The organism is Paenisporosarcina sp. P4_D4 (assembly GCF_056401835.1).
This window is the reverse complement of the sequence record NZ_JBFUIO010000009.1, coordinates 1-57,671: the sequence shown is the minus strand read 5'-3', so window position 1 is coordinate 57,671 and position 57,671 is coordinate 1. Positions and strand designations below refer to the sequence as shown.

General features: G+C 39.7%; 63 protein-coding genes (1 of these 63 running past the window's edge). 12 read left to right on the top strand and 51 right to left on the bottom strand.

What is annotated here, in order from left to right; all coding sequences use genetic code 11:
• The 33 genes from AC1DSL_RS04580 to AC1DSL_RS04420 form a co-directional block, all read right to left on the bottom strand.
• Positions 1–344, bottom strand: the 5' portion of a protein-coding gene (locus AC1DSL_RS04580) for a DivIVA domain-containing protein (protein ID WP_016427756.1). Its footprint begins 166 nt before the window's first position; the window shows 344 of its 510 coding nt (coding positions 1–344); the start codon lies at positions 342–344; the stop codon falls past the left edge of the window.
• Positions 345–441: 97 nt separating this feature from the next.
• Positions 442–1,230: a YlmH family RNA-binding protein gene (locus tag AC1DSL_RS04575; RefSeq protein ID WP_016427757.1), complete on the bottom strand. Its 789-nt coding sequence runs from the start codon at positions 1,228–1,230 to the stop codon at positions 442–444.
• 54 nt (positions 1,231–1,284) lie between these two features.
• Positions 1,285–1,545, bottom strand: coding sequence for a YggT family protein (locus tag AC1DSL_RS04570; RefSeq protein ID WP_016427758.1), 261 nt, complete (start codon positions 1,543–1,545; stop codon positions 1,285–1,287).
• Between the two features lie 20 nt (positions 1,546–1,565).
• The gene (locus AC1DSL_RS04565) at positions 1,566–2,027 is read right to left on the bottom strand and encodes a cell division protein SepF (RefSeq protein ID WP_016427759.1); all 462 of its coding nucleotides are present in this window, start codon (positions 2,025–2,027) and stop codon (positions 1,566–1,568) included.
• Positions 2,024–2,713, bottom strand: coding sequence for a YggS family pyridoxal phosphate-dependent enzyme (locus AC1DSL_RS04560; protein WP_016427760.1), 690 nt, complete (start codon positions 2,711–2,713; stop codon positions 2,024–2,026). The genes AC1DSL_RS04565 and AC1DSL_RS04560 overlap by 4 nt, the downstream gene beginning before the upstream one ends.
• Before the next feature lie 74 nt (positions 2,714–2,787).
• The gene (locus AC1DSL_RS04555) at positions 2,788–3,036 is read right to left on the bottom strand and encodes a YlmC/YmxH family sporulation protein (protein WP_016427761.1); all 249 of its coding nucleotides are present in this window, start codon (positions 3,034–3,036) and stop codon (positions 2,788–2,790) included.
• Between the two features lie 84 nt (positions 3,037–3,120).
• Entirely contained in the window at positions 3,121–3,909 is a 789-nt protein-coding gene (gene sigG / locus AC1DSL_RS04550) for an RNA polymerase sporulation sigma factor SigG (RefSeq protein ID WP_036659758.1), read from the bottom strand.
• A 95-nt stretch (positions 3,910–4,004) separates the two neighbouring features.
• Positions 4,005–4,712 carry an RNA polymerase sporulation sigma factor SigE gene (gene sigE, locus AC1DSL_RS04545; protein ID WP_016427763.1) on the bottom strand — a complete coding sequence of 236 codons (708 nt, stop codon included), beginning with the start codon at positions 4,710–4,712 and terminating at the stop codon, positions 4,005–4,007.
• Between the two features lie 19 nt (positions 4,713–4,731).
• The gene (locus tag AC1DSL_RS04540) at positions 4,732–5,562 is read right to left on the bottom strand and encodes a sigma-E processing peptidase SpoIIGA (protein ID WP_477531326.1); all 831 of its coding nucleotides are present in this window, start codon (positions 5,560–5,562) and stop codon (positions 4,732–4,734) included.
• A 161-nt stretch (positions 5,563–5,723) separates the two neighbouring features.
• Positions 5,724–6,899 (bottom strand): cell division protein FtsZ, encoded by a 1,176-nt coding sequence (gene ftsZ, locus AC1DSL_RS04535; RefSeq protein ID WP_016427765.1) that lies wholly within the window; start codon positions 6,897–6,899, stop codon positions 5,724–5,726.
• Positions 6,900–6,938: 39 nt separating this feature from the next.
• Positions 6,939–8,231 (bottom strand): cell division protein FtsA, encoded by a 1,293-nt coding sequence (ftsA, locus tag AC1DSL_RS04530; RefSeq protein ID WP_016427766.1) that lies wholly within the window; start codon positions 8,229–8,231, stop codon positions 6,939–6,941.
• Positions 8,232–8,342: 111 nt separating this feature from the next.
• Positions 8,343–8,699 (bottom strand): small basic family protein, encoded by a 357-nt coding sequence (locus tag AC1DSL_RS04525; RefSeq protein WP_016427767.1) that lies wholly within the window; start codon positions 8,697–8,699, stop codon positions 8,343–8,345.
• 3 nt (positions 8,700–8,702) lie between these two features.
• Positions 8,703–9,422, bottom strand: a complete 720-nt coding sequence (locus AC1DSL_RS04520; RefSeq protein ID WP_342541839.1) for a DUF881 domain-containing protein — start codon at positions 9,420–9,422, stop codon at positions 8,703–8,705.
• A 343-nt stretch (positions 9,423–9,765) separates the two neighbouring features.
• Positions 9,766–10,482: a DUF881 domain-containing protein gene (locus tag AC1DSL_RS04515; protein ID WP_477531325.1), complete on the bottom strand. Its 717-nt coding sequence runs from the start codon at positions 10,480–10,482 to the stop codon at positions 9,766–9,768.
• Positions 10,463–11,254, bottom strand: a complete 792-nt coding sequence (locus tag AC1DSL_RS04510) for a cell division protein FtsQ/DivIB (RefSeq protein ID WP_477531324.1) — start codon at positions 11,252–11,254, stop codon at positions 10,463–10,465. The genes AC1DSL_RS04515 and AC1DSL_RS04510 overlap by 20 nt, the downstream gene beginning before the upstream one ends.
• A 22-nt stretch (positions 11,255–11,276) precedes the next feature.
• On the bottom strand, positions 11,277–12,359 hold the full coding sequence (gene ftsW / locus AC1DSL_RS04505; RefSeq protein ID WP_016427771.1) for a putative lipid II flippase FtsW: 1,083 nt from the start codon (positions 12,357–12,359) through the stop codon (positions 11,277–11,279).
• 20 nt (positions 12,360–12,379) lie between these two features.
• The gene (gene murD, locus AC1DSL_RS04500; RefSeq protein ID WP_477531323.1) at positions 12,380–13,732 is read right to left on the bottom strand and encodes a UDP-N-acetylmuramoyl-L-alanine--D-glutamate ligase; all 1,353 of its coding nucleotides are present in this window, start codon (positions 13,730–13,732) and stop codon (positions 12,380–12,382) included.
• On the bottom strand, positions 13,733–14,704 hold the full coding sequence (gene mraY, locus AC1DSL_RS04495) for a phospho-N-acetylmuramoyl-pentapeptide-transferase (protein WP_477531322.1): 972 nt from the start codon (positions 14,702–14,704) through the stop codon (positions 13,733–13,735).
• Positions 14,705–14,746: 42 nt separating this feature from the next.
• On the bottom strand, positions 14,747–16,669 hold the full coding sequence (locus tag AC1DSL_RS04490; protein WP_477531321.1) for a penicillin-binding transpeptidase domain-containing protein: 1,923 nt from the start codon (positions 16,667–16,669) through the stop codon (positions 14,747–14,749).
• Between the two features lie 58 nt (positions 16,670–16,727).
• Positions 16,728–18,929: a penicillin-binding protein gene (locus tag AC1DSL_RS04485; RefSeq protein WP_477531320.1), complete on the bottom strand. Its 2,202-nt coding sequence runs from the start codon at positions 18,927–18,929 to the stop codon at positions 16,728–16,730.
• Positions 18,926–19,294 (bottom strand): cell division protein FtsL, encoded by a 369-nt coding sequence (ftsL, locus tag AC1DSL_RS04480; RefSeq protein WP_477531319.1) that lies wholly within the window; start codon positions 19,292–19,294, stop codon positions 18,926–18,928. Before ftsL ends, AC1DSL_RS04485 begins: the two co-directional genes overlap by 4 nt.
• Positions 19,295–20,245, bottom strand: coding sequence for a 16S rRNA (cytosine(1402)-N(4))-methyltransferase RsmH (rsmH, locus tag AC1DSL_RS04475; protein WP_477531318.1), 951 nt, complete (start codon positions 20,243–20,245; stop codon positions 19,295–19,297).
• A gap of 139 nt (positions 20,246–20,384) precedes the next feature.
• The gene (mraZ, locus tag AC1DSL_RS04470; RefSeq protein WP_036659407.1) at positions 20,385–20,816 is read right to left on the bottom strand and encodes a division/cell wall cluster transcriptional repressor MraZ; all 432 of its coding nucleotides are present in this window, start codon (positions 20,814–20,816) and stop codon (positions 20,385–20,387) included.
• A 493-nt stretch (positions 20,817–21,309) separates the two neighbouring features.
• Positions 21,310–22,932: a bacillithiol biosynthesis cysteine-adding enzyme BshC gene (bshC, locus tag AC1DSL_RS04465; protein WP_477531317.1), complete on the bottom strand. Its 1,623-nt coding sequence runs from the start codon at positions 22,930–22,932 to the stop codon at positions 21,310–21,312.
• An 82-nt stretch (positions 22,933–23,014) separates the two neighbouring features.
• Positions 23,015–23,404: a DUF3397 domain-containing protein gene (locus tag AC1DSL_RS04460; RefSeq protein ID WP_477531316.1), complete on the bottom strand. Its 390-nt coding sequence runs from the start codon at positions 23,402–23,404 to the stop codon at positions 23,015–23,017.
• Positions 23,397–24,293, bottom strand: a complete 897-nt coding sequence (locus AC1DSL_RS04455; protein WP_477531338.1) for a 2-dehydropantoate 2-reductase — start codon at positions 24,291–24,293, stop codon at positions 23,397–23,399. Before AC1DSL_RS04455 ends, AC1DSL_RS04460 begins: the two co-directional genes overlap by 8 nt.
• A gap of 119 nt (positions 24,294–24,412) precedes the next feature.
• Entirely contained in the window at positions 24,413–25,954 is a 1,542-nt protein-coding gene (locus tag AC1DSL_RS04450; RefSeq protein WP_477531315.1) for an acyl-CoA carboxylase subunit beta, read from the bottom strand.
• 45 nt (positions 25,955–25,999) lie between these two features.
• On the bottom strand, positions 26,000–26,212 hold the full coding sequence (locus tag AC1DSL_RS04445) for an acetyl-CoA carboxylase biotin carboxyl carrier protein subunit (protein ID WP_477531314.1): 213 nt from the start codon (positions 26,210–26,212) through the stop codon (positions 26,000–26,002).
• A 1-nt stretch (position 26,213) separates the two neighbouring features.
• Entirely contained in the window at positions 26,214–27,569 is a 1,356-nt protein-coding gene (locus AC1DSL_RS04440; RefSeq protein WP_477531313.1) for an acetyl-CoA carboxylase biotin carboxylase subunit, read from the bottom strand.
• A 171-nt stretch (positions 27,570–27,740) separates the two neighbouring features.
• The gene (locus AC1DSL_RS04435; RefSeq protein ID WP_016427785.1) at positions 27,741–28,121 is read right to left on the bottom strand and encodes an RsfA family transcription factor; all 381 of its coding nucleotides are present in this window, start codon (positions 28,119–28,121) and stop codon (positions 27,741–27,743) included.
• Between the two features lie 261 nt (positions 28,122–28,382).
• A complete protein-coding gene (locus AC1DSL_RS04430; RefSeq protein ID WP_016427786.1) occupies positions 28,383–29,144 on the bottom strand; it encodes an enoyl-CoA hydratase/isomerase family protein in 762 nt (253 codons plus the stop codon).
• 81 nt (positions 29,145–29,225) lie between these two features.
• Positions 29,226–29,399, bottom strand: coding sequence for a 50S ribosomal protein L32 (gene rpmF, locus AC1DSL_RS04425; protein WP_016427787.1), 174 nt, complete (start codon positions 29,397–29,399; stop codon positions 29,226–29,228).
• 24 nt (positions 29,400–29,423) lie between these two features.
• Positions 29,424–29,954, bottom strand: a complete 531-nt coding sequence (locus tag AC1DSL_RS04420; protein WP_016427788.1) for a YceD family protein — start codon at positions 29,952–29,954, stop codon at positions 29,424–29,426.
• Positions 29,955–30,081: 127 nt separating this feature from the next.
• Between AC1DSL_RS04420 and AC1DSL_RS04415 the strand changes: the two genes are divergently transcribed.
• On the top strand, positions 30,082–31,293 hold the full coding sequence (locus AC1DSL_RS04415) for a nucleotidyltransferase (protein ID WP_016427789.1): 1,212 nt from the start codon (positions 30,082–30,084) through the stop codon (positions 31,291–31,293).
• A 199-nt stretch (positions 31,294–31,492) separates the two neighbouring features.
• On the opposite strand, the gene AC1DSL_RS04410 is transcribed toward AC1DSL_RS04415, so the two are convergent.
• The gene (locus AC1DSL_RS04410; protein WP_477531312.1) at positions 31,493–32,542 is read right to left on the bottom strand and encodes a SepM family pheromone-processing serine protease; all 1,050 of its coding nucleotides are present in this window, start codon (positions 32,540–32,542) and stop codon (positions 31,493–31,495) included.
• Positions 32,543–32,642: 100 nt separating this feature from the next.
• Here AC1DSL_RS04410 and AC1DSL_RS04405 point away from each other — a divergent pair, with 100 nt between their 5' ends.
• Complete coding sequence (locus tag AC1DSL_RS04405; protein ID WP_016427791.1) at positions 32,643–33,533, top strand: hypothetical protein; 891 nt, start codon at positions 32,643–32,645, stop codon at positions 33,531–33,533.
• A gap of 115 nt (positions 33,534–33,648) precedes the next feature.
• Here AC1DSL_RS04405 and coaD read toward each other — a convergent pair whose 3' ends face one another.
• On the bottom strand, positions 33,649–34,134 hold the full coding sequence (coaD, locus tag AC1DSL_RS04400) for a pantetheine-phosphate adenylyltransferase (RefSeq protein ID WP_016427792.1): 486 nt from the start codon (positions 34,132–34,134) through the stop codon (positions 33,649–33,651).
• A complete protein-coding gene (gene rsmD / locus AC1DSL_RS04395) occupies positions 34,127–34,696 on the bottom strand; it encodes a 16S rRNA (guanine(966)-N(2))-methyltransferase RsmD (protein ID WP_016427793.1) in 570 nt (189 codons plus the stop codon). The genes coaD and rsmD overlap by 8 nt, the downstream gene beginning before the upstream one ends.
• 117 nt (positions 34,697–34,813) lie before the next feature.
• Between rsmD and AC1DSL_RS04390 the strand changes: the two genes are divergently transcribed.
• Positions 34,814–35,203: a DUF7147 family protein gene (locus AC1DSL_RS04390; RefSeq protein WP_016427794.1), complete on the top strand. Its 390-nt coding sequence runs from the start codon at positions 34,814–34,816 to the stop codon at positions 35,201–35,203.
• A gap of 1 nt (position 35,204) precedes the next feature.
• Here AC1DSL_RS04390 and AC1DSL_RS04385 read toward each other — a convergent pair whose 3' ends face one another.
• Positions 35,205–35,477 carry a YlbG family protein gene (locus AC1DSL_RS04385; protein WP_016427795.1) on the bottom strand — a complete coding sequence of 91 codons (273 nt, stop codon included), beginning with the start codon at positions 35,475–35,477 and terminating at the stop codon, positions 35,205–35,207.
• Between the two features lie 130 nt (positions 35,478–35,607).
• On the opposite strand from AC1DSL_RS04385, the gene AC1DSL_RS04380 reads away from it, so the two are divergent.
• Entirely contained in the window at positions 35,608–36,516 is a 909-nt protein-coding gene (locus AC1DSL_RS04380; RefSeq protein WP_016427796.1) for a glycerophosphodiester phosphodiesterase family protein, read from the top strand.
• 121 nt (positions 36,517–36,637) lie between these two features.
• Here AC1DSL_RS04380 and AC1DSL_RS04375 read toward each other — a convergent pair whose 3' ends face one another.
• Positions 36,638–37,090 (bottom strand): YlbF/YmcA family competence regulator, encoded by a 453-nt coding sequence (locus tag AC1DSL_RS04375; protein WP_016427797.1) that lies wholly within the window; start codon positions 37,088–37,090, stop codon positions 36,638–36,640.
• Between the two features lie 87 nt (positions 37,091–37,177).
• Between AC1DSL_RS04375 and AC1DSL_RS04370 the strand changes: the two genes are divergently transcribed.
• Entirely contained in the window at positions 37,178–37,666 is a 489-nt protein-coding gene (locus AC1DSL_RS04370; RefSeq protein ID WP_477531311.1) for a PaaI family thioesterase, read from the top strand.
• Here the strand turns inward: AC1DSL_RS04370 and AC1DSL_RS04365 are convergent.
• Entirely contained in the window at positions 37,637–39,112 is a 1,476-nt protein-coding gene (locus AC1DSL_RS04365; protein WP_477531310.1) for a UDP-N-acetylmuramoyl-L-alanyl-D-glutamate--2,6-diaminopimelate ligase, read from the bottom strand. The two genes, AC1DSL_RS04370 and AC1DSL_RS04365, sit on opposite strands and share 30 nt — an antisense overlap.
• A gap of 112 nt (positions 39,113–39,224) precedes the next feature.
• On the opposite strand from AC1DSL_RS04365, the gene AC1DSL_RS04360 reads away from it, so the two are divergent.
• A complete protein-coding gene (locus AC1DSL_RS04360) occupies positions 39,225–39,968 on the top strand; it encodes an amino acid kinase family protein (RefSeq protein WP_016427800.1) in 744 nt (247 codons plus the stop codon).
• Here AC1DSL_RS04360 and AC1DSL_RS04355 read toward each other — a convergent pair.
• Complete coding sequence (locus AC1DSL_RS04355) at positions 39,962–41,038, bottom strand: CAP domain-containing protein (protein ID WP_016427801.1); 1,077 nt, start codon at positions 41,036–41,038, stop codon at positions 39,962–39,964. The genes AC1DSL_RS04360 and AC1DSL_RS04355 overlap by 7 nt on opposite strands.
• 151 nt (positions 41,039–41,189) lie before the next feature.
• Between AC1DSL_RS04355 and AC1DSL_RS04350 the strand changes: the two genes are divergently transcribed.
• Both AC1DSL_RS04350 and ytvI read left to right on the top strand, forming a co-directional pair.
• Positions 41,190–41,555 carry a YugN family protein gene (locus tag AC1DSL_RS04350; RefSeq protein ID WP_016427802.1) on the top strand — a complete coding sequence of 122 codons (366 nt, stop codon included), beginning with the start codon at positions 41,190–41,192 and terminating at the stop codon, positions 41,553–41,555.
• Between the two features lie 104 nt (positions 41,556–41,659).
• Complete coding sequence (gene ytvI / locus AC1DSL_RS04345) at positions 41,660–42,718, top strand: sporulation integral membrane protein YtvI (RefSeq protein ID WP_477531309.1); 1,059 nt, start codon at positions 41,660–41,662, stop codon at positions 42,716–42,718.
• A 118-nt stretch (positions 42,719–42,836) separates the two neighbouring features.
• Here the strand turns inward: ytvI and AC1DSL_RS04340 are convergent, their stop codons facing one another.
• The 7 genes from AC1DSL_RS04340 to cyoE form a co-directional block, all read right to left on the bottom strand.
• The gene (locus tag AC1DSL_RS04340; RefSeq protein WP_016427804.1) at positions 42,837–43,298 is read right to left on the bottom strand and encodes a DUF420 domain-containing protein; all 462 of its coding nucleotides are present in this window, start codon (positions 43,296–43,298) and stop codon (positions 42,837–42,839) included.
• A gap of 39 nt (positions 43,299–43,337) precedes the next feature.
• Positions 43,338–44,252: a cytochrome c oxidase assembly factor CtaG gene (gene ctaG / locus AC1DSL_RS04335; RefSeq protein ID WP_477531308.1), complete on the bottom strand. Its 915-nt coding sequence runs from the start codon at positions 44,250–44,252 to the stop codon at positions 43,338–43,340.
• A gap of 340 nt (positions 44,253–44,592) precedes the next feature.
• On the bottom strand, positions 44,593–44,928 hold the full coding sequence (ctaF, locus tag AC1DSL_RS04330) for a cytochrome c oxidase subunit IVB (protein ID WP_016427806.1): 336 nt from the start codon (positions 44,926–44,928) through the stop codon (positions 44,593–44,595).
• A 1-nt stretch (position 44,929) separates the two neighbouring features.
• Positions 44,930–45,556 carry a cytochrome (ubi)quinol oxidase subunit III gene (locus AC1DSL_RS04325; protein ID WP_342541852.1) on the bottom strand — a complete coding sequence of 209 codons (627 nt, stop codon included), beginning with the start codon at positions 45,554–45,556 and terminating at the stop codon, positions 44,930–44,932.
• Positions 45,556–47,421 (bottom strand): cytochrome c oxidase subunit I, encoded by a 1,866-nt coding sequence (gene ctaD, locus AC1DSL_RS04320; protein ID WP_016427808.1) that lies wholly within the window; start codon positions 47,419–47,421, stop codon positions 45,556–45,558. The genes AC1DSL_RS04325 and ctaD overlap by 1 nt, the downstream gene beginning before the upstream one ends.
• Before the next feature lie 34 nt (positions 47,422–47,455).
• Positions 47,456–48,550 (bottom strand): cytochrome c oxidase subunit II, encoded by a 1,095-nt coding sequence (coxB, locus tag AC1DSL_RS04315; protein WP_477531307.1) that lies wholly within the window; start codon positions 48,548–48,550, stop codon positions 47,456–47,458.
• Between the two features lie 99 nt (positions 48,551–48,649).
• Positions 48,650–49,567, bottom strand: a complete 918-nt coding sequence (cyoE, locus tag AC1DSL_RS04310) for a heme o synthase (protein WP_342541854.1) — start codon at positions 49,565–49,567, stop codon at positions 48,650–48,652.
• Between the two features lie 322 nt (positions 49,568–49,889).
• Here cyoE and AC1DSL_RS04305 point away from each other — a divergent pair, with 322 nt between their 5' ends.
• A complete protein-coding gene (locus AC1DSL_RS04305; protein WP_342541855.1) occupies positions 49,890–50,810 on the top strand; it encodes a COX15/CtaA family protein in 921 nt (306 codons plus the stop codon).
• Positions 50,811–50,985: 175 nt separating this feature from the next.
• Here AC1DSL_RS04305 and pyc read toward each other — a convergent pair whose 3' ends face one another.
• From pyc to AC1DSL_RS04290, 3 genes are all read right to left on the bottom strand, one after another.
• A complete protein-coding gene (gene pyc / locus AC1DSL_RS04300; RefSeq protein ID WP_477531306.1) occupies positions 50,986–54,426 on the bottom strand; it encodes a pyruvate carboxylase in 3,441 nt (1,146 codons plus the stop codon).
• 16 nt (positions 54,427–54,442) lie between these two features.
• Positions 54,443–55,606: an FtsW/RodA/SpoVE family cell cycle protein gene (locus tag AC1DSL_RS04295; protein WP_477531305.1), complete on the bottom strand. Its 1,164-nt coding sequence runs from the start codon at positions 55,604–55,606 to the stop codon at positions 54,443–54,445.
• Positions 55,607–55,673: 67 nt separating this feature from the next.
• Positions 55,674–55,955, bottom strand: a complete 282-nt coding sequence (locus AC1DSL_RS04290; protein WP_016427814.1) for an Fpa/YlaN family protein — start codon at positions 55,953–55,955, stop codon at positions 55,674–55,676.
• Positions 55,956–56,123: 168 nt separating this feature from the next.
• Here AC1DSL_RS04290 and AC1DSL_RS04285 point away from each other — a divergent pair, with 168 nt between their 5' ends.
• From AC1DSL_RS04285 to AC1DSL_RS04275, 3 genes are all read left to right on the top strand, one after another.
• Entirely contained in the window at positions 56,124–56,624 is a 501-nt protein-coding gene (locus AC1DSL_RS04285) for a hypothetical protein (RefSeq protein WP_016427815.1), read from the top strand.
• Positions 56,625–56,636: 12 nt separating this feature from the next.
• Positions 56,637–56,840 carry a YlaI family protein gene (locus tag AC1DSL_RS04280; protein WP_016427816.1) on the top strand — a complete coding sequence of 68 codons (204 nt, stop codon included), beginning with the start codon at positions 56,637–56,639 and terminating at the stop codon, positions 56,838–56,840.
• Between the two features lie 71 nt (positions 56,841–56,911).
• On the top strand, positions 56,912–57,295 hold the full coding sequence (locus AC1DSL_RS04275; RefSeq protein ID WP_477531304.1) for a hypothetical protein: 384 nt from the start codon (positions 56,912–56,914) through the stop codon (positions 57,293–57,295).
• Here AC1DSL_RS04275 and AC1DSL_RS04270 read toward each other — a convergent pair.
• The gene (locus AC1DSL_RS04270; protein WP_016427818.1) at positions 57,292–57,621 is read right to left on the bottom strand and encodes a YlaH-like family protein; all 330 of its coding nucleotides are present in this window, start codon (positions 57,619–57,621) and stop codon (positions 57,292–57,294) included. The two genes, AC1DSL_RS04275 and AC1DSL_RS04270, sit on opposite strands and share 4 nt — an antisense overlap.
• Positions 57,622–57,671 lie beyond the last annotated feature (50 nt).

Here is a 57,671-nt window from a genome sequence, read left to right as displayed (position 1 = left end):
GCAATGCGGCGAGCTTTCGTCAACGCTTCATTTACGATACGGTCCGCATTTTTCTCAGCTTCTTTAACAATTAACTTTGCTTCTTTTTGAGAGTTTCGACGTACTTCTTCTGCAGCTTCTTGTGCAACCACGATTGACTTCTGAAGTGTCATTTCAATAGTTGTGAAATGGCCAACTCGCTCACTTGACGACTTCAATTTCTCTTCCAATTCTTTTTTATCTTTGATTAGAAGTTCGAAATCTTTAATCACTTGGTCCAAAAATTCGTTGACTTCATCTTCATTATAGCCTCGGAACCCCCGACCAAACTCTTTGTTATGAATATCTAGTGGTGATAGCGGCATTTCAAAAATCTCCCCTTTACTTACTGCATCATTTCCCACTATTATACCGTTCATTGTGGTTGATGACATCAATAATTCGAATTTTCTTGAATATATTTCACGAATTTTGTTCGATTCGCCCTATTTGTAGTCGTATTTTGTCTTTCTTTGTACGTCCTTCAATCATGCCAATCCGAATTCTCCCATAGCCCCTAATAGATAGCAAATCGGATTCATGCAGTTCGAATGATGGTTGTTCGCGAACAGTCCAGTTCACTTTCACTTTTCCGCCATGAACCAACAGCGATGCTTTCTGTCTGGAAACATTAAATAGAGAAGCGATGATGGTATCAATTCGCATTGAGCTTACCGTATGCGTTTCCTCCACCCAAACATCCTGGTTTTCTAGATAGGAATGATCAGGTTGCAGTTCTTCAACATGAACTTTGGCTTTGCCAATGGAGGTAAGATGCATCCGCACAAAATCTGCAACTTCCGAAGCTACCGCAAATTCAATTCGATTGTCGTCAACGCGAATATCTCCGAATTTTGATCGATCCAATCCTAATGACATAAGGGAGCCTAAAACATCGGGGTGCTCAATGTTGATGAATTTCGAAGGGTATTTAATCGAAAACATTGTGATGTCATAGTCATCATCAGTCGCAGCGAAATATGAAGGGGAAATAAGCATACGTTTTCTTTCAGCTTCCGGAAATTCACCAAAAGCCGTCGTTAACACATCTCCATTCTGACCGATAAGGGCATGTACGATAAATTGCTGTCTTGGATCTAAAAAATCAGTCAACTTTGGCGCATAGCGATCCTGTGTCTCCCTAAGCCATCCGCTGACTTGTTCGATAAATGATTGTTCGTCTTTACGGAAATGTTGCAAAACTTGTTCCATCTTTGCTCTTCCTTTCAATGGTCAAAAAAAGCCCCACGAAAGTGAGGCAATCTGTTAGACAAGTCCACTTAAAGTTGCCAATCCTCCACGTGCGAGGTTTAAAACAAGTATAGCCACAATTGGCGATACATCAATCATTCCAAAAGGTGGGATAAAGCGTCTGAACACTTCTAAGTACGGTTCGCATATTTTTTCAAACATCCGACCGATACTCGATTCTTTCACACTTGGTACCCAAGACATGAAAATATAGATGATCAGTAAAATTGAATACACATAAATTGCTTCATTAAGTATATAAATTACAAAATCCATAAGTACTAATTACACCTCAATTATTGTATGTCATCATAAAAGTAGTCGGAAATGGCTCCAGCCACTTCAACGGTATCGGGTGCACACAAGAAAATATCGGTGCCAATTCGCTGAATATCTCCGCCTAAAGCATACACGGTTCCACTTAAAAAATCCACAATCCGAATTCCCTGATCTTTATCGATACGTTGTAAATTGACCACAACTGCACGTTTGTTTTTCAAATGCTCCGAAATATCTTGTGCTTCAGCATACACCCGTGGTTCCACCAAGATTACTTTTGAAGATTTTTGTAAGTTTTGGAGGCTCACAATGTTTGGCGTTGTATTTGACTCTGCTTGCACAACTCTTCTTTCCTTTGTCGTTTTGCGAACAGTCGGTTGAGGCATTGGCTGAGACTCTTTTCTGCGTTCATTCGTTGTTGGAATTTCTTCTTCTTCATCTAAGTAAAAAAAGTTTTTGAATTTATTTTTCATACTCATGTAAGATCCTCACTTTCATCTCCGACTAGTGCTGTACCGATTCGGACGTATGTGGCGCCTTCTTCTATTGCGATTTCAAAATCATTCGACATACCCATAGATAATTCTGTACAAGGTGCATGTACATAGCCTTTGCTGGCTATATTCATTTGCATGTCCTTGAGAGATTTAAAGACATTGCGAATCACTTGTTCATCAGACGTATTTGGTGCCATAGTCATTAATCCAATGATGCGTATTTGATGATGGTCACTTAAAGATTCAATGAATGAATGAACATCCCTCAATTCAATTCCATGCTTAGCTTGTTCACCGGAAACATTGACCTGAACAAAGCAATCAATCTTTTGGGTTACCCTTTTTTGAATTTCGTCAGCTAGGCTCATTCGATCCAATGAGTGCAAAACCTGAACATTGTTTATGACTTGCTTAACTTTGCGTGTTTGTAATGAACCGATATAATGCCAGATTGCGGGCGTGTCAATTTCAGCTTGTTTTGCCAGCAAACCCTCCGGACGATTTTCTCCAAGATGATTAAGTCCTGCATATAGGGCTTCCTGCGTTCTCTCTACAGTAACAGATTTAGTGACTGCTATAATATGAACATCGTTGATAGAACGATTGGCACGGGCACATGCCTGACTGATTTGCTGTTGTATTTGTTGAAGTTTACGCTGTATTGGCATTTTTAGAAGTTCCTAACTTTTTGATATGGGTATTGTCTATATATTGTACCAATCAAGCGTTGAATATTCAATGCTTATCCCTGTTCAGAACCTCTGGACTGAACGATGACAACATCTTTACCAATGACTTTAATATCTGATAATCTGATAACAATTGTTGGACGATTGCCTGAAAACAATTCTAGCATCTTTTTCGGTTCTGCCAGGAAAAAAGATTCAATCGTTCCATTTTCTTTTGAAATTCTGGCGTCATTAACGAAGCCGAGCATGCGGCCATCACTTGCCTCAATAAATTCCTTCTGTTGGATATCAGTAAATTTCAACGGTCATTCCCCCTTTCTACAGTTTATGTTCATAAACAAAAAATAAAGCTTTTATTCCAGAAAAGGAATAAAAGCTTTATTGATTCATCTGTAATCAATGTTGTATTCTTCTTTTATGACACGGATGGCGTGTTTCTCCAACCTTGAAATCTGAGCCTGGGAAATTCCCAATTCTTTAGCGATTTCAGTTTGGGTTTCACCATAATAATAACGTTTAGCTAATATTTTTTGCTCCCGAATGTCTAGCTTGCTTATGCTTTCTTTCATAAAAACATAAGTGGACCAGGATTCTTCTGACACTTGCTCATCTTTTAACTGATCGAGCATGAATACCGGGTCTCCCCCGTCGTGATAAATAGGCTCCTGCAACGAAATGGGTTCTTGAATGGCATCCAAAGCAAATAGAATATCTTCATGGGGAATATCAATCATCTCTGACAACTGCTGTAAAGTGGGTTCATGTAAATGTTCTGCGATATACTGCTCTTTGGCTTTCATTGACTTATATGCAATATCTCGCAAAGACCTTGATACACGTACCGGATGATGATCACGCAAATGTCTTCTGATTTCTCCAATTATCATAGGCACTGCATACGTTGAAAAACGCACATTGTGTTTTAAATCAAAGTTTTCAATTGATTTGATCAGGCCTATACAGCCCACTTGAAACAAGTCATCAGCTTGTTCTCCTCTGTAGGCAAAACGCTGGACTAAACTGAGGACCAATCGTAAGTTACCCATCACAAGCTCTTCTCTTGCTAATTCATCTCCACTTTGAAACCTTATAAAAGTTTGTGTCATCACTTCGTTTGATAAAACAGGTAGCTTTGACGTATCTACACCACATAATTCGACTTTTGTACGTACCATCGCTTTTTCCTCCGAACTGTTTAACACTGTGATACATATCAGTGTGTCCGCCTCGTAAGAAACTATGCGTTTTGCAATACGTCCAATTTCATCCATTAAGCTGTTGGTTGATTTAATTCTTCTCTCAAATCATGAATAATTTTCTTTTCTAATCGGGAAATATAAGACTGTGATATCCCAAGCATATCTGCAACTTCTTTTTGAGTCATTTCTTCTTGACCATTTAATCCGAAACGACATTCCATAATATATTTTTCCCTCTTTTCTAATAAATCAATTGCAGAAAACATAAATTGACGTTCAATCTTTTTCTCAACGTCTTCTGCAATAATATGTTCGTCAGTGCCTAAAATATCCGAAAGTAACAATTCGTTGCCATCAGCATCCGAGTTTAATGGTTCGTCAAAAGAAACTTCAGATTTTAATCTGCTCGTTTTTCGAAGATGCATCAGAATTTCATTTTCAATACAACGTGAAGCATATGTGGCAAGTTTAATTTTCTTTTCTGTATTGAATGTTTCAATCGCTTTAATAAGTCCAATCGAACCAATGCTGATTAAATCTTCAATATGTGTACCAGTATTTTCGAAACGTCTTGCAATATAGACAACAAGCCTCAAATTACGCTCAATCAACGTGTCACGAGCAGAAAGACTGCCATTCATAAACGCATCAATCGTTTTTGCTTCTTCTTCACGATTCATTGGATGTGGCAATGACTCACTACCGCCAATATAGTATGTTCCTTTACTACGCCATCGACTCCATAGCTCGATCAGTCTGTTCCAAATTTTCATTAACATAGCATTCGCCCTCCCATGATTAGCTGAATAATGTTGAAGCATGCAAAATAACATCTGTTTGACGTGGAAAATGTTTGCTGTTTTTAGTCAGAACGATATAACACGGCGCCAATGATTGCTCAGTTTTTGTTTTCAAACGGATATGATCAACTTTAATGCCAATTGCCCATGTCGATTCATTTTGAACGGTCTGGAGACGAATCAATCGCAATTGAGAGCGAAATGGTAAAGGAACATCTTTAAAATTTTCAGATGAACTTCCTTCAAAATCGTAAAGATACTGCCACAAATCCATTGGGAGGTATGATTTCATTTTTTCTGCAGAAATAAAATGAACAGGATTGCCTGACAACGGTTCTATGCATTGGTTGCCAGTGTCTGAATATGAGGTGAGTTGAAATTCTTGTTGAAACAAGCGAATGGTCACTTGACCGACATACGAATCTTTCAAGGCCGTCAGATTGACACGGAACCAATTTTTTCTGACACCCATTAAACTAAACACCAACACACTACCTGCAACCATCAAAACTACATACCAGCTGGCATTGGCTAAAAGTGGCTGTATGACTGTCAGTAGACCACCGGCAAACAAAGCCCCAATTAAAGTATTTGTTGCTGCCAGTATCCAATTGGTGCGATTCATTCCAAAAGCAATTGTCGTCATAACTACAAAGGTTGCAACGATTGAAAGGAAACTACCACCAAACAGAACAACACTTACACCACCCATAAATGCACTGAGCCATAATCGCCAAGACTTTTGATGAAACGAACCCATTTTGTTTGAAAAGGAAAGTAATGAAAAATTAATGAGTGTATTAATCGAGATCAAGACTTCAGCATACATTTTCTCACCTCCTACAAATAAGGTATCACTTGTCCGTCGCAAAACATGTCAGTTCTTGTATCTCTATTAAAAAAATCTACGACAAAAAAAGCCCAACTTAAGTAGCAATTTAAGCTACTTAAGTTGGGCTTCTAATTTATATTCTTCTTCACTTTTCGTTATTAGTTTCTCTTTTGACGGTTGCGCAAGAACGTAGGAATATCTAACGTATCTTCTTGATGTGAAGTTTGTTGCTCTCTTCTTGGTGCTTCTTGTTGGTAAGAAGGTGCTTCCTCACGTCTAGATTCACGAGTTGGAACATGTTGTGGTTGTTGAGGAGCTTGAGCTTGTTGAGCACGCCCTGCACCAAATCCACCGCTTCTTGTTGTACGATGAGTAATTTGTTCTTCGTTAAATCCAGTAGCAATTACTGTTACGATAATTTCATCTTTCAAATTATCATTGATTACAGAACCGAAAATCATATTAACATCTTCATCAGACGCAGATGCAACGATATCAGCCGCTTCTTGAACTTCAAATAAGCTTAAGTTTGAACCGCCAGTGATGTTCATTAAAACACCCTTAGCTCCGTCAATTGATGTTTCAAGAAGAGGACTTGAAATGGCCTTCTTCGCAGCTTCAGCAGCACGGTTTTCACCAGAAGAAATACCGATACCCATAAGAGCAGAACCTTTGTTTGACATAATAGTTTTAACGTCAGCAAAGTCCAAGTTAATTAAACCAGGTACGGCAATCAAATCCGAAATACCTTGTACACCTTGACGAAGAACGTTATCCGCTTCACGGAATGCTTCCAACATCGGTGTGTTTTTATCAACAATTTCAAGTAATCGGTCATTAGGAATAACGATTAATGTATCAACCGCTTCCTTCATCGATCCGATACCGCCAATTGCCTGAGTAGAACGCTTACGACCTTCAAATGTGAATGGACGAGTTACAACACCTACTGTCAAAGCACCAATTTCACGTGCAATTTGTGCAATTACAGGTGCAGCACCTGTTCCAGTTCCGCCACCCATACCAGCAGTAACGAAAACCATATCAGCACCACGTAAAGCTTCTTCGATTTGTTCTTTGCTTTCTTCAGCAGCTTTTTTACCTACTTCAGGGTTCGCTCCTGCACCAAGTCCACGCGTCAATTTCGCGCCGATTTGTAACTTCACTTCTGCTTTTGATAAATTCAATGCTTGTGCATCTGTATTGACTGCAATAAATTCTACACCTTTAACTCCGTGTTCAATCATACGGTTTACAGCGTTATTTCCGCCACCACCGACACCAATGACTTTGATGACGGCAAGTTGGTCTACACTTGTATCAAACTCCAACATCGCATTTCCTCCTTCAATTACAAATAGTCTCTAAGTTTATTATTCGAAAAATTTATCGAGGAATTTGCGAGCTTTCCCCATCACGCCTTCTTTGTCTTCTTCTTTTGTCTGTGTTTGCTGTTTTTGTTTTTTGGGAGCTGGTGAATGTTGTTCAGGTTTTTTTGGTTGCCCTAACGCACTGTTTCCACCGAATCGGTTAAAGAATTGATCTTCCATATAAGCGTAGCGTATTAACCCGACTGCTGTAGCGTAACCCGGTTCACGTACTCCGATATACTCAGGTGTATAAAGTCTGACGCGAGTTTGCAAAATATGGCGAGCCAATTGGGAAAGCCCTTCTAATTTTGCAACCCCACCCGTAATGACCACTCCACCAGGTAAATCTTGAAGACCCATACGATAGAATTCTTCTAAGACTAATTCAAATAACTCTTCTAAACGAACGCCAATAATCTCAGATATGTATCTTTGACTATATTGTTCTTTCATTTCTGCACCAATCACAGGAACTTCAAACAATTCATCGTCAGATGCATCATCATAAAAGGCATGTCCATATTGATGTTTAATTTTTTCCGCTTGTTCAGTTGGTGTTTTCAAAACAATAGATAAATCTTTAGTTAAATGATCCCCACCGACCGGCAATACGGATGTGTGTGTTAAATGACCATCTTGGAAGACAGCAATCGTAGTTGAACCGCCACCAATATCAATGAATGCGGTTCCATGATTTTTTTCATCTTCTGATAATGCAAAATAGCCAGAAGCGAGTGGTTGCAAATATATTTCACGGATTTGAAGACCCGCACGCTCCACACAACGTAAAACATTATGTAAAATCGTTTTTGATGTCGTCATCATTGTTCCATCCATTTCTAGACGGATACCAATCATGCCGCGAGGATCTTTAATTTCATCCAGATGATCCACAATAAATTGTTTGGGTACTAAATTGACTAATTCTCTTTCAGGCGGAATCGACATCACTTGGGCCGAGTCTATCACGCGATCTAAATCATCATCGGTAATTTCACGATTCTCACTATTAACTGCCACCACGCCTTTAACTTGATGCAACATGGCTTGATTTGCAGGAATTCCTAACACGACTTCGTTTATAGACATTCCGATCATTCGTTCAGCTTGGTCGATTGCTTTTTTAATGGACTGCACGGTCGCATCAATATCGACAATTGCACCTTTTCTAATTCCGTTTGATTTTACATTCCCAACGCCAATAACGTTTAGGGAACCGTTCGTCATCTCTCCGATAAGGACCTTAATTGATGAAGAACCAATATCGAGAGAAACATATAATTCTGTCTGATTCAATCCGTGGCACCTCCTTCAACAACTCTTTACTCATCATTCTATTGCATTCTATCAAGCTTGTCTAAGTAAAATCGTCAAAAGTTGTAAATTTTCCTTCTATTCGACTGTTTTTTAGTCAATAGTCCCTTTTCTTTCCGTCCATCTTGTCAATAATATCCGTCGAATCACTGCTATATTTTGGAATAGTCTTACTCCGAAAGCGAAAATAGCTGCCAAATACAAGTCAACGCCTAAATGTACGCCAAGAAAAGCTAGTCCCGCAGCTAGCGCAATATTGAAGAAAAATCCAGATACGAACACTTTGTCATCATATACATGTTGAAGTTGTGCTCGAATACCTCCAAATAATGTATCAAGCGCTGCTAAAACTGCTATTGATAAATAGTTTTCATACACCGAAGGGATTTGAATATCAGTTAGTAATCCGAGAGATATACCCAAGATTAATCCTAGTAATGGTAGCCACATATGTTAGTCCCCTTTCGATGTATTTTTCAAGTAGTCATTTTCAATGGGCTGATCATAAGCTGGAATACTTATTTGCTCTTTTGGTTCGCCTATCTTTAAAGTCAGATTATCGATAAAGAAGTCGTCCGCAATCATAGAAGATTGTAGATGGTTGTATAGCTTTTCAGCATCTTCCATGGTCTCCGTTCCAATTCTAATTTTAAATGGCGGAGTTCTGACATTTAAACTATTAACTGTCGTCTGCCCATTAATATCCCTGATTGGTGAGGAATGAATAATGCGTTTCCCATCGATTGAAACAGCATGCCCGTTAAAACGGTTAATTTCATTAAGCAAGCGAGCGAGTAAATCTGGTGAGATACCCGTTACATTGTCACCAAGTGCAATTCCTTCCAAAGAAGGTTCAATTACCAGTTCCAATCCAGGTCCTGTCACTACGGTCAAACCCGCTTTTGCTCTTAACGTTTCAAGCGTTTCGTTCAATGCTTGCGCAGGGCTCTCGGACTGCAAATTTTCATACTTTGTGATGGTTTCATTAACATCTCTAATTTCTGACAAAAGCTCTGAATGCAGTTGTTTTTCTGCCGACAGCTCTTGCCTGATTTCCCAAATATCACGCGTATCCCGTGATTCTGGTTTTTGTACCGTATTGTATTGTACCGCAACCATAAAACCTACAATTAATAAGATAAACGTGAAGCGGACATAAACACCTTGTTTCATTGAACCGCTCCTTCCTTTCATGTAAAGAGGTTGTCCATGCTTGCTTGTCCATGCCATTCTAAAAGTAGCGGTGGTGTGCTAGAGTGGCGCTTTCCGCTTTCCGCTTTTCTAGGTCTAGCTCCAAACGCCAGCCCACTCCTAAGCTTCAGACCCTCATGCGAAAGCAAGCTTTCGAATCGGGTCTTCCAGCGCCGGAGTCAGGCTAGAATGGCGCTTTCCGCTTTTCTAGGTCTAACTCCAAACGCCAGCCCGCTCCTAAGCTTCAGACCCTCATGCGAAAGTAAGCCTTCGAATCGGGTCTTCCAGCGCCGGAGTCAGGCTAGAGTGGCGCTTTCCGCTTTTCTTATAACGCTGGCATTTGTATTTTTGATTTTTCTTCGATTGTTACCACAATATTATCATTAAGCAATTGATCTAGCACACCACCAGTGAGTTTCAATGATGGCATTAATACAGTTGGATCACCTATTGCCTCAATAACGAATGGAGCAGGGAACTGTTTTCCATCAATCGTTATGACCGGACCGTTGCATTTTATGTACGAATTGGCTTGCAATCTTTGTCCATTGATAGCTATTGCTTGTGCTCCAGATATTTTCAGTTCATTCAGCACCTGGAATACATGACTTTCGTGAACAATATAGTCATTTGGATTGACTGAAGCTGGATCGTACTCGGCATCTTCAAGTTGAACTATTACTCCTTCACCTGTGGAAGGAAGAATTCCTAGAAGTAATCGTAAATCTTCCGCTTCATCTATCAGACTCTCGTACTGCTCTTCACTTCCTGACAGTGATTTTTCAATCTCGCGAACTTGTTGTTGTCTCGCCACTAATTCTGTTTCCAACTCTTTATTTCGTTCTTTTTGCTGAATAAGGTCTTCCCTGTAGCGTTCCTCATGTTCAAAATACTTGCTGCTGGTAGGATCTCCGCTCATCTTTTTACTGCTCGATAGACTATAGGAATAGGCTAAAATAAAGCCTAGCACTAGGCACACTAAAGAAAAAATAATACGTTTGTTCACAACCGAACGATTAGGCTTATTCTGGAGTTTTTTCAACTTCCTCCTCCTCCTTTGGCTGTGGATTATACATATCTACATATGTCTGGAAGAAGGATCCCACTTCTATGTCAATGACACCTTTTTCAGATTCACCGATTTGTGCAATGATTGATGGATAATAATTCATTTTTTCAGCAAATGACGGAATTACGGCCCTAACTTCAAATCCGTCATTCATAAATAATCGAATGCGGTAAGGGTCTGCCTTAGATGGAACAGATTCTATCTGTGAAATCATGGACAAAACTTCACCGTTTAATTTGGCAAGTTCCTTCACCATACGAGTCAATGCTTTTGGATTATCAAACGCACTTAATACAGGTGCATCGACCGGCGCCATGTTTTCAGAGGTATGATACACAGTTCCATTTTCAAGTACCAAATCAAAGCCATCTTCTGTTTGTACATAGGCTGCTTTTTTCCACTCTTTTAATTCAATTGTTACCGCCGTTAAACCGCTTCGCTTAACTGTGACATCTTGAATCCATTCATTTTTTTGTAAAATTTCTTCGGCATTACTTGTCCGGATTTCCCACATGGATTGTCCTTTTTGAATACCACTTCGATCAATATATTCGTCACTTGTCGCTAAATTAGACCCTTTTACGACAATGGTTTGAACGTGACTATACGGAGATTGAAAATAGAGGAGACCAAGTAAAGTTAATAGGAAAAAGACGAGCAATAACGTGAACTTGCGATTTGTTCTCTTTTTTCTGCGCTCTCTCAGCGTTGGTATACGGTCTTCAATGTCGATAATTTTATCCACGTTATTCACTCCTTCCTATCTATCAGTCTTTTGAAAATCGTAGAATTAGCCCGACAATGAGCCAGGTTGAAAGTAAAGATGAGCCACCGTAACTAATAAATGGTAATGTTACACCTGTTACTGGGAATAAGCCAATGACCACCCCAATATTTAAAAATATTTGGAAACCAATCATCGATTGAATTCCTGCAATCGCATAAAAACCTACTTTGGTTGGCGCCAATACGGCTAGTCTATATCCTGTGTACAAGAACAGGCAGAACAACCCAATTAACAAGAAAGCACCGATAAAGCCCATTTCCTCCACAATGATCGAGAAAATGAAATCATTTTGTGGTTCGGGCAAATAAAGGAACTTCTGTCGACTTTGGCCGAAGCCGTGACCAAACAATCCCGATGGTCCGATCGCCATTAAAGATTGGGTACCTTGAAAACCGCTATTCAATGCATCTTCCCATGGATCGAGGAAGGCATATATACGCTTTAATCTGTAAGGTGCAGAAATGATCAAGCCAACGAGAGCCAATACGCCAATGGACCCAATACCAACGAAGAAGCGCACCGGAAACCCCGCGATGAACAACAGGGAAAATCCACCCACAATTAACAGAAAAGCTGAACCAAAATCCGGCTGGACCAATATGATTCCAGCGGGAACCAAACAAATCAGTATGGGCTGAACATAGCGTCTTTTGAGTCCAGTAGACTTTTGTGCCAGCATGCAAGCTAGAAATCCAATGACTGAAATCTTGACGAATTCAGCAGGTTGCAAGCTGAAACCGGCGATTTGAATCCAGCTTTGGGATCCATTCCTTACAATCCCTAGACCGGGGATGTACACCGAAAAAAGCAGAAGAATGGATAAAATATAAGCAATCTTCCAGAATTTTCGATTGCTCAGGAACGTCATTTTCGACATAACAAGTGCACATAACATCCCCAAGGTGCCGAACATTGCCTGTTTCCAGAAGAATGGCAAACTGTCTTGGTAATGCACTTTCCCCCAGTAAGAGCCGGCAGAGTAAACAAAAAAATAGCCAATGACAGTTAATAGTAAACTAGTAAACAGAAAAACATTTGTCGGTCTTTTCTGCAGTTTTGGCATCCCTTCGTCTGTTATTCTTATTAGTTGATTTGAAAGACTGCTTGGATGAAATCGTCTCCACGCAACTCAAAGTTTGCATATTGATCCCAACTCGCACATGCTGGTGAAAGCAGAATGACATCATGTGGTTTTGATAACTCAGTTGCGACATGAACGGCTTGTTGAATATTCTCGACTTTTTCCAAACCTTTAACTCCACATGATTCGGCAAATTCAATAAGACGCTCAGCCGTTTCTCCAAATGTCACGATAACTTTCACGTTCCCCATATACTCACGCATTTCCTCAAATGAATGGCCGCGATCTAATCCACCAGCAATTAATATGATAGGTTCCTTGAAGGCTGCGAGCGCACTCTTGGTTGCTAAAGTATTCGTTGCTTTCGAATCATTGAAGAACTTGCGTTGCTTCCATTCGCGTACGAATTGTGTGCGATGTTTTACTCCAGTAAAGGACGTCAAGACATGCTCAATTGTTTCTTTTGGACAAGACATTAAAATGGATGTAGCAACTGCAGCTAAAATGTTTTCTAGATTGTGTTCTCCAGGCAAAGCAATTGATTTTCTTTCAAGGAATGGTTCGCCGAGCCAATAGATACGTTCAGCATCCGCACTGATTCCATCTTGACGACGTCCTTTAGTAGAAAACGGCAAAAGTTTTGCTTTAGTTTTGCTTGCATAATTAACCACTGCTGGTTGATCTGCATTGTAAATGAAAATATCTTCAGACGTTTGATTTTTGGTGACTGCAAATTTTGCATCGCCATATTCTTCGAAAGATCCGTGATAATCCAAATGGGCTTCATATAAATTAGTCAAAATCGAGATTTTCGGTTTGAATTGATCAACACCCATCAATTGGAATGATGATAATTCAGTTACGATGATTTGGTCCGCCTGTGCCTCTTGCGCAACTGAACAAGCTACCGTACCGATATTGCCGGCGATTAATGGCTTTTGACCACCTTGATTCAATATATGGAAAAGTAAGGTAGTAGTGGTTGTTTTACCATTCGAGCCTGTAATGCCGATAAACGGAGCCTCGCTTATTAAATAGGCAAGTTCAATTTCTGTCCAAACCGGTATTCCCCGGGAAATAGCGTCACTGACAATCGGGTTGTGATAAGGAATACCAGGATTTTTAATTACATATTCGAATCCTTCGTCCAGCAAATCCTCAGGATGTCTTCCGCAAATGACGGTAATTCCTTTACTCAATAAATTCTGTGCATCTTGACTTTCCTCAAATGGTTTCGCGTCATTGACGGTAACAAAAGCACCTAATTTGTGGAGCAGCTCCGCAGCTGCGACGCCGCTTTTTGCAAGTCCCAGTACCAATACTTTTTTTGATGTAAATTGTGTAATGCTTTTCATTTATAATACCTCCATCATAACGACAATAAAGGCTGCAAGGAATGCCGTTGACCAAAAGACGACGACAACTTTCCATTCAGACCAGCCGGATAATTCAAAATGGTGATGAAGAGGACTCATTTTAAATATTCGTTTTCCAGTCGTTTTAAAACTGATGACTTGTAAAATTACGGACAGCGTTTCTGCAACGAATATGATCCCAACAAGCAGCAACAAAAGCTCTTGCTTAACTAAAATCGAAACCATCGCCAGAGCTCCACCCAGTGCGAGCGAACCAGTATCCCCCATAAATAATTTAGCAGGATTTGCATTGAAAATTAAGAAACCAAGAAGTGCGCCTGTTACGGCAAACGCGAAAATCGCAATATCTTGTTGATTGTAATACATGGCCAATACGCCAAATGTTGTAAAAGCAATGGAGGCTGTTCCTGAAACTAAGCCGTCCAGACCATCTGTCAAATTGACTGCATTCGAGAATCCTACCAGCCAAAACACCATGAATAATACATAGGCAAAGCCAAGATCAACTGACCAGTCCGTGAACGGTATACCTACTGTAGTTTCAAATGGACCTTGCTTTAACAAGAAGAAAGAGGCTACGGCAATAACGATTTGCCCAATCAATTTTTGTAAGGATGTTAATCCTAAATTTCTTTTTAATACAACTTTAATAAAGTCATCCAAAAAGCCAATGACGCCAAAACCGACAAACACGATGACTAAAACAATCGTTTGTGTGGTTAACATTTCCAAATAAAAAGCAACGCCTAGAGTCGTGAGGACAATGGAAACAATAAAAACAAGCCCTCCCATCGTAGGGGTGCCGGCTTTTTTCATATGGGATTGAGGACCTTCCTCACGGATACTTTGACCAAACTTCATTCGCTTTAATGCCGGAATGAAAAGTGGAGTTAACAGTATCGTAAGGACAAAGCCAATCCCTACAATCATAAGTGTTGTTGCGAGTGTCATATGTATTCTCCTTCAAATAAACGATGGTTGTCGTTATTACTATTATTCACCTAAGTATAAATGAACCGTACCGTCTACAGACAGTAAACTGTCTGCTTTTGGAAGCTGGGAGATGATTTTATTTCCCGTCCCGTGCCATTCAATTCTGAAAGGCTCTTCCATTTTAATCACTTTATTTTTCTCGAGACCTACTAGTTCAGGTACTCGCAATTGCATTGCATCTCCCCAACGATACTCTTTTTCAAGTTGATCTTTGGCAGAATTCTTGAATCCAATAAAAGGGGCACTATCTTCAATGATTTGTCCTACAATCGGTGCAGCAATAACTCCAYCGAACTGCAACACGTGTTTTGGATTATCTATGGCGATATATACCACGATTTCAGGGTCGTTAGCCGGTGCAAAGCCAATAAACGAAACAATGTATTGCCCTTCTACATAGCGACCGTTAACAGCCTTTTGAGCAGTCCCTGTTTTCCCTCCAATGCGCATCGTATCGCGGAATGCATTTCGGCCTGAGCCGTTCGCCACAACTGATTCCAATGCTTCACGAACTTGTTTGGATGTTTCTTCAGAAATAACCTGTCTTACTTTCGTTGGTTTGTTTTCCTTTATCACTTCGTTCGTTTGTTCATTGTAAATTCGATTTACAACATAGGGTTGAAACAAAGTACCGCCATTGACAGCAGCTGATACTGCCTGAACTTGTTGAATGGGTGTTGTTGAAATTCCTTGGCCGAACGATGTAGTCGCATGTTCGACAGGTCCATAACTTCCTTTAGAAAACAGAATTCCTGAGGATTCACCAGCAATGGATGATCCTGTTTTTTGCCCAAAACCAAAATCACGTATGTATTGCGACAGCTTGTCACGTCCAACACGTTGACCTAGTTCAATAAAGCCTGGGTTACAAGAGTTTTCAACCACTTCCAAAAAAGTCTGATGCTTATGACCTTCCCTTTTCCAGCATCGCAACCTTGCGCCTTCGACAATCGCATACCCCGGATCATAAAAAGCTTCTTTTTTTAAATCCACTTTCCCTTCTTCAAGAGCAGCTGCAAGCGTGATTATTTTGAAAGTTGAACCAGGTTCAAATGTCATCGACACCGGCAAGTTCTGATTATAAACGCTAGGACTCACTTTGTCATATTGTAAAGGATGGAAAGTCGGGAACGAAGCTAATCCCAGAATCGCTCCTGTTTTTGGATTCATGGCAATTCCCATCGCCTGATCAGCATCATATTTCTTCATTGCCTGGGATAATTCTCTTTCTATCACTTCTTGGACATCTAAATCAATCGTCAAATCGATCGTCGAACCATCCTTTCCTTTCCCCCATTCGTCATTTACATGGGGCAAGGAAGTGCCTTTTGCATCTGTAAATAATCTGAGCGTTGATTCTGTCGATGTCAAAAATTCATTGTATTGATATTCAATACCGGCTAGACCTTCATGATCGTATCCAGTGAACCCCAATAACCGAGACAATATTTCATCATGGGGATAATCTCGAACATAGTCAACCCCTGTATATAAACCAGGAATTTTTAAGGATTGGATTTCAATCGCTTTACCGAGCTCTATATTCTTTCCTGCAGGCGCCAATTTTATTAGGAATGTTTTTTTACTCATCTGCTCAACCAGTTTATTTTCGTCAATATTAAGAGCTTTGCTTAGTTTTGCAGCAGCACTCTCAACATCTTCATTTTGAGCAGGCATAAAATACAGCGTCGGTGAGAGCTTGCTTCCTACAATTAATTCACCATCACGATCGCGAATGTTGCCTCTTGTCTGTGAAAATGGAATTTCACGATCCCAATTCTCTTCTGCTTTCTCAGTAAGCCATTCATATTGAAAAAATTGCATGTAAATCAATTTCCCCAATGATGCAATACTTAAGCAAAAAAAGAGAAGAACCATTGTCCGAACTCTGATTTTCAATTGCTGAGGCACTCCTGCCTTCATTTTAACCACACCTTGTTTTTTAACAACGTATGATAGGAATGGAGTGCCTATTCAATATTTAATCTTGCGGAAGTGTTTCTTCTCCATCTTTAACCGGCGGTGGTTCTATTTTTTTATTGGTTTCTTCCGGTGTTTCCAATTTAATAACGATCGGGGTCTGTTCGTTCGCGACCGACCCTTTGGAAACACTTTGACTTACGACATACCCTTCTCCGACGACTTCAATGTTTAATCCGGAAAGCTCTTGGTATACCCAAATATGACGTTTAGACCAATTCGTAAAGTCCGGTATCGTGATAGGACCTTGTGTTTTCAACAGGACCAGACTCCCTGGAAGAATTTCAGTACCAGCAGCTGGAAACTGCTCTTGAACTTTGCCATTTTCTCCGATAGTCACTGCATTCATTTTATGTTCAAGCATGGTACTTTGAGCCATCGCCAAATCTTTATCTTTCACGTCCGGCAGTGTCACTGATGGAATGGATTTTACTTGCTGTGGTTTGATGTTCATGTATTTCAAACTATTTTCAGTCACGGATTTGAATATTTCCGAAACAGGAATGGATCCCACTTCACCATCTTTTAATTTCGGTTTAGAAACCGCCACATATACCACCAACTGTGGATCTTCTGCGGGAGCCATGCCAAGGAATGAATACAAATAGTTTTCATACCCTTTCTGATAGCGTCCAAACTCATCCGGAATTTCCGCAGTTCCCGTTTTTCCGGCCACCGTATAATCCGTCAGTTCAAATCTTTTAGCCGTCCCGTGTTCAGCCGTAACCGTAGAGGCCAATAACTCCCGCATTTTTTTTGCAGTTTCCGCAGAAATAGGTTTACCTGCTTGTTCCGGTTTTGAGTCATGCATGACCTCATTGGTAGAGGGGTTTACTATTTTTTCGATAACATACGGTTTCATCATGACTCCATCATTAGCAATGGCTGTTTCGGCTTGAATCAGTTGCATAGGGGTCACAGTGGATCCTTGACCAAACGTAGAAACCAGACGGTCGATCGGCCACTTACTGATAATTTCCCCGCTTGCTTCATTTGGCAGGTCAATGCCTGTTTTCTTGCCAAAGCCAAATTTGTCCAAGTATTCAAGGAAGACGGTGTCACCCAGTCTCTCTAGTAAATAAGCCATGGCAACGTTTGAGGATCGTTGGAATCCTTCTTCAAACGTAATCGTACCCCATCCTGTACGATTGTGGTCACGGATTGTTCGGTCGAGTAATGTATATTGTCCCGATTGGTACCAAGCGTTCGGATCCCATTTGCCTTCTTCCATGGCAGCAGCAACCGTAAACGTCTTCATCGTGGAACCTGGTTCTATCGTATTTTCAATAGTTTCATTCAACCAGTTTGTTGTCAGTCCTTCACGTGTTTCCGGATCGAAAGAGGGACGCTGGCTCATGGCCAGAATTTTACCCGTCTTCGGATCTGCGACCATCGCTACTATTTTCTCAGGATTATACTGTTCCTCAACACGACTCATGGCATCTTCAAGGAAATTCTGGACTGTTTTATCCAGCGTCAGATGAATGTTATGCCCATCCTGTGCAGGCGTCACCATTTCTTCAGAATTCGGTAGTAGATACCCCCATAAATCACTTTCGTATTGCACTTTTCCATTTTTCCCAGTTAATTGCTTGTTATAAATCGATTCAAGACCCATTTTACCTACTGTCTGGAAAGTGCCATCTTCCTGTTCTTCTTTCACGGCAAAACCAATTAAATGAGAAGCAAATGTCCCATTTGGGTAAAAACGTTTTAAATCTTTGACAAAAACGAGACCAGGCAATTTATGCTCCGAAATTTTCGTCATGACTTCATGACTGATATCTCTGCCAGCAGAACCAAATTCAACTTGATAAACGTCTTCTTTCGATAAACGTTCCATTATTTTCTCTTTTGATAATGGAATGTATTCAGCAAGTACAGTTGCCGTTTTCTCCACATCATTTACATGTTGCGGATTTTTTGCATCTGCCGTTGCTTCTGGACTGAGCACCGCTACTAATCGGTAGCTCAATGTATCTTCCGCAATAATTTCACCGTTTTTATCGAGAATTTTACCTCGACTCGAAGTAATCACTTGTTCTCTTTCATATTTAGCGGCTGCTTTTGCTGCAAGCGCTTGCCCATCCGCTTCTCCCGTGACCTGAATAAATATCATCCTTGACAACAATAGAAAAAAGAGCCCTCCGTAGAACAATAACATCAGAAAGGCTCCCCATTGAAATCGAAATTTCTTCTTCATTGTCCCGGTACGACCTTCACATTTTGCTCGTTCAGTTTCAAGCCAAGTGCTTTAGCTTTTTCCCAAACTCGCTCATACTTTGAGAGCTCACTAACTTGAATGGACAAATCTGTATTCTGTTTTTTTGTTTCATCGATTTGCTGTTCAATTGATCGAATGTCTTGAGCAGATGTGTGAATGCTTGCTTGTGTCTGTAAAATCATCACACAAAACAATGCAACGACGGATACGAAGACTGCAAATAATATTTTCTCACCTTTAGTAAAAATTTTCCGTTCCGGCTTAGTCGACGGATGGATGGCAGGCTGTGGATTAACGACAGGCTGCTTTATGTAAGTTGTTTGTGTTTTTGCGTGCATTGCCATTTAGACACGTCCTTCATCCTTTATTTTTTCAGCGATTCGTAGCTTCGCTGATCGAGAGCGATTATTGTGAAGTAATTCTTCTTCACTTGGTAATATCGGTTTTCTTGTTACTAATTTCAACATAGGTTCCATGCCTTCTGGGATGACCGGTAAATTTGGTGGTAGATCCGGGTATGAGGCTGCTTCTTTGAAAATGGTTTTCGTAATGCGGTCCTCCAGTGAGTGGAAAGTGATGACGCTGATACGTCCATTTAATGCAAGCAAGTCGAGTGCATCTTGGAGTGATTGTTCAGCAGCTCCTAGTTCATCATTCACTGCAATCCGAATTGCTTGGAATACGCGTTTCGCAGGATGTCCGCCTTTTCTTCGGGCAGGTGCCGGGATCCCATCTTTAATTAATTCTACAAGTTGTCCTGTTGTTTCGATTGGTGCATGTTTTCTGGCTTCTTCAATCTTGCGAGCTATCTGTTTTGAGAATTTCTCTTCACCATAGCGATAGAAAATGCGAACCAAATCATTGAATTCCCATTCGTTGACCACGTGATAGGCCGAAAGTGGCGCAGAAGTATCCATACGCATGTCCAAAGGTGCATCATGGTTGTAACTAAATCCACGTTCCGGCGTATCGAGTTGTGGTGATGAAACACCCAGGTCATACAGGATCCCATCCACTTTTTCGATGCCAAGTTCGTGAAGCTTTTCTTTTATGAAGCGGAAATTCGCATGTACAAAGATTACTTTGTGCAAATGATCTGACAGACGAATTTTCGCATTTTCGATTGCGATTGTGTCTTGATCAAAGCAAATCAATCTTCCTTGATCGTTTAACTGTTGTACTAAATATTCACTATGTCCCGCTCCACCAAGGGTGCAGTCAACATATGTACCGTCTGGACGAATGTTCAATCCGTCAACGGTTTCATGAAGTAATACGGTTGTATGGTTGAACAACGGTTCGTCCTCCTAATTTTCTTATGTCTAACTCCGAAGCCCAGCTCACTCCTAAGCTTCAGTCTCTCATGCGAAAGCAGGCTTTCGCATCGTGCTTTCGATCGCTGGAGTTGAGCTTACATGGGCATATCTGTTTTCCTTAGATATCAAAGCCAATCATATTTTCAGCTAAATCGTTAAATGAGTCCTCGGATTCATCAAAATAGGATGTCCAAGAATCTTTTGCCCAAATCTCAATTCGATTTGAAACGCCAAGAACGATACATTCTTTTTCCACATTTGCATGGGATAGTAATGTACTTGGTATATTTATGCGACCTTGCTTATCGATTTCAACTTCTGTTGCTCCTGAAAAGAAGAATCGCGTAAAAGCACGGGCATCTTTTTTAGTTACAGGTAACGCCTTTAATTTTTCTTCAAGTTTTCGCCATTCATTCATAGGATAGCCGAATAAGCAGTTATCAAGACCTCTTGTAATTACAAATGTCTCTTCAAGGTGCTCACGAAATTTTGCCGGTATAATAAGACGGCCCTTCGCATCAACACTATGTTGATATTCTCCCATGAACATCCTACTCACCCCACTTATTGTCATTAATGTACCACATCCCCCCACTTTCCTCCACCATTTTTATATTTTTTTTTCATTACACGATGAAATGTGTAAATAGTACTTGCTGAAACAGCCTAAAAGCCTTTTACCCCATAGAAAAAAGCCGTCTCTTTAACCGAGACGGCTTCAGTTTGTTGACAAAAGAATATTAATCAATATAAAAGTATAAAAATTCGCATTCTTATCTATTGCACTCTATCGAAAAAGTTTATGGTCGGCTATTTCTTTCGCTTTCCGCGGACGAAACGCTAGCCTCCTCGGCTCAGCTGTCTATGACAGCTGAGCCTGTGGGGTCTAGCTTATTTCGTTTTTCCGCAGGAGTCTTCAGAAATAGCCGACCATCTTAGTAATGAAATAATATGAAGAGATACGCAAACAKAAGCGAAATCCGTTGATTGGAGTAACAATAATTCTTATACATATCAACATTAATAGTTAACAGACTTAAGAATTAATACGAAATGACTTTATGCTTTCCGTTAAATTCAAACGGTTGAGATAAAAGATCATCAATTAACGTTGGGCCCACTTCATTTAAGAACAATAATGGGCTAAACCAACGTTCCTGTAACTTATATTCCGGGAAAAGAAACCCTTCAATATGATTGTACTTACGAAGCTTCACTTCATGACGCAACAAATTGGCATCTTCTATTTTTCGGCTCAAGTAACTAAATTGGTTGTTATGAATCACCAAATTTTTCTCCGTCAGAACGGAAAGCGAAGTAGATGCTTGTGTTGTGGCTAAATGATTTGTTAGTTTTTCGTAATGCTCAACCAGTGTCTGCTGGATTTCCCGAATTATTTCTTCCGACACATCATCTTTAACATCATCCATAAAGTCCTGTTTATGCACTTGCATTTGTCCATTGAAAACACTTTCCAGTGGTAAATCAAGCTCATTCAAATACTGTTTGGACTTTCTGTCAATAATGGTCATAGATAAGCGAGGCACGATGACAGGTAATTCCATATCAAAATGTTCAAACATGGTCTTGAAAGTTGCCCAATACGCCAGTTCACCAGGGCCACCAATGAATGCTAAGACAGGGAATACCATTTCCTGCATTAACGGACGTGTCACTACATTGTTGCTCAAGCGTTCTGGATAATTTTTTGCAATGTCCAATAATTCATGTTTAGTGTAAGTGAGACCCGCAGCTTCATTTTTAAACGTCCCATCGAAGTGCTTTAATAAAAATCGTTCTCCATTTTCTACGATGAATAAGTTACCACTGTCTACGGAAGCTTGAATAGGTTGACCGTATCCCGCTTGCTGAAAACGATTTTCCTGTTCGACAACAAGTGATGCAATTTCTTGCGCTTGGTCTATCATCTTCTCAAAATAAGGAGATTCATAGCGTCGAAGGGGTTCGAATGCTGCATCAATCAGCAACAAGCCTTCATTGGCAAAAAAGTCATGCATCATTACGGTGAAAAATTGACTATAGGTTGAAGTTTGTTCGGCAACTTTCAAATACTTTTGAAGCAATACTTTCGTATAAGCCGTTTCCGTGAATTGTTTAAAGACGTCACGAATAAAAGACTGTAATTTTCCGGTCTCAAGCATACTCTCAGACGCCATTTGTTTACGATTAGGTCGAACATTATAGGTTTGTTTTTGTAAAGTCCCCCGTAATGGCGTGAAAGTAGAGTTTATTTCGTCTAAGTCATGGTCTTCTCCCGCAATCCAAAAAACAGGTACGACTGGAACACCTAAAGCTTCCCGTTGCTGTTTGGCCAACAGGACAATTGATATCGCTTTATGTACAGAATAAAGTGGTCCAGTAAGTAATCCCGCTTGTTGTCCTCCAATAACGACAAGGGCATTTTCTTCCAACTCTTTCAAATGAAAATCCACTTTTTCGCTATGAGGCAAATTCGCCATATAGTCACGGATTACTTTTGTCAGTTGTGTTCGGTCTATACGGTGCGATTTTAATGTCATTGCACGATCCACAAAAGATGTTTGGTTCGGTAAATAATGAAAATAAGCAGAAAGCTCTTCCTTTTGAGCATAAAAATCAGTCATGAAAGAACTGCTATTCGGTTGATCAATTTGGTCAAATTTCATCGTGGTAACTCCTTTTGTTTCTAAATACAAATCGAGTATAGCATTTGACGGCACGCCTGGAAAAACAAACGACTTATCAGCATTAATTCATGTATTCTATTACTTTTATCACAAGTCCTCCACACCAGATAATAAAATAAGAAAAGCTGAGAACTAAAAACAAAATTCTCCAAATTTTACGGAGCAAGGTCAATAATTCTATTTCCTTCTTCGACTTCCATTCCAGTATTGTCAGCAAGACACTCGTGATTAAGGCCAAACCAACTATAATACCCATCGTTTCTATATGAAACAAAGATTTGAGTGCTACAGGAATTGACATGAACAGAAGAAAGGTTGTTATATCTGCTGCATGGCCAAAAGCTCTAGACATTTTCTTTGTCAATTTCAATGAAATGATATAAACCACAATGAACATGAATAGAGGCATAACGATAAGGAAACTGATCATTGCTTGAATAATATTAGTCATGAGATTGACCAATTTCATCAATCGCCAATACTAAATGGTATAGCGTTCGCAACACCGGCAAATCTCTATCTCTAGTTGCAGCCATTTGAAGTAGTGCCMCTACGATTGGTTCAATTTCAGTTGTTCGATGATTAAGTCGATCTTGTAACATGGAAGAATTATTTTTGGCTGTTTTTATACAAAGTGCTTTTACTTCCTCAAAAGTCAGCAGTTGCGATATCTCTGCAAAAACACTTTCAATTTCATAAAATATTGTTTTCATCAGGAAATAGGCATGAGAGTTTGTAAGCAGTTCACCATTCGTTATTTGTAAAACCGCAGTGATTGGGTTAATACAGGCGTTTAATATTGCTTTGCGTAATACAATTCCATAAGCATCTTCTGCTAGCTCAATGTGAAATAAAGGACTTTCAAATAAGGTAAAGTCCAAATGGTTTGTTTTCTTTATGTATGGAGCAATCTTTGTGACACCGATTCCTTTATGGACGACTATAGACGAATCCTCTTTCATGGCGCCGTGTTCAATGGTCGCTATATAAACCGGGTGATTGTTAAATTGGTTAACCCACTGAAAGTGAGCAAGTCCATTTTGAGTAAATAACAAAGCCGTTGACTCAGGCAAAGACTTCAAATGGGGTTCAATTGAAGATAAATGGTGATATTTAACCGCAATGATCCATAAAGCATCTGTAGGAGCTTGGTTGAACTCTGTACTGGCAAACACTTTTGTATGCACAGTTTCACCATCAGGTTGAATGCGAGTAATTCCTTTGGTACAAAGAGTAACTGCTTGTTCATGAGTTCTTGTTATGTAGGTAATTTCATGTTTTTGTTCACTCAAGTATGAGCCAATCAGCAAACCGATTGCACCCGCTCCAACAATGACCACTTTCAATGCACATTCAACTCCCAAATGAAAAGCGCAATGCGCCATTCTAGCTAGTCTATTTCTATTATCTATCAGAAAAGGCCTACCGACAAACGGCAGACCTTTCGTCTTTCTCATGATTATACTGGATAAACTGGATGTTTACGAGGTGGTTGTGGAATATGTTTCGTACTATAGGCACGGTAACGCATCGCCAGCACTTCACGTAAATTACTAGGCGCCACAATTTCATCAATAATCATTTCTGAAGCTAATTTGTAAATATCAATTTGCTCTTTATATTCCTGATGTTTTTCCTGAACAAATTTCAAACGCTCTTTCGGATCTTCAATGGCTTCTATCTTGTTTGAAAATACAGCATTCACTGCAGCCTCGGGACCCATTACTGCAATTTGAGCAGTTGGCAGTGCTATACACACATCCGGCTCAAATGCAGGGCCTGCCATTGCATAGAGACCAGCTCCATATGCTTTACGAACGATAACAGAAATTTTAGGCACTGTTGCTGAGCTCATGGCCATAATCAGTTTCGCACCATGTCGAATAATGCCTGCACGCTCAACTTTTGTACCAATCATAAATCCTGGTACGTCTGCCAGGAACAACAATGGAATACCAAACGCATCACACAAATTGATGAATTTTGCTGCTTTGTCAGCCGAGTCCACGAATAATACGCCGCCTTTGGCTTTCGGTTGATTAGCGATAATCCCAACGGCTTGACCCTCAATTCGTGCAAGTCCAGTGATGATTTCAGTCGCAAACAATTTCTTGATATCAAATAATGAACCTTCGTCAATTAATTGATCAATCGCTTCGTACATATCAAATGGTGCATTTTGATTTTCAGGGATTATTGCTTCCAGCGTGCGGCCATCTTTTACCGCTTTTGGTTCAACCACTTTTGGCATTTCCGTAAAATTCGCTGGGAAGTATGCTAAATAACGACGAGCTTCAGAAATGGCTTCTTGTTCTGAGGATGCCAAAACGTCTCCGCATCCACTAACTGAACAGTGCATGCGTGCGCCGCCCATTTCCTCCAATGTCACTTTTTCCCCAATTACTTTTTCAGCCATACGCGGCGAACCTAAATACATGGATGCATTTCCTTCAACCATGATGACGATATCGCAAAACGCCGGGATGTACGCACCACCTGCAGCTGATGGACCGAATAGCAAACAAATTTGAGGTACAAAACCAGACATTCGAACTTGATTGTGGAAAATCTTCCCTGCTCCACGACGATTTGGGAACATATCTAGTTGATCAGTAATTCGTGCTCCAGCAGAATCGACCAAATATAGCATCGGTACACGGTTTTTCTCTGCAATTTCCTGAATTCGAATGATTTTCTCAACTGTACGTGATCCCCATGAACCCGCTTTTACTGTCGAATCATTGGCCATTACACAAACTTGCTGACCTCCGACCTTACCTGTCGCCGTTACGACGCCATCTGCAGGCAAGTCACCTGCTTCACAATTTGCAAAGCGACCATCTTCTAAATACTCACCATCATCAAAAAGCAATGCTAAACGATCACGAACAAATAATTTATTTTGCTCTTTCATTTTTTCATGATATTTTGAATGGCCTCCCGCAAAAATACCAGTCAGTTTTTCTTCTAAGCGTTCGTTATAAGTTGTCTTAACCGTCATGTATGTTACCCCCTTTGTTTCAATCCCACTTGCCCCATGTAATTTTTATTCGAATGTTACTAGTACATCGCCTTCATTAACGAAATCGCCGATTTGTGCATCAATTTTCTCAATTTTACCTGCTGTTTCTGCTTCAACCGGAATTTCCATTTTCATTGATTCTAAAATCATAACCGTTTGTCCTGCAGTTACTTCGTCGCCTACTGCTACAGTAATATTGAAAACTGTACCGGCCATTGTTGATTGAATTTGTTTCATGTTATTTTTCCTCCTTTTGTTGTTCAAGCCATTGTGGTAACACCGCTGTTGTATATGTGCCGTTCATAAACGCTTCCGCTCCTAAAAATTCCTGGAACAATGCAACATTCGTTTTTACTCCTTCAATCGTAACCGATGAAAAGAATGTTTGCGCTTTTTTTACTGCCTGGTCACGAGATTCAGATTGAATGATGACTTTAGCAATCATTGGATCGTAAAAAGGAGTTACTGTGTTTCCTTCTTCATAACCTGCATCAATGCGAATGTCTTCTTTAGTTCCCCAATCCAGCTTATTGATTTTTCCTGGTGAAGGGAAGAACGTTTTTGGGTCTTCTGCGTAAATCCGAAATTCTAAAGCATGCCCGGAGGAATGAATGTCTGCTTGATTGGGAATCGGTAAAGCCTCCCCTTGTGCCACTTGCAATTGCCATTCCACTAAATCAAGTCCAGTAACGGCTTCCGTCACCGGATGCTCCACTTGAAGTCGAGTGTTCATTTCCAAGAAGTAGAATTCATTGTTTTCATCCACGATGAATTCCACAGTTCCAGCATTGCGATAATTCACCGCTTTTGCCGCATCAACTGCAGCTTGGAGCAACCGTTCCCGTGCAGGCTGTGGGAAATTCGGTGATGGTGATTCTTCAATTACTTTCTGATTACGTCGTTGTACTGAACAATTGCGTTCAAACAAATGAACAATATTACCATGAGTGTCACCAAAAATCTGCACTTCAATGTGACGCCCGCCGGAAATGTATTTTTCCAAAAAGACCACGTCATCTCCGAAGTAAGCCTTCGCACGAGTTTTCACAGAAACGAAATTCTGACTGAGCGCTTGCTCATCATCACAGCGAATCATGCCAATTCCGCCACCACCACTGCTTGCTTTAAGCATAATCGGATAGCCAATTCTTTGCGCTTCTTCCAACGCCGCTTCCAACGTAAGTACTCCTTCATCCGTCCCTGGTACCACTGGCACTCCTGCAGCTTGCATCGTTTGACGTGAGCCAATTTTATCGCCCATTTTATCGATAGTTTCTGGCTCGGGACCAATGAAAATCATGCCCTCTTCTTCAATCTTCCTTGCAAAACTTGCATTCTCTGAAAGCAGACCATAGCCTGGATGAATGGCGTCAACCCCTTCACGCTTAGCCAAGGCTAAAATATCATCCACTTTCAAGTAAGATTGTTGAACTTGGCTTGGACCTATCAAGAATGCTGAATCAGCTTCTTTTACATAAGGTAATTCCGCGTCCGCTTCTGCATAAATTGCCACTGTTTCAATATGTAACTTCTTACATGTTTCGATAATTCGTCGTGCAATTTCTCCCCTGTTTGCAATTAATATTTTCTTCATATGTTGTCCCCCTATGCTGTTTGAACATGAAACCCCATCTTCAATAGTCTATACGAAAAATGAAAACGATTTCAACCTTTGAATGAAGAAATATTCAAACTAGACAAACAAATTTAAAAAGACCGCCCCTTTAAAGATACAATCTTCAAAGAAACGGTCGATATTTTATTATCAATTCTTTTGACTAATAAATGGACTTTCCAGACAAACACGCTGAATTTGCTGGACGAATGTTTTCAGTTGCGCATGTTCCTTTTGTAGCCTATCATGCGCTTCCAGCAGTTCATCATAACTGGTCATCGCTTGTTTTAAGTGTGTATGCATTGGATGTTGATATTTTTGTTTTGCATGGTTCAAGTCCTGTCCATAAGTATGTCTCAGCGTTTTATTCCACCTGAAGCCGCAAGCCTGTTTCGTACGAGATAGTTTTTCAGCAGCCACTTCAAATGCATGAATTTGCGTGCCTCCGTTTTTAACTATTTCCAAAACAGTGGATGCTAATTTATGGTCATCCTCAGCAGTCCATTGATCTTTTCTTTTAACTTGAGTCATAGATTCTTCACCTCGCGTTTTTTTCTACTATATGCGCAAATAGAAAGAATAGAAGTTGAGGTTTAAAAAGTACAAAAAATGTGTCTTTAAAGTAACTTTGATGATCGCAACGAACCTAGCGTAGCGTTGCAACGCACTTCCATGTTTCAAAGCTAGCGTAGCGATGCAGAAACAGAAACAGGAGCAGGTGTTTGTCGCAGTTTCCCTTACTATCAACACCATCGTATAACAGAGCCTATGTATAAAAATCTAAGTAATACGTTATTTTTTCCGCGATAAGAATTTTTGAACAGCCACGTGATGCTCCTGCGCTTCCCAAAGTAGTGAACAGTTTTTAACTTCTTCATTAATTTGGCTCAGTAGATTTTGACCAATCCATTTACGGATTAACATTTGTTTATAAGCACGGTGAACAGAAGCCTCTACTTTTTTCATCTCGGATAGAAATCTCTCCATAGCTTGTTCCTTATCACCTTCATAAACTTGTGTAGCCCACCCATTAGCAAGTAACACAGCTGCTGAGTAAGGTTTTGATTCACACAGCATATGCATAGCTACATCTTGTCTTGCTAATTTTTCAAATAAATAGGTTCCTCCGCCCCAGCCGCTTGTAATAGCTAGAGAGCCTTGAATAAACCCTGCTTTGGCTTTTGACGAGACTAGCCGGAAATCACATGCGGTAGCAATCTCGCAACCACCTCCTACAGCGTGCCCATTGACAAGTGCTATGACAGGCACAGGAAGAGTGGCAACTCGATAAAGAACATTAGCCATCCGATCAAGCATTGGGAAGGCTTCTTGCGCCGTCTGGAGACCGTGAAAGACGGATAAATCTCCACCAGAACAAAACGCTTCATCCCCTTCACCGGTAATAACAACAAATTGTATAGTTGAATCATTATGTACATTTGAAACTAGTTTCTCAAGACCATCTATGACTTCATGATTGATTGCATTTCGAATTTCAGGGCGTTTAATAGTAAAACGTAGAATATTATCTTCTCGATTAATTGCAAATGTCATGTAAGCTCCTCCTTGAAAATAGAGAAAAAGGCCACCGGAGAGCCATGGTCTCTCTGGTAGCCTTATAGAACAAATACTGAATTATTTGCTCAATACTTCTTTCCCTTTGTATTGTCCGCATGATTTACAAACATGGTGAGCCAATTTTGATTCACCACAGTTTGGGCAAGCTACCATTCCTGGTAGAGATAATTTGAAATGCGTACGACGTTTTCTTTTTACTGTTTTAGAAGTCTTTCTAAACGGTACAGCCATTGGTGGCACCTCCTTACAGATCGTTTATTCGTCTGTTTGATCAAAATACTTTGCTAAATCRGCAAGTCTAGGATCCAATTTTTTATGTTCATTCTCTTCTTTAGCAGACAATTCCTCATCAGTTAAGTATGACCAGCTTTTTCCGCCCGGAATCGGTTGATGCTCTGCATCTTCCTTAAACACTTGTATCGGAATTTCGACAAGAATCAATTCTTCAAATACAGGGTCGACATTAACAACATCGCCTTCTACATAATGAATTTCTCCATCGTCTTCCTTATGTGTTTCCGACCAGCTGAAAATCTCATCTGTTTGAATATCAAACGGATACTCAACATCTTCCCACGTGCGAGCACATGGTAAGGTAAGGGTGCCTGTCAGTTGAAAATGACAAGTCATTTGCGCTGCACCAAATGTGCAGTGCCCTTTTACATGAACGGGTGAAATTTTCCGGATGTCCGGGTTACGTTCCATCACTTCATCCAATTGAATCGTTTCATCAATTGGCATCCCGTCATGGCGATATTTAGATAGTTGATGAATTGCCCATTTCATTCGTTTATCACCTCAAGACAACAAAGTTGATTATATAATGCAGAAAATTGGATGTCAAGATAATTTCTTGTCACTCCTTTTTTTGACCCGTATAATCTAGAGTAAATGATATAAGGGGGTCACAAGCTTGAAAGCAACTGGTGTAGTCGTCGAACATAATCCGTTTCATAACGGACACTTCTATCATATCAAAGAATCTCGCAAGAAGACAGCCGCAGATATTATTATTGCTGTTATGAGCGGGAATTTTTTGCAACGAGGAGAACCTGCCCTGGTGGATAAATGGTCCAGGACAGAAATGGCTCTAAAAGCTGGCGTAGATATCGTAATCGAGCTCCCTTACGTTTTTGCAACTGCACAAGCCAGTGACTTTGCACGTGGTTCAATTACACTGCTGGAAGCCCTTGAATGCGAAGCATTTTGTTTTGGAAGTGAGGAAGGGACAATTGAGCCTTTTACACGCTCATATGATGTCCTTACTACACAACAAGAGGCTTACCAAAATTCGATTAAACAATACATGCAACTTGGATTAAGTTATCCAAAAGCATTAAACGAAGCTTATTCAGACATCACAACACACTTAAACTTGCCATTAGTTGACTTATCAAAACCAAATAATATTCTCGGTTATCACTATATTGAAGCAGCCTGTCAGATGCAGGCACATATCAAGCCTGTAACCATTCAACGAATCGTGGCGAATTATCATGATAATGTTGATCAAGACCAATCCATTGCAAGCGCTACAGGTATCCGTAAGGCTCTATTCGACGATGGCTCGATTGAAGCATTGGGAAAATTCATGCCACACACCTCATTGGAACAACTATTGAAGTGGAAAGACTCTATAGGGGTATTTGGCAGTTGGCAACAGTTCTGGCCCCTTCTACGACATACGATTATCCGTTCATCAACAAAAAACCTTGCTTCATATGCTGAAGTAACAGAAGGTATCGAGCATCTAATTCATGAAGCGGCAAGGGAATGCGAAACATTTGAAGATTTTATGAGCCGGGTAAAATCGAAGCGTTATACGTGGACACGCATACAACGAATGCTTACTCATATTTATACAGGCTTTACGTGGGAATCATTGAAAGAACATCAAAAGCCTACGTATTTACGGGTTCTTGGCATGACTCAAAATGGACAAAAGTATTTGAGTGAAAAGAAAAAGAATCTTTCATTGCCACTCGTCAGTCGAGTTGCTGCAACAAAAGATTCTTTATTGGATTTAGACATTCATGCATCTGATTTATATCAATTGGGATTGCAATCACCAAAAATCAAACAACCGGTTGGAATGGATTATCGCAAACCACCGATTATATTATAGTTTATTAATTTTCATAAACATTCGTAATATATAACCGGGTGCGTTGGACTTTAACCAACTGCACCATAGCCCTACGAAAAAAACTTGGCGAAGTGACTTTGTCACTTTGCCAAGTTTTTAATTGTTCGGTTATGGTATTGCTACGTACAGACTTATAGGACAGTCGGAACCTATTCAACTTCACATTAGTGGAACTAGATTACTTTTTCTGTTCTAGCTTATCTAAATAAGCGAGTGCATCATCAACTGTTTTCACAGGCACGATTTTCATCGTAGAGCCTATTTTTTCTGCTGATTCTTTTGCATCCAAATAATTTGATCTCAGTGTAGGATTATTTTTCAATACTTCCTCTGGTAACTCATCGTCAGGTGCAAAGAAAATCTCGATATCTTCTTTATCGGCAGCAATGACTTTCAAGTCAATTCCACCGATCCGTCCCACCTCACCGTTTTCCTGCATGGTTCCGGTTCCCGCGATTTTATAACCTTTTGTTAGATCCTCATCCAGTAACTGGTTCAAAATTTCCAATGTAAACATTAGTCCTGCAGATGGTCCTCCGATTTCGTCTGCCTTAATATTTACTTTCGGTGTAGTCGTGATTTCTTTATCATCAGTAAAAGTGATTCCTAGACCARCTCGGCTCTCATCAGTAGGAATCGGCTTCAATTCAACTTCAACTGAATCTTTTTCTCCGTCACGTTCAATATGCAGTGTGACAATATCGCCTAATTTTTTCTGTTTTAAATAATCGATAATCCCTTGTTGATTATCACTCTTGACGTCATCGATTTGCAAGATTCGATCTCCAGGACTAAGTAAGCCGTCAGCCGCACCTTTCGGCAAGACATTTAAAACAAAGACACCTTTGGTTGTAATTTCATAAGGTTTACCGGCTTTTTTGAATGCCACTTCTATCGCATTAAATTGTGATTGCGACATAAGATGGAGTTGACGAACATTATATTCTTCGTCATCCTCGTCAGGATTTCTAACTTGATTGGTTTGTAATATCTCTTGTTGGTCGGACACTTTCGCCCATGCATAAGTAAGAGGCGTTGCTTTCGATAAAGCGATGGTCATTAAACTCATCGACCCAGTATCATCCTCATCTCCACTTTCTACATCTACAAGCGGTTCAAGTGGATACGCCCCTCCGGGTTTTGTGATGTAAGCATCGACGGGATAAACTGTCCCGCTTATAAGTAAAATACAAACGATGAAAAAGCCAATTGTACTTTTCTTTGGCATGTACCCTCACCTCCATGATGACAAGCTTTCTTTTTGCATATACATAGTGTAGCACTTTCACTTTACTTCTGACAAAACGGTTGAAACGGGGAAATTTCACATGCTACATAAGACCAATTTATTCATTTGTTGGTTTCTCATGATTTTGTTTATCTTCATGCCTGGGATAGCTCATCAAGGTTCACAGCTCGGACTTCAGGTTTTTCTTAAACGTCTTTTACCATATTTATTACCTTACTTAGTCGTTTCTCAATGGCTACTGTATGAACTCTACAAAAAAAATAAATGGCAATCCCACGTTGGCAACAGCATCAAAGTATATGCGATAGGAGCGTTTGGTGGATTCCCTACCGGTGCGGCAACTATTTCGACCTTGTCGCAGGCAAGCATGATCAGTAAGCGTCATGCAAGTCACTTACTTGGAATTTGCCATGCGCCTAGCCCCATGTTTGTGGTAGGCGTGGTTGGGAGTCAATTTCTGTTATCCGCCAACACAGGTATTCTATTAATGGTACTTTTACATACGATCAATTTGTTATTTTTAGTTTTCCTTCATTTATTCATTCCACTACCAAGCATCTCAAAAAATGATAACATAGCCAAGCCAGTTACTTCCCCTTTAAGCGAAGGGATTCACCAAGCTGCCTCCATTTTGCTTTTGGTAGCTACTACGGTAGTCTTCTTCACTACTATCAGTACAGTTATCAGGGAAATAATGGGGGTCGTGTTCAATGGTATCCCTCATCAGGTAACAGTTTTCATTTATTCACTATTTGAGATGACTGCAGGGCTCGAAGTTGCACATCAATTATTTAATATGGCACCCTTTTTTCCTCTTCTGGCAGTAATCATTCTATCTTTCAATGGTTTAAGCATACATATGCAAATCATGGTGTTGGCGAAATCAGCCAAACTTTCGTTAAAACCTTATGTCGTATATCGACTGATTCATTTTCTTCTATTTGTTGGGTGTTGTTATTTAATACTTTAAAAGAAAGGGCATTGGATGCAGATGCTCAAGAGCTTCTCCTGAAATCTAAGCTTTATTGAAAAAAGGTGCTTGCAACAGGACATATGAAAAGAATCACGCAAAATCATTGCGTGATTCATTCTAATCCAAATTTCATTTTCAAGGCTTCTTCTACAGGTTTAGGTACAAGTTCAGAAATATCGCCACCATATTTCGCCACTTCTTTAACAATGCTCGAACTTAAAAATGAATATTGATTATTCGTCATGATGAAAAATGTTTCGATATTGTCATTTAATACACGGTTCATGGACGTAATCTGCATTTCGTATTCGAAATCGGATACCGCCCTTAATCCACGTACAATGGCATGTGCATTGACACTTTTAGCGTACTCGACAAGTAAGCCAGAAAAAGAATCCACACGGACATTAGGCAAAGTTGCTGTCACTTCACTAATTAATGCCATACGTTCTTCAATCGTAAAAAGTGGTTTTTTAGAGGAGTTATTTAGTACGACCACGTGTATTTCGTCAAATACGGAAGCACCTCGTTTGATGATATCTAAATGACCGAATGTAACAGGATCAAAACTCCCTGGTACGACTGCAATTTTAGTCATGGTGTTCTCCTTCTTCCTGTCGATAAATCGAAATTATGGTACTGCCATAAAGTTCTTGTCTTGTTAGAGTAAATGACCCATATGTATTTGGCAAATCTACACCTTTTTCGTGTTCACACAAAATGATTGCATCATCAGTCAATAAGTTTTTTTCCACAAACTGCTCGATCAATTCATAATACCCAACTTTTTGATAGGGTGGATCTAAAAACAGCAAGTCCACTCGTACTTGTCTTTTCTCCAAAGCTTTAATTGCACGTGTAGCATCTGCTTTGTATACTTCCGAGCGATTATCTAGTTTGCATTTCTTTAGATTCTCATGAATCGTTTGTATAGCACGCGGATCTTTTTCGATAAAAATGCACGTATCTATGCCCCTACTGAGCGATTCGATACCGAGCCCCCCACTTCCTGCGAATAAATCCACAGCAAGCCCTCCTTCAAAGTATGGACCGATCATATTGAAAATTGATTCTTTCACTTTATCAGTTGTTGGTCGTGTACCCGCACCAGGCACCGCTTTTAATGGGAGTCCTTTTTGTTCTCCGGAAATTACTCTCATGACGTTCCTCCTTGTCCGATTCATCGGTTATTGAAAAGCCATTTCTGACTTTATTTTCATATGCTTCATGCTACAAGCCATGATAAGATGGCTATTGAAAGGATGTGTTATTTTCTCATGATTCAACGCTTTATTGAACTAGGAGAAGGTTATAGCGATATTTATGAATGGATTGAATTATTAAAAACCAACGAGCACCGTTTTCATCGTGTATGTATTTTGACATCCGTATCGAAAGACGTCAAAAAATTGAGCATCGCTCTTATATTAAAACCTGTAGATGATAGTAAATTCACGCCGATTTACTTCTGTCGCGAAGGGATTGAATACTCGGAAGAAAAACCGAGCAAACGCATCCAACTAATTGAAAAAACGCTGCAGGAAAGAAATTATTCCCCACACCGTCTCGAAGTTAAGCATTCATCTTATTTTGCTGAGCCCGCTTTGTACCATCAATATTTAATCGGGTTGTTTAGATTGCATCACATTTTGCCGCCTTTAAGCTAAGTTATAAGCCCGTTTTATAGTCATATTCTTTTGCTTTGTCCGGTTTAGAATTTTCATATTCAGTTTTGACAAACGGACGGTAGGAAGGACTGACTTCTTTTACAAACGGGAGTTTTTGTAATTTCGTTGAAATCGCTTCAATTTGATCGAGGTCGCAATACATTACGACATACTTTAATTTTCGGGAAATATATTGAACATGTCCATATTTCCTCAGCGACTTCGCTTGTTTTAAATGATGTACATATACAATTAATCCTTGTCGTTCATTCATGCGAGTTCCCTCTTTTCTTACTTAAAAGAATACCATATGAAAGAAAACGTTCGCAACCGCTTGAAGCTGACAGTTTGCTATACTTTCCTTTATAATGGGGAAAGCAAGTTTGCATGAGGAGGAATTAGACATGGGAAAGAAAACGAAAGTAGCATTCGCAATCGCCGCAGCTGGTGCTGCTGCCTGGGCAGGCTCTAAAGCCATCTCAAAACCTCAAAAACGCCCTGATAAAGAAGCACTTCAATATGAACATCCGATTATCTTAGCTCATCGTGGAGGTTCTCTGATTGCTCCAGAAAACTCCATGATAGCTTTCAAAAAAGCAGCTGAACTTGGAGTTCATGGATTTGAAATCGATATTCGCTTGACAAAAGATGAAGAAATCGTGGTTTTCCATGACGAATATGTAGATCGTACCACTGACGGTGCAGGACGTGTTGCAGATATGACACTTTCTGAACTTAAGGCTTTTGATCTGGGTTATCAGTTTATTAATGAGCAGCAAGAATATGAATATCGTGGACAAGGCTTAACTGCTATCACGCTACGTGAGCTATTTGAAGCATTCCCACAAATGTTGATTAACATCGATATGAAGGATTCTCCTGAAACGTATGAAGGTAGCTTGATTCCTTCAAAATTATGGCGTTTGATAGAAGAACTTGGTGCTCAAAACCGTGTGGTTGTCACGAGCTTCCATGACGAGCAAATCGATCGTTTCAACCTGTATGCTCAAAATTCGGTGGCACTTGGTGCAGGAGAAAACGAAGTGCGTAAAGCGTATTCTGCCTACACAAGTCAGTTCGGACATTTGTATCATCCTCGTGTAGACGTCTTTCAAATTCCAGTGAAATCCGGTGTTTTCCCACTTGATGGAGAAGGTTTTATCAACTTCCTGAGCAAACTGAATGTTCCCGTTCACTACTGGACAATCAATGATCCTCAAGTAATGCAGCGTTTGTTGCAATCAGGTGCAAAAGGAATTGTTACAGATCGTCCAGATTTAGCCGTTGCGTTACTGGCAGAACATATTGCATAAGAAAATGTGTATAAGCTAAAACTTTCTTTAAGAATAAGAAAAAGGATGTGCACATTACGCGCACATCCTTTTGTTATGTCCGGCTCAAGAGCAGTTACGCACCCAAGCTACAATCTTTTATTTAAGCTGAACAGCCACAAGAACCACCAGTTCCACAGCTTCCTGTACTACAAGAAGAGGCAGCTGAAGCGAAGAACGGATTGCTGACAGGGACCTTGACAGATTCAGATACAGTTTTTCCTATTAATAAGCTGACTTCATCCAACAAATCTTGCAATTCGTTTTCAGCCAGTCTTAAATTAGCGACACGTTCATTCATATCAAGTGCGCGTTTTTGTACTCGAATAGACTTCATCACGTGCTGATAGTCCGGATGATACTTTCCGAAGCGTTGAACATCTTCATACTGCTCTTTTAAACGAGAAAAAGAAGCAATCTGTCTATTTAATAATTCGTCTGTATAAACGGCGAAATATGCTTCTTTGAAGCGTTCTACTTGCTCGGAGGATAAAATCATCTGTGTTAAACTATCTCCTTCATCCATGATGTTTGCCCATTCTGATGTCATCATCATCGGACATTCCTCCAATCTATTTTAATCATAACAGATTGGACTCATAAAATAAAAGACCTGCATTTGCTAAAAGTTAGGAGAAACAACATGAAAAAATCAGTACGTAATCAACTCGAAAACATATTAATTCATGCATCAACCGAAGATGTCTCTACGTTATCAAAATGGTTGGAAGGCTTTGAGAAGAAACAAAGTGGTGATCTTTCCACTTATTTAGGCGCTACTTTGCATATGGAGAAGAAATTAAGCGATGATTCTTGCACGATATCCATCCCAATAACTCCTTATATTCATAACACTCTTCATATCCCTCACGGTGGTATTCTGGCCGTTATGCTTGATACCGCGATGGGTGTCCTCGCAAATCATTCACTATCTGAAGAATTTGCCGCTGTAACCATGAACTTATCCATTAACTATTTGGCGACGGCCACGGAAGGTCATTTACATGCACATGCTACTTTTTCACATAAAGGACGCCAGACGATGGTGGTTACCGGTGAAATTACGGACGACAATGGCAAGAAGCTTGCGGTTGGCAATGGATCATTTTTCGTGGTTCCCCGCCATCGGTAACGTCGATAATATTAGCAGAACGGTTTGTTCGTCTGAAAAAGGGATAACTTGATCGCCAATATGTTGAGTGGACTCATGACCCTTCCCTGCTATACAGAGTAAATCTCCAGGTTTGCAATACCGAAGCGCTTGTTGAATCGCAGTTGCTCGATCGACTTCGATATGGATCTTGGAAGTCTCCGGCAAATTTCCAACGATTTGCTGGCAGATTTTCAGAGGATCCTCTAATCGGGGGTTATCTGATGTCACCCACATGCTATGTGAGTAAAATGCTGCAATCTCTCCCATAGCACTTCGCTTCGCTTGGTCGCGATTTCCTCCGCATCCGAATACAACAAGTAATCGTCCCTCAGTAATTCTTGATGCTGAAGAAAGTAGATGTTGCAGAGCTTCTGGTGTATGCGCATAATCTATGACTACTTGAAAAGGTTTTTTTAAGATGAATTGAAATCTGCCAGGGGGTAAAGTAATGTTGGGGAGTAGCGGAATAATTGATGACATCGGAATATCCAATTGACGTATAGTCGCAATTGCAGCCGCTATATTTGAGATATTATAGAGTCCTGTAAAACCAACTTCCACGTCATAGCCATCACAATCTCCTTCATCGAATATTGTCACATTCGTTGATACTGGCTTTATTTCTTTCAGCTGGATGTATTCTTCGCCAAACCAATTCAGTTCTTTCGTGCATTCTTTTCCTTTTTCCAACCAAAAAGAATCGTCTTTATTCACAACAACTTTTCGGCTTATATCCATTAATTTGCATTTTGCTTTTTTATAGGACTCAATGCCTTCATGATCTTCAAGATGATCATGTCCTAGATTTAGAAATACCCCTTGTTGGATTGAACAATGGTCCAGCCGGTGCTGTGCTAATCCCATCGATGAAGCTTCAATTATGACATGTGTAATGTTCATTTTTAACAGTCGGGCAAAGGTTTGATGGAGATGTGAAGCAGACCATGTAGTGAGTGATGGAAAATTCTCATCAACTTTTTTTCCATTTATAAAAAGTCCTAATGTACCGATTACTGCTGTTTGGTAGCCAAGCTTCGTGAGCATTTGACCTATCATATGGCTTACCGTTGTCTTACCATTGGTTCCAGTCACCGCCACCACGTGCAATTGTTTTGATGGATTCCCATGAACACGGGCACAAGCATGAGAAAGAAAGGTCCTAGTGTTTGGCACGATGCCAAACGCCACCTCTCTACACATTTTTTCATGTTCTCGATCTTCCGCAATAATACAGACCGCCCCGTTTTCGATTGCCTCATTTATAAAAGTTGCACCATTGGCATTTTTCCCTTTAATAACTACAAAGACATCACCGGCTTGAATTTCCTTGGAATTTTCTTTGACCCCACATATGATTTCATTAAAGGATCCGTGTAACCACGTACACGGCCAGTCTTTTAATAAATCGGCAATGACCAAAGTCATTGTACCCCTCCTACACAAAATGAAATTGACCGAATACATTACAGTCAAGGTACGTTCATCGTATGTAAGCATGCGGGAAAATGTCACTCATGATTAATAAGGAGCGGGTTTGATGATTGTGCAAAAATTCGGAGGCATAGCGGTGAGAGATGCAGCATCGCGGGCAGTATGTATTCAACATATTAAAGAAGGTTTAGCCAAATATAAATCGGTTCTAGTGGTTGTTTCAGCAATGGGGCGTCATGGGGATCCTTATTCCACCGATACACTGATTCGAATAACGGACGCATTTCAAATTGCACCAGAATCAAAAGATGTTGCTGCTATTTGCGGAGAGCTCCTGGCATCTTCCGTTCTATCAGCAGAATGTTTAAAGCAACAGATTCCGTGTCAATTAGCGTATGGCATACAGGCTGGTATCTACACGGATGACCATTTTGGAGATGCTTCAATTATTAAAACATCTAAAAAAGTCATTAAAGAATTGCTCCAGCATGTACCATGTGTAATTGTACCAGGGTTTCAAGGAATTACGACAGATCATCGCTTTACGACACTTGGACGCGGTGGCAGTGATTTAACTGCAATCGTGATGGCCAATTTATTCGATGCCGAGGCGGTTGAATTTTATAAAGATGTACCAGGTGTCATGTCCGGTGATCCAAAAAACTCGGAAAATGTATATAAATTACCGAAAGTTTCGTATGAAAAGCTTCAGCAGCTTTGTGAAACTGAGACACACCCACTGATACAAAAAAAAGCAGTGGACATGGCGGCTAAGCACCAAATTCCACTGCATATTCGTCCTTTCGGTTCTTCAGAAGAAGGAACATGGATAAACTCCGCTGCTCATTGACCTTTTCTGACATTCATCTCGCGTTTTACAAAGTTTTGCGTATAATATTTGCCAAATGTTCCTACGCCCAGGTGGGTAAAATCTTCTTTTAGCAAAACTTCTCTATGATCTGAAGAATTTAACCAACCATTTACAACTTCTGCTGAATCATAATAATTCGCTGCAAGGTTTTCAGCTGCACTGTCATAAACAATAAGCGACTCTTCCAAACGGTTTTCCAAATCCCCAAAATCCGGTGACTCATGAGAAAAATAATTTTGCATCGCCATATCTTCACTATGTTTGCTTGCAACAAGTCCAAGAGCATCATCTTCAATAACTGTATTAACGGAATGACGTGAACGATACACGTTCGTCAATTCAAATAATTGGCGTTCATTTGATGCATCAATAGATTTTTGCAATGTCGTTGAAGGTACTTTAGGTGCTAAGTAGTCACCTTTGTAAGTCATTTCATAAGGCTGATGGAGAACAAGTGTCTTTGGATCAGTAAAACGAATGGCTTCCACTTCTTGGTCTTCTTCATCCATATAAATTTGGGCAAAAAGCCCATCGAATTTAATTAATAATCGGTTCGTCATATCTTGGTCGTTGATGGTGAATGTATAAACATTCGAATCGATTTGCACGGTAATTTCCGACTCGATTATAGTAAAGCGGTATAAATCATCAATGGATTGCCCAACTTGATAGGGTGAGGCATCAAGGCTTTCTCCTGCAATATATATTTGAGTTATGGTGTCCCCGTTAACGCCTACCATCATATAAGAATCGAGTGACCTATTGTACACCCACCATTCATATCCGTAAGCTGAAGGCTCGATTCGGTTAGGTTCCCCAAATGATTCCACCACTTTTTTAGTATGTTGTCCAATAAGCGTAGATAGTCCTTTTTCTGGTCTTGGGACTGATTCTTCCCCAGATGGGGGTAATAAGTTTTCCTGTGGCAAAGCTTGCCCTGTTGGACCTGGCGCTTCCAATAAATCATTTTCTTGAACAGTTTGGTCGGAATAAAAAATGACAGTCATGATAATAGCTAATAAAATTAAGATTCTAACCAATACTTTCAATAAGACAACTCCTCATAAGGAAAATGATGAGTCTATTATATCAGTGTAAAGCGTATTGACACAATGTTGTCATTGCAACAGATGCAAAATTGCACTATTATAAAATGGAACGCGTTACTTAGGGTAAAGCATGTATAAGGAGGACGATTTTATGTATTTTGAAAACACAGGTATTGAAAATACAGCAGCTGATTTACAATTATTAGATGATATTATGTTAAACCACGGTCTTGTACGTGAAGGTCAATGGGATTACGAACGTGTTACTTATGACAAAAAATACGAAATTAAAGAAGGCACATTCTATTTACGTATTTTCGGCTTCACAAAAGATGGCGATGTTGGCGCTCATGATGCAATCATTACCTTGATGAAACCAGTTGTAGGTAAACATTATTTCCCTCATGGTGTTGAATATGGAGACCAAGAAGTCTTCCCGGCACATTTGGTTAAATCATGTCAGCAAACATTGGCTGCTGTTAAAGCAGATATCAATGCATTTGAAATTCGTGCATAATGGAAACGCCGAGGAATAATAATCCTTCGGCGTTTTTTCTATTGCTTTTCAAATGTGACAATGTTGTCTATACTTATACAATATGGAAAAATGAGGTGATGCTGATGCCAAAGTGGATTACCAAGAAATTTTTAATACTAGCTTTATTGATTGTATTGCTCATCCTTTTTTTAACCTTTGTACTCCCTCTCGCAGTTCCAATTCTTCTAGCTTTAATTACTGCTTTTTTCCTTGAACCGATTGTTAAATGGTGTAAAGAAAAGTTTAAATGGAATCGAAAGACTGCCGTTATTACCGTTTTTATATTATTTTTATTACTCATTACCGCTACCTTATATTTCACTATCACCCAATTAGTTGGTCAGATTATTCAATTGACTAAAATTGCACCCGATTATTTTAATACACTGTCATTGTCATGGATGAATGTCCAAAGCAAATTATTCAGTTTTACGCAAGGCATGCCCATTGAAGTGGTAACTTCGATTAAAAATGAGCTAGATGAGTTTTTAAACACTATGCAAAAAGCCATTTTGGGGATTGTAAGCTACAATAGTATCAGCAAACTGCTGACAGGCATACCAAATTTTTTAGTCAGTTTTATCGTTTACATTATCACGTTATTCCTGTTTATGTTGGACCTAACAGATCTGAAGAAAATGGTATTTCGTCATCTGACGCCTGCAACTGCTGAAAAAGTTCGTTTTATGACTTCCCGATTAAATTCTGTCATTTTTGGTTTTATGAAAGCCCAATTGCTTGCCAGTTTATTTATTTTAGTAGGAAGCTTTATTGGATTATTATTCATTGCCCCAAAATATGCAATTATAATGTCTATAGTTATTTGGATCATCGATATTATTCCTATACTAGGTTCGATTGCCATTGTCGGACCATGGTCATTGTACCAATTTGTCATTGGGGACATTGCCATGGGAACAAAACTTGCCATTCTGGCGTTAGTGTTGCTGGTCATTCGCCGTGCTGTAGAACCCAAATTAATGGGCTCTCAGATTGGTTTATCACCTCTTGCCACATTAATTGCCATGTTTATCGGATTACAAATTTTCGGTTTCCTCGGATTAATCATCGGTCCATTTGTCGTCATCATTTTCACTACAGCAAAAGAAGCCGGTATTATCAAAACCAATTTCAAACTATAAAAAATGCCAATTACCTCAATAACAAGGTGATTGGCATTTTTTATTATCTTTGATTTTGATAAAAATTAGAGGGAATCGCTCCCTTTAAATTAAAGACATTGTTTAACTGGGTCTTTAATTAAAATCCTAATATCGCTTTAAAAACAGAAGTGGTTTCTCCACCTTCATAGATGATATAAAGCAATAAGTAGACCATTACGCCTGTAATGGCAGTGAAAAACCAAATGATACTTGTAATTGGACCTAGTTTACGGTGTCTTTTCAAATTGTCTTTATAGCCAGACCAAATGGTAAAGAGACCAAATACCGCACCTGTCGTAGCCAATATAATATGAAAGACTAAAAAAGTAGTATAAAAGATTTTATATTCATCGGGTCCGCCAAAAGCTGTGTTTCCGATAAACAACGTTCGTGAAACATAAATAATAAAGAATGTCAGTGCTGCAATTGCAGCTGCAAACATGGTTTTCTTATGTGCTTCAATTTTTCTTTGTTTAATTAAAGCCCAACCAATCGCAACAAGGACGGCGCTTAACGCAATAAAAAACGTACTGATAGTCGGCAATACAAGTGGATTCATCTCTTTTTCTCCTAACACTCACCAATTTATGAAGGTTGATTATTTGTTTGCTGCATAAGCTTGTCGATCTTGTAATGCCTTTTGGGTAATCTCTTCTGCATTATCTTGTTCTGAACGATACCATTGGAAGAACACGATAGCCAATACAACTCCATAAATGATTTCTTGAATAATTTTCATAATGACACCACCTAATTGCTGGTCTTCCATTACTGGCATATTCGTAAACAGTTCTGGACCGGACAAAGTTAATCCGGACAATGTAGATGTAGGCACACAGAGTTCCATAGCTTTTAACCAAGCGTCACCATTTGAATAAGTCGCATACATTGGCTGACTTGCAAAGATAATCAGTGCACAGGCAGGCGTAATCAAAATGGCGCTCCCAATAATATAACCAATTTTACTTAATCCGTGTACTTGGTGTTCACCTTTTAATTTATTCATGATTGGYCACCAAAGAAGTACGGCAGATATGAACAAAAAGAGATTGAATACAGAATGGTAAAGCTCGTTTTGTTTAATATTATCCAAAATAAGTGGGATATGATATATAGAGAACAAGCCACTGAACACGATTAAAGCCAACAAAGGTTTGGTAAGGAATCTGAAGATGGGTTTAATAAATCGATTGTTGATGATTTTACGCCATACCCATGTTGGAATTCCAACGATTAGCAATGGCGGAACTAACATTAACAATAAAGCCATTTGCGTCATGTGCATCGAAAATAAAATATGACTCATTAAATCGATAGGTGATCCTTTCACTGCGTAAAGCAAAAGCATGGCACTGACAAAAGCTGTAATTTCTTTTTTAGTTACAGGTTGAGTCTCTTCAAACCAATGCTGTTTTTTTGAAGTTATATAAAAATAAAGCCCTATAACTACTAGCGTCAATAATAGGAAAAACGGACTCCATAACGCTTGAAATCCAAATATACTTAAAGGCATCGTTACTCGCTCCTTTTTTCTTCAGTACCCCCATTATAAATCCCATCTGCCATAACATCAATGAACGAACTATGAACAATGCGATTAAATAGACTGAAATAGAGTAGAATTCGGTTCACTTCGAAATCTATCTTCGTATTTCTACTTATAAATAGGCTTAAATAAATTTTGATTTTGTTTATCGTCCTTTTGTGCTTGCTACACCGCTCAACATGATACTGACAAGTATAAAAACCACTTGTTCGTTAATCTCACTCATATTAAGGGAATCTCCGACAAAAAATTGCCATAAAAAAAAGCAAGCAAGGAAAAACAAAACTTTCCTTGCTCGCTTCGATCGTTAATTCCACCAAATAATTGTAACAAATGTCAATACGGTAATGAAACCTACAATTACCCCACTGTATAAAAACATGGATGCAGTTTCATGACCTTTATGGCTCATATGCATGAAGTAATACAATTGTAAAACAACCTGAATCGCTGCCAATAACAAAATGATTGGCGCAACTAAATTTGGAGAGAAATCAGCATAGACTGCCGTGAATGCGATCAAAGTTAAGAAAATCATAATCGCAAACGTTGTCAATTGTCCACGCATCTCATTTGCAGAACGTCGACGTTTATACTCATATTCGGTTTGAGATTTTACATGATTGTGTACATCGTGTGCCATCTTAACCCATCACTCCCATCAAGTATACTACCGTGAAGATAAATACCCACACTACGTCAATAAAGTGCCAATAAAGAGAAGCTAAATAGAATTTAGGCGCGTTATAAAGATTCAAGCCACGCTTCGAATTTCGAACCATAAGAAGGGTAATCCATACTAGTCCAACCAAAACGTGAGCTCCGTGTGTTCCAACTAGTGTAAAGAAAGATGAACTGAAAGCACTTTGACCGTAAGTAAATCCTTCATGTACATAATGTGAAAACTCATAAATTTCAAAACATAGGAATGCAGCACCCAGTAATACTGTTACCATTAACCAAGCTTGCATTGCTTTGAAGTTATAGTTTTTCATGTGATACATCGCATAAACACTTGTTAAAGATGAAGTCAAAAGTAACATTGTCATGATGAATACTAAAGGCAATTCAAACAAACCTTGTGTCGTGAATTCCATTCCACTTGGACCTTTGTTTTTCAAAGCCAAGTAAGTAGCAAACAAACTAGCGAATGTTACAGTTTCTCCACCAAGGAAAAGCCAAAATCCAACAAATTTATTTTTACCTTCCAAAGTGGAATTTTCCGGATGATCCGGCCAAGATTGTGGGGTGTACTTAGTATTTAAGTCCATTAGTGTTTACCCCCTTTTTCATTCAATAAATCTTCTTTATGAACATGATATCCATGGTCATCTTTCAATGAACGAACGATCATTGAACCGAATGTGATAGCTAATCCCAAGAACATCACAGGCACTGCCCAAGATTTTTCTCCATTGTATAAAGCACCAAATGCTCCTACGAATAGACCAAATGAAATAACAACAGGAATAAATGAATTGTTAGGCATATGGATATCGCCTACTGGCTCTGCGTAAGTCATTCCTTCTTTATTTCCTTCTTGTTTTTCAATCCAGAATGTATCCAGACCACGAACAAGTGGTGTTTGTTTAAAGTTGTAGAAAGGTACAGGTTGTGGAACAGCCCATTCTAAAGTACGACCATCACCCCATGGATCACGACCAACTTTTTCGTTTTTCACGATCGTCATGATGATGTTCACCACTAGAACAATAACTCCGGCTGCCATGAAAATAGCACCTAATGAACTGATGAGATTGTAAGTGTCCCATCCTTGGTTTGCACCATACGTGAACACACGACGTGGCATCCCAAGTAAACCTAGGAAATGTTGGATAAAGAACGTTAAGTGGAAACCAATGAAGAATAACCAGAAAGTTACTTTTCCAAGTGTTTCATTTAACATCGTGTTGAACATTAATGGCCAGTAGAAATGTAAACCAGCTAATAATCCAAGTACTACCCCACCAACAATAACATAGTGGAAATGAGCAACAATAAAGTATGAATCGTGCAATTGATAATCAAGAGGTGCAGCAGCTTGCATGATCCCCGTTACACCACCAGCAACGAAAGATGGGATAAACCCAATCGCGTAAAGCATAGGTGTTGTAAAGATGATACTTCCGCCCCACATTGTAAGCAACCAGTTAAAGATTTTTACTCCGGTAGGAACCGCGATTGCCATTGTCGCAACAGCAAAGATTGCGTTAGCAGTTGGTCCCATACCTACTGTAAACATATGATGTGCCCAAACCATGAATCCTAAGAAACCGATTAATACAGTTGCGAAGACCATAGCTGAATAACCAAACAAACGTTTACGTGAGAACGTAGGGAATATTTCTGAGAAGATACCGAAAGCAGGTAAAATCAAGATATATACTTCAGGATGTCCGAAGATCCAGAATAAATGCTCCCAAATAATAGTATTACCACCCATTGTATGATCAAAGAAGTTTCCTCCGAACATACGGTCAACGATCATGAAAATGATCCCAATCGTCAATGGTGGGAAAGCGAATAGAATTAATGCTGATGCAACAAAAGTTGTCCAAGTGAACAATGGCATACGCATGTAAGTCATACCTGGTGCACGCATGTTGATAATTGTAACTAGGAAGTTAATACCTCCGATTAATGTACCAAAACCGGAAATGAATAGACCTAAAGCATAAAAGTCAATCCCATGACCCGGTGAAGCTAATGAAAGCGATGCATATGAAGTCCATCCTGCATCAGGTGCTCCTCCCAAGAACCAAGATAAGTTAAGGAATACTCCTCCGAAGAAGAATAACCAGAAACCTAAAGAGTTTAAGAATGGGAAAGCAACGTCACGCGCACCGATTTGAAGTGGCATAACGGCATTCATAAAGCCTAATAACAATGGCATGGCAGCCAGGAAGATCATGGTTGTACCATGCATCGTGATAATTTGATTGAAAAGACCAGCACTCACAAAATCATTGTCAGGTTGTGCTAGTTGTATACGTATAAGCATAGCCTCGATACCGCCGACGATAAAGAAGAATCCACCGGTAATGAGGTAAAGGATGGCAATTTTCTTATGATCGACTGTTGTTAAATAGTCCCAAAGAGTGGCACCAAAGCCTTTTTTCTGTGCGATTGAACTCACAACTTTAACCTCCTTCTTGTCATTCTGTAGAAGATTAATCTTCTACAGATAGTCCCATTAAGTATTCTGTCAGAGCTGTGAGCTCTTGATCTGTTAATTCTTTACCATTTCTATTAGGTAAATCTTCAGGTTGAGGCATCAAGTTACCTGGTTTATGCTCTTCAGGATCATTAATCCATGCCTTAACGTTTTCATCAGTTTGTTCCATGAAACCAGCTACTCGGTTGCGATCTCCAAAAGTTGCTAAGTTAGGACCTACACCACCAGTTGTGCCTGCACCTGATACAGCATGACAAGCAATACAGCTAGTGTTGAAGATTTCCTGACCTTGCTGAGCAACGTCACCTTCTGGCGTTTCTTCTGCTTTTGATGCTTTCATGTCTGCTACCCAAGCATTGAAATCATCACGATCTAAAGATCTTACTTTGAAGTCCATAAGGGCATGTGAAGGACCACAAAGTTCCGCACATTTACCATAAAACACACCATCTTCAAGACTATCTGAAGGATTGTCGAATGTTAAATAGAATGTGTTTAGGTTTTCAACGTTTGTATCCATTTTACCGCCCGCTGCAGGAATCCAGAATGAGTGTTTTACATCTGCTGCTTTAAGGTTAAAGTAAACTTTCTCTTGCGTCGGTACTACTAATTCTTGAGCTGTAACGATTCCTAAATCCGGATACTCAAATTCCCACCAGTAAAGATTTGCTTTAACGTTAACCGTTACTGCTGTCTTATTGCCTTTTGCATCGACTGTATCCATACCACTGACATCCGCCAATTTATATGTAGAGACTACAGTAGGAACTGTCAAAATCAATAGTAAAATAATCGGAACGATAGTCCAGATAAGTTCTAATTTGTGACTTCCTTCTACTTGCTTAGGAATTACATGTTCGCCCACTTTAGAACGACGGAACTTGACGATTGCAAGAATGTAAACAATCATTACTACAACAATAACAAGTACCATGATTCCTGTTGAAAGCAACATTAAATCCAATTGATCTCTACCGACTTGTCCCGCTGGAGTAAGTGTAGATAAATGTTCTTCACCGCATCCAGACAAAAAGACCATTAGAGCTGTCAGCAGTGAAAAGAGACGCCACTTTTTGAGCCCTTTCATCATAGCTTAATCAAACCCCTCTTTCGTAGTTGTATTCATTTGTAAATCGGACTGTGGTTCCATTCTATATGAATTCTAAATTCAAAGAAAGAATCCCAAAAGTTAGCTGAAAATCGAGAAAATAATCATCGAGACAAAAATGATGGTCATGTAATTTAAGGAATAGATAAACATGCCTTTTGCCCATTTTAAATCATCTTCCGCTTTAAAGCCTCTTAGTGCAAGTACGAGCCATCCAATATTAAGCACAGTAGCGAGTACGAGGAACCATGTTCCTAGTTCCATGAGTAAGAATGGAAGTGGGAAAAGAACTAAAATCCACAGAAGCATGGAGCGCTTCGTATGTGCAAATCCTTTAATAACCGGCAACATCGGAATGCCTGCCGCCCGGTATTCTTCCGTTCGTTTCATAGCAAGTGCATAAAAGTGTGGAGGCTGCCATGCGAACATGATGAGGAATAATGCAAGTGCACCCCATCCAAGTGTAGGTTCAACTGCTGCCCATCCGATTACTGGAGGAATAGCCCCTGATATACTCCCAACGATTGTATTGCTCACATGCCTTCTTTTTGACCACATGGTATAAAGGACAACGTAACTGATAATACCAGCAAGTCCCCATATACCAGCTGAAAACGATGCCATAAATAACAAAATCTCACCGACAACCATGAAGGACAGAGCAACGGACAATACGGCAGTTGGTTTGAATCGTCCCGTCACAGTCGGTCTGGATTTTGTTCTCGCCATAATTGGATCTATATCCTGATCGATGTAGTTGTTCATTGCGGCTGAACCGGCAATAATCAACGCTGCACCGACAAGAGTATAAAACATGAGGTCCATCTCATCTAAGAAGTGACGGTTTGAAAATTGAAATGCCAACCATAATCCCGTAAACGTAGTCACAAGGTTTGAGTTTACAATTCCAATCTTAATCAATGCAAGAAAGTCTTTAACAAATGATGTTGTTTCAAGATCCGCATCAGTTCTTGCATTGATCGCGCGACCGTTTGACATGATAACTCCCCCTTTCAAAGTTGTAAGCATATTCCGCTACACTTACTATATCGAAAAACTTATGCTAATTCTATATTTAAGTTCAAATTCGATAAAAAGCCATAGCGGTTTCCTKTCAATTTGACACAACATATCTATAGTAAAGCATTTTCTAAAAAGTTTTGTGAATGGAAAGAGAATATTTTATGAACAATTTGTGAATTGGGTATCCTTACTGTTGTTGTTTCTCTGTTAAACATTGTTTTTTGTCATATTCTTAGCTATTATCAAACATGCAGGTATCGCATTTTCGCGATCAGTATAGACAAAGTAGGTGTCATTCATGCAACAAAGTAAATACTTAAAGTGGTTTGCTGTTGCTTCTACAATCGGCATGTTGCTCATAATTCTTGGTGGAGCACTTGTTACGAAAACAGAAAGTGGAATGGGTTGCGGCAGACACTGGCCGGGATGCAATGGAGAACTAATTCCCGACAAAATCACTACTGAAGTTTTAATTGAATTTTCTCACCGTCTCGTAACTGGTTCGGTAGGTTTTCTCATCTTGATCTTATCCGTTTGGTCATGGAAAGCAATGGGACATATACGCGAAACAAAATTTTTAGCTTTTATGGCAATGTTTTTCTTGATTTTACAAGCGCTAATTGGTGCAGCTCAAGTTCTATGGGGACAAGGTGACTTTATATTAGCCCTCCATTTTGGTATTTCCTTAATATCATTCGCCTCAGTTTTATTGTTAACGCTTCTGATTTTTGAAGTCGATCGCAAATTTGATGCGGATAAGTTACAGATTGGGAAAAAATTGAAATGGCATACAATAGGAGTTGCCCTTTACTCCTATATAGTCGTTTACACAGGTGCCCTCGTTCGCCATACAGATTCAGGCTTAATCTGTGCGGATTGGCCAATGTGTCGTAACGGAGATTTCTCTTTACCAGCCAACCTTTATGAATGGGTGCAAATGGGACATCGTACAGCGGCCGGACTAATTTTCCTCTGGATTGGTTTCATAGCATGGCATGCATTCAAGAATTATAGAGACCAACGAGTTTTATCTTATGGGTGGATTATTGCGTTTGTTATCGTCTCACTTCAAGTCATATCAGGTATGCTAGTAGTGTTGACAAGGCTGAACTTATTCTTCGCTTTACTACATTCTCTACTCATCACACTACTATTTGGATTGCTATGTTATATGATTTTGCTCCTATCTCGTAGCCGTTCTAAAAAAACATCACTTTAAAAGCAGTTCCGCGTACATGCGGAACTGCTTTTTTCGATAGAAATGGAATTAGTACAGATGGATATAAGAAAAGGCATCAGCTGAAACCGTTAACGGTTTCAGCTGATACCCTTTTAATGTTGATTTTTATCAATGCTAGGGCAAATGTACGATAATCAACAGTATCGTGTTTAATCTACTCTTTTTCCATTTCAATCAACAAATCTCCCGTTGTAATAGAAGAGCCGGTAGTGACATGAATTTCTTTCACAACACCGTCATACGGAGACTGGACAGTTGTTTCCATTTTCATCGCTTCAGTAATAAGCAAATGATCTCCACGCTTTACTCGACTACCCTTATCTATTACTACTTTTAATACAGTTCCTGGCATCGTAGCACCAATATGATCAGGGTTACCGACGTCCGCTATCGGTTTTTGTGTAATATCCGATTCAATCGTCAAGTCCTGGATGATTACTTCCCTTGGCTGTCCATTCAATTCGAAATAAAGGACGCGATTACCGTCCGATTGAGGTTGGCTAATCGATACTAATTTTACGAGTAACGTTTTACCTTTCTCAATTTCCACTTGGATTTCTTCACCTAAGCGCATACCGTACAAGAAGGTTGGAGTATCTAATACGGAAACATCCCCAAATTTCTTCACAATATCCGAGTATTCATCGAACACTTTTGGATACAACGCATATGCCAGTACTTCATGACTTGTAACCGGACGACTCAATTTATGGAAAAGCTCTTCTTTCAGCTTATCGAAATTGACTGGTTCCAACAATTCACCTGGGCGCACCGTAATAGCTTCGCGTCCTTTTAAGATTACCTGTTGCAGTTCTTTCGGGAACCCGCCGTAAGGCTGCCCAATATATCCTTGGAAGAACTCGATTACTGAATCAGGGAAATCAATTGTTTGTCCTCGGGTAAGTACCGTTTCTTCCGTTAAATCATTTTGAACCATGAAGAGCGCCATATCACCGACAACTTTTGATGAAGGCGTAACTTTGACAACATCACCAAACATTAAGTTAACGGTTGAATACATATCTTTTACTTCTTCAAAACGCTCACMCAAGCCAACTGCTTTCGCTTGTTGTTGCAAATTGGAATACTGACCACCCGGCATTTCATGGACATAAATTTCAGAATGTGGACTCATCATGCCAGACTCGAAATCCTGGTAGTATTTGCGTACATCTTCCCAGTAGTGAGAAAGTTTCTCCAAAGCTTTAATATCAGTTCGCACTTCGCGCGTACTGCCTTTTAATGCATACGCAAGCGTATTTGTGCTCGGTTGGGATGTTAGTCCTGCCATCGTTCCTAACGCTGTGTCAACGATGTCTACGCCAGCATCAATTGCTCTACCGTACAAATAAATTCCGTTGCCACTTGTATCATGTGTATGCAAATGAATCGGAAGTGAAACTGTGTCTTTTAATTCTGAAATTAATCGGTATGCCGCTTCGGGTTTCAGTAAACCAGCCATATCTTTAATGGCTAAAATATGTGCACCTGCTGCTTCCAATTCTTTTGCCATTTCTTTGTAATAAGCGACCGTATATTTGTCACGACTGTCATCTAAAATATCACCCGTATAACAAATTGCCGCCTCCGCTATTTTGCCTGATTGTCGAGCTGCATCAATGGCCACTTCCATCCCTTTGATCCAGTTTAAACTATCAAATACGCGGAAAACATCGATTCCAGCTTCTGCTGATGTCTGTACAAATTCACGGATAACATTGTCAGGGTAGTTTTTATAACCCACAGCATTTGCCCCACGAATCAGCATCTGCAACAACACATTTGGAATCATTTCACGCATTTTAATGAGTCGATCCCATGGATTTTCCTTAAGGAATCGATATGCAACGTCAAATGTGGCACCACCCCACATTTCAAAAGAAAACGCATCATGCATGGCTCTTGCCGACTGCTCTGCAATTTCATACATATCATGAGAACGGACGCGTGTTGCAAGCAATGATTGGTGTGCATCACGGAACGTAGTGTCTGTCACCAAAACATCTTTTTGTTCATGTATCCACTTGACTAGTCCCTCTGCTCCACGTTCATTAAGAATTTGTTTAGTACCCGCAGTAGGCGGAACAAGCAAATCTATTTGTGGTTTTCTTGGCAAGCCAAACACAGGTTTTGATGCTTTTTCGATACCGGGGAAACCATTCACTGTCACATTACCGATATAATTCAGTAGCTTTGTCCCTCTATCTTTTCGGGTTGCGAAGAGGAACAATTCCGGTGTGGAATCAATAAAGCTGGTATTGAAATTTCCTGTTAAGAAGTTTTTATGTTTTACTACATTTTCTAAAAAAGGAATATTCGTTTTTATACCTCTGATACGGAATTCCTGTAAGTTTCGATCCATTTTAGCGGCTGCTTCTTTAAACGTTTTTCCCCATGTCGATACTTTGACAAGTAGCGAGTCATAATATGGAGAAATCACAGCCCCTTGGTAACCATTCCCTGCATCGAGACGCACCCCAAATCCACCACCAGATCGGTATACCATCAATTTCCCGGTGTCGGGCATAAACTGATTTAAAGGATCTTCGGTTGTCACACGGGATTGAATAGCGAATCCGAAAAGTGGAATGTCTTGTTGCAACGGCATGCCAATTTCTTCTTCATATAAAGCTGATCCATCTGCTATGTGAATTTGGGTATGAACGATATCGATACCGGTAATCATTTCGGTAATCGTATGTTCTACTTGAATTCTCGGATTCACTTCGATGAAGTAAAACTCATCACCTGCAACTAAAAATTCAACTGTGCCTGCATTTATGTACTGAACATTATTCATTAATTGAACCGCGGCATCACAAATGCGGTCGCGCAATTCTTTTGTTATGGAATTGGATGGGGCGATTTCCACTACTTTTTGATGTCTTCGCTGAATCGAACAATCACGTTCATACAAGTGAACCAAATTGCCATGCTTATCCCCAAGAATTTGAACTTCTATGTGTTTCGGTTTATCAACAAATTTCTCTACATAGACTTCATCCGACCCAAACGCGGCTTTTGCTTCTGATTTTGCGCGTTCGTAAGCCGACTCCAAGTCTTTTGCAGTGGGAACAACACGCATACCTCGACCGCCGCCACCTAAGGATGCTTTGATCATTAAAGGATAGCCATTTGCTTCACCGAAATCTTTTACTTCCTGAACGGATTGAACAGGTCCGTCACTTCCTGGTATTACTGGGATGCCAGCAAGAACAGCTTGTTCTCGTGCTTTGACTTTGTCGCCAAACATGTCCAAATGAGCTGAAGTAGGACCGATAAAAATAATCCCTTCTTCTTCACAACGTCTCGCAAATTCCACGTTCTCAGATAAAAATCCATATCCAGGATGAATCGCATCTGCTCCACTTGTTTTTGCAATCTGTAAAATGCCTTCGATGTCCAGATAGGCATCGATTGGTTTCTTTCCATCTCCTACTAAATACGATTCGTCTGCTTTGTATCGATGAAAAGAAACACTATCTTCTCTTGAATAAATCGATACGGTACGCAAGTTTAATTCGGTACAAGCACGGAAAATGCGAATGGCAATTTCTCCGCGGTTAGCTACTAATATCTTCTGAATCGTTTTCATAATGAGACGACACTCCTTAGCTTCGCGTTTTTTCGTATTTGACAAACATAGACACATTTAACAGAATGCCCATAGCTAACGATAACAAAATAACAGAAGTTCCGCCATAACTTATAAATGGTAATGGCACGCCTGTTAATGGAATGAGACCAAGCAAGCCACCTAAATTGATAAAAGTCTGGAATCCTATGATACTCGCAAAACCTGCGGCAATCATACGCGCGTGCGGATCCTCTGCTCTTAAAGCAATAACCAATGCACGCAATACAATAAACCCAAGACCACCGATAACAATTAACACGCCAACTAATCCAAGTTCCTCTGCAATGATGGCCATGATGAAGTCTGTCTGGGGCTCCGGTAAATAGCCCAGTTTCTGTACCGACTGTCCAAGTCCGAGTCCTTTCAGCCCCCCTGCACCGATGGCCAAATAACCATTTACTACTTGGTATCCAAAGCCTTGTTCATATTCAAAAGGATTCAGGAAAGCCTCAATACGTCCAAGTCGACGTTCAGTAATAAACTTATCACGGGCTAAATACAAAACTGGTGTAATCAAAGCAAGTGCGCCAACGATTATGCCACTAATTTTCACAAATGTCCGGATTCGAATACCACTTGCGGCCATGACAGAAATTGCCGTAAAAAAGATAATCATAGCTGAACCCATATCTACTTCACTCAATACCAAGGCAACGGCCATAACAAGTACTGTCACTGGCGGGGCAATAGATTGGTTAAAACTATCTATGGGACCTTTTCTCGCTTTATTTGCAAATACACCGGCAAAATATAGCACCATAATTATTTTTGCAAACTCGGAAGGCTGAATGTTCCCAAATCCAAGATCAATCCAGCTCTTAGAACCACCGGCAGCATAGCCGACAAAATGAACCGCCACCAATAAGGTGAACATTACAACCAGCATGGCAATCATCATCGGCTTCTTGCGGTAATGCTTGTATGGAAATAAAGCCCCTACTAAAAATGCTGGGACCGATAAAACTAAGTTTAGTATTTGTTTTTTGTAAAAGTGGTCCGRCTCGAAACCGTATCGATTGACGGACCAAACCATGCTCGCGCTATATATCATTACGAGACCGAAAAGACATAAAAACATATATGTAATAAATAATGAATAATCGAAGTTTTTGGCATATCGCTTGATGTATGGGATCATTTTGAAACCTCTTTTTCTTTTTTTCTAGCAAAAAAACTCAAACACATGTTGAGTTTGAGTTTTTTACCTATTTCTCTGTATAAGCATCGTGCAATACAGATAATTCTTTTTCAAGTGTCGAAAGAAGCAACTTTCCTTCTTCACGCTCAATAAGCCCTAATTTTACAGCGAAATCAATTTCTTTAGATAAACCATACATTTGGGTATCCAAGACTTCTTCGTAAAGTGGGCATTGCGGCATCGTCAAATGGTCCATTTGAACCTTAATTAATTTTGCTATTTTTTCTGCATCAGCTTTTAATAAATCCATAGCTTTCTGCTGGTACGATTGCTGAGATTTAGTATCCATGAGGACGCCCCCATCACCTAATATAGTCTTAATAAAGTGTATCTTTCTAGTGACAAAAATGCAAGTATCGCTTCCACAGTGAATCTTTCCGAACTTAATTCTTTTTTACCTATAGGCTAAGCGTTATACTAGTAGAAGAAACGCAGCTTGCAAGGAGGCACCAATAGAATGGAAACGATAATACCTATTAAAGGGAATGTGAAATTTAAAATAACTTTAGACCCAGGTGTATGGATTTTTGATGATCGACGCATTGACTTAAAAACGTTTTTCACGGAACAGCAACTCGAAAAAAACGAGTTGGATGAATACACCAAAAAAATGTCAGCTCATTGGTCACGTGAAATCATGGAAGGTGCAACCTATCCTCCAACGTTGAAAACCGAGAAGAAATACGAGAAGACAAAAATCCTGACAGGAACTTTTGGTATTTACTTAAAACATTTTCTAAAAAATGCTGAAGTAAATAAAAACGCAAAATCAGTAATTATTGAAACTGAGAGTGGTGAAGAACATTCTTTCACCTTAGAACAAGCAGATTCACTGATTTTCAAGTATAGCCAGGATGGCAAACCTTTAAATGAGGATGGCCCTGTTTATGTCCTTCTTGCAGATGGATCCAACTTGGAAAATCCCATCAAGCATGTTCAAGCAGTACGAGTAGATTAGGAGGTCGTTTCGATGCGTGTAAAATGTGTCATTTGTGATACCATCAACCAATTGCCTGATGATTCACCACAAGCAAAAAAATTGCGCAATCGACCAATTCATACGTATATGTGTGATCCCTGCCACGAGCGTATTGAAGAAAAAACGCAAGCTAGATTGGCAACTGGTGACTTTGTTTTTTATAAAAGCTCACGCAGAATTGAAGAAGATTTCTAATGTTCACCTTCCCCCGTTTTGTCAATTCTCTTTACATTGGCATATTTAGCGGGATATTATTGGGACTTTTAATGAAGTTCATTCAATCTGTAACGAATATAAAAGTCTATACTTTATTACTGAATGTTGACTTCATTCCATTTATCGGTGAAGTACATTTGCCTGAAACGATTGAGTTCTTGTTTCATGTACTCATCTCTATTGTCATCACGTTTGTCTTTGTTGGACTTGCGGATCGGTTGCATGTAGAAGATAGTCTTCCAAAACTATGGTTACTCAGTTTTTCCCTTTGTTTACCGACCTTTGGCTTATATTTTCTGCTAAGTGAACTTGCTATTAAAGACGTCCCTGAATGGGATGATTGGCATGCTTTTGCGTATTGGACTCTCGGACATTTGTTTTATGTTTGGATACTTCCCATGTTATATAAAAAAAAAAAAAAAGAGAAGCACTAGCTTGCGCTAGCGCTTCTCTTTTTTTCATTATGCAAACGAATTTTATACAAAATTAATATCATTGCGGCGATAACTAATCCTTCTACTATTGGCAGGAAGAAAGCTAAAAAAGTAAGCATGATACATCCGATTAACAAGAATAAGTAAATCACGATGTTTTGACCAACTCTTAATTTTTTGGCAAATCCTAATTTGTATACTACCGCGGATAGCAAGAAGATGACAAGGTACAAAGCGTACCCTGCCACATCGTAGTTGGGAAGGATTTCATAAAGGAAACGCGCAACTGGGTACATATTGTCATAGACAAATTGCTGTTCTTCCAAGATTTCTCAACCTCTTTCCATACGATTAATTATTTTCTGCCGTTTTAGCT

Coding starts and splice junctions, on each gene's coding strand:
- AC1DSL_RS04575 (WP_016427757.1), bottom strand. CDS start 1,230: ATGGAACAAGTTTTGCAACATTTCCGTAAAGACGAACAATCATTTATC.
- AC1DSL_RS04570 (WP_016427758.1), bottom strand. CDS start 1,545: ATGGATTTTGTAATTTATATACTTAATGAAGCAATTTATGTGTATTCA.
- AC1DSL_RS04565 (WP_016427759.1), bottom strand. CDS start 2,027: ATGAGTATGAAAAATAAATTCAAAAACTTTTTTTACTTAGATGAAGAA.
- AC1DSL_RS04560 (WP_016427760.1), bottom strand. CDS start 2,713: ATGCCAATACAGCGTAAACTTCAACAAATACAACAGCAAATCAGTCAG.
- sigG (WP_036659758.1), bottom strand. CDS start 3,909: ATGGTACGTACAAAAGTCGAATTATGTGGTGTAGATACGTCAAAGCTA.
- sigE (WP_016427763.1), bottom strand. CDS start 4,712: ATGTTAATGAAAATTTGGAACAGACTGATCGAGCTATGGAGTCGATGG.
- AC1DSL_RS04540 (WP_477531326.1), bottom strand. CDS start 5,562: ATGTATGCTGAAGTCTTGATCTCGATTAATACACTCATTAATTTTTCA.
- ftsZ (WP_016427765.1), bottom strand. CDS start 6,899: ATGTTGGAGTTTGATACAAGTGTAGACCAACTTGCCGTCATCAAAGTC.
- AC1DSL_RS04525 (WP_016427767.1), bottom strand. CDS start 8,699: ATGTGGCTACCATTACTAGGATTAATCTTGGGTATATCTCTCGGATTA.
- AC1DSL_RS04520 (WP_342541839.1), bottom strand. CDS start 9,422: ATGAAACAAGGTGTTTATGTCCGCTTCACGTTTATCTTATTAATTGTA.
- ftsW (WP_016427771.1), bottom strand. CDS start 12,359: ATGCCAAAACTGCAGAAAAGACCGACAAATGTTTTTCTGTTTACTAGT.
- murD (WP_477531323.1), bottom strand. CDS start 13,732: ATGAAAAGCATTACACAATTTACATCAAAAAAAGTATTGGTACTGGGA.
- mraY (WP_477531322.1), bottom strand. CDS start 14,704: ATGACACTCGCAACAACACTTATGATTGTAGGGATTGGCTTTGTCCTT.
- AC1DSL_RS04485 (WP_477531320.1), bottom strand. CDS start 18,929: ATGAAGAAGAAATTTCGATTTCAATGGGGAGCCTTTCTGATGTTATTG.
- ftsL (WP_477531319.1), bottom strand. CDS start 19,294: ATGGCAATGCACGCAAAAACACAAACAACTTACATAAAGCAGCCTGTC.
- mraZ (WP_036659407.1), bottom strand. CDS start 20,816: ATGTTCATGGGAGAATATCAACATAGTGTTGATGCGAAGGGCCGTCTT.
- bshC (WP_477531317.1), bottom strand. CDS start 22,932: ATGAAATTTGACCAAATTGATCAACCGAATAGCAGTTCTTTCATGACT.
- AC1DSL_RS04460 (WP_477531316.1), bottom strand. CDS start 23,404: ATGACTAATATTATTCAAGCAATGATCAGTTTCCTTATCGTTATGCCT.
- AC1DSL_RS04450 (WP_477531315.1), bottom strand. CDS start 25,954: ATGACGGTTAAGACAACTTATAACGAACGCTTAGAAGAAAAACTGACT.
- AC1DSL_RS04445 (WP_477531314.1), bottom strand. CDS start 26,212: ATGAAACAAATTCAATCAACAATGGCCGGTACAGTTTTCAATATTACT.
- AC1DSL_RS04440 (WP_477531313.1), bottom strand. CDS start 27,569: ATGAAGAAAATATTAATTGCAAACAGGGGAGAAATTGCACGACGAATT.
- AC1DSL_RS04435 (WP_016427785.1), bottom strand. CDS start 28,121: ATGACTCAAGTTAAAAGAAAAGATCAATGGACTGCTGAGGATGACCAT.
- AC1DSL_RS04430 (WP_016427786.1), bottom strand. CDS start 29,144: ATGACATTTGCAATTAATCGAGAAGATAATATTCTACGTTTTACTATT.
- rpmF (WP_016427787.1), bottom strand. CDS start 29,399: ATGGCTGTACCGTTTAGAAAGACTTCTAAAACAGTAAAAAGAAAACGT.
- AC1DSL_RS04405 (WP_016427791.1), top strand. CDS start 32,643: ATGCTACATAAGACCAATTTATTCATTTGTTGGTTTCTCATGATTTTG.
- coaD (WP_016427792.1), bottom strand. CDS start 34,134: ATGACTAAAATTGCAGTCGTACCAGGGAGTTTTGATCCTGTTACATTC.
- rsmD (WP_016427793.1), bottom strand. CDS start 34,696: ATGAGAGTAATTTCCGGAGAACAAAAAGGACTCCCATTAAAAGCGGTG.
- AC1DSL_RS04390 (WP_016427794.1), top strand. CDS start 34,814: ATGATTCAACGCTTTATTGAACTAGGAGAAGGTTATAGCGATATTTAT.
- AC1DSL_RS04385 (WP_016427795.1), bottom strand. CDS start 35,477: ATGAATGAACGACAAGGATTAATTGTATATGTACATCATTTAAAACAA.
- AC1DSL_RS04380 (WP_016427796.1), top strand. CDS start 35,608: ATGGGAAAGAAAACGAAAGTAGCATTCGCAATCGCCGCAGCTGGTGCT.
- AC1DSL_RS04375 (WP_016427797.1), bottom strand. CDS start 37,090: ATGATGATGACATCAGAATGGGCAAACATCATGGATGAAGGAGATAGT.
- AC1DSL_RS04370 (WP_477531311.1), top strand. CDS start 37,178: ATGAAAAAATCAGTACGTAATCAACTCGAAAACATATTAATTCATGCA.
- AC1DSL_RS04365 (WP_477531310.1), bottom strand. CDS start 39,112: ATGACTTTGGTCATTGCCGATTTATTAAAAGACTGGCCGTGTACGTGG.
- AC1DSL_RS04360 (WP_016427800.1), top strand. CDS start 39,225: ATGATTGTGCAAAAATTCGGAGGCATAGCGGTGAGAGATGCAGCATCG.
- AC1DSL_RS04350 (WP_016427802.1), top strand. CDS start 41,190: ATGTATTTTGAAAACACAGGTATTGAAAATACAGCAGCTGATTTACAA.
- ytvI (WP_477531309.1), top strand. CDS start 41,660: ATGCCAAAGTGGATTACCAAGAAATTTTTAATACTAGCTTTATTGATT.
- AC1DSL_RS04340 (WP_016427804.1), bottom strand. CDS start 43,298: ATGAATCCACTTGTATTGCCGACTATCAGTACGTTTTTTATTGCGTTA.
- ctaF (WP_016427806.1), bottom strand. CDS start 44,928: ATGGCACACGATGTACACAATCATGTAAAATCTCAAACCGAATATGAG.
- AC1DSL_RS04325 (WP_342541852.1), bottom strand. CDS start 45,556: ATGGACTTAAATACTAAGTACACCCCACAATCTTGGCCGGATCATCCG.
- coxB (WP_477531307.1), bottom strand. CDS start 48,550: ATGATGAAAGGGCTCAAAAAGTGGCGTCTCTTTTCACTGCTGACAGCT.
- cyoE (WP_342541854.1), bottom strand. CDS start 49,567: ATGTCAAACGGTCGCGCGATCAATGCAAGAACTGATGCGGATCTTGAA.
- AC1DSL_RS04305 (WP_342541855.1), top strand. CDS start 49,890: ATGCAACAAAGTAAATACTTAAAGTGGTTTGCTGTTGCTTCTACAATC.
- AC1DSL_RS04290 (WP_016427814.1), bottom strand. CDS start 55,955: ATGGATACTAAATCTCAGCAATCGTACCAGCAGAAAGCTATGGATTTA.
- AC1DSL_RS04285 (WP_016427815.1), top strand. CDS start 56,124: ATGGAAACGATAATACCTATTAAAGGGAATGTGAAATTTAAAATAACT.
- AC1DSL_RS04280 (WP_016427816.1), top strand. CDS start 56,637: ATGCGTGTAAAATGTGTCATTTGTGATACCATCAACCAATTGCCTGAT.
- AC1DSL_RS04275 (WP_477531304.1), top strand. CDS start 56,912: ATGAAGTTCATTCAATCTGTAACGAATATAAAAGTCTATACTTTATTA.